This window comes from Streptosporangium sp. NPDC002607 (assembly GCF_053592655.1).
In genome coordinates, this window is sequence record NZ_JBSFWD010000035.1 from 57,672 (window position 1) to 108,379 (window position 50,708).

At 70.6% G+C, this 50,708-nt stretch carries 37 protein-coding genes (1 of these 37 only partly in view); 13 read left to right on the forward strand and 24 right to left on the reverse strand.

What is annotated here, in order from left to right:
• From ACWD3H_RS32200 to ACWD3H_RS32210, 3 genes are all read right to left on the reverse strand, one after another.
• Positions 1–337: the beginning of an NAD(P)/FAD-dependent oxidoreductase gene (locus ACWD3H_RS32200; RefSeq protein ID WP_451957665.1), read on the reverse strand. It extends 857 nt beyond the left edge of the window; only the first 337 of its 1,194 coding nucleotides appear in the window; it begins with the start codon at positions 335–337; its stop codon lies off the left edge, out of view.
• A 158-nt stretch (positions 338–495) separates the two neighbouring features.
• Entirely contained in the window at positions 496–1,461 is a 966-nt protein-coding gene (locus ACWD3H_RS32205) for an LLM class F420-dependent oxidoreductase (protein WP_355552769.1), read from the reverse strand.
• Between the two features lie 77 nt (positions 1,462–1,538).
• Complete coding sequence (locus ACWD3H_RS32210; protein WP_451957666.1) at positions 1,539–2,876, reverse strand: NAD(P)/FAD-dependent oxidoreductase; 1,338 nt, start codon at positions 2,874–2,876, stop codon at positions 1,539–1,541.
• Positions 2,877–3,152: 276 nt separating this feature from the next.
• On the opposite strand from ACWD3H_RS32210, the gene ctaD reads away from it, so the two are divergent.
• Positions 3,153–4,853 (forward strand): aa3-type cytochrome oxidase subunit I, encoded by a 1,701-nt coding sequence (gene ctaD, locus ACWD3H_RS32215; RefSeq protein ID WP_451957667.1) that lies wholly within the window; start codon positions 3,153–3,155, stop codon positions 4,851–4,853.
• Positions 4,854–4,860: 7 nt separating this feature from the next.
• Here the strand turns inward: ctaD and ACWD3H_RS32220 are convergent, their stop codons facing one another.
• From ACWD3H_RS32220 to ACWD3H_RS32230, 3 genes are all read right to left on the reverse strand, one after another.
• Positions 4,861–5,688: an MBL fold metallo-hydrolase gene (locus tag ACWD3H_RS32220; protein WP_451957668.1), complete on the reverse strand. Its 828-nt coding sequence runs from the start codon at positions 5,686–5,688 to the stop codon at positions 4,861–4,863.
• Positions 5,689–5,844: 156 nt separating this feature from the next.
• Positions 5,845–6,504 (reverse strand): response regulator transcription factor, encoded by a 660-nt coding sequence (locus ACWD3H_RS32225; RefSeq protein ID WP_451957669.1) that lies wholly within the window; start codon positions 6,502–6,504, stop codon positions 5,845–5,847.
• The gene (locus tag ACWD3H_RS32230; protein ID WP_451957670.1) at positions 6,477–7,754 is read right to left on the reverse strand and encodes a sensor histidine kinase; all 1,278 of its coding nucleotides are present in this window, start codon (positions 7,752–7,754) and stop codon (positions 6,477–6,479) included. The genes ACWD3H_RS32225 and ACWD3H_RS32230 overlap by 28 nt, the downstream gene beginning before the upstream one ends.
• 134 nt (positions 7,755–7,888) lie before the next feature.
• Between ACWD3H_RS32230 and ACWD3H_RS32235 the strand changes: the two genes are divergently transcribed.
• Complete coding sequence (locus ACWD3H_RS32235; protein WP_451957671.1) at positions 7,889–8,548, forward strand: class I SAM-dependent methyltransferase; 660 nt, start codon at positions 7,889–7,891, stop codon at positions 8,546–8,548.
• Between the two features lie 140 nt (positions 8,549–8,688).
• On the opposite strand, the gene ACWD3H_RS32240 is transcribed toward ACWD3H_RS32235, so the two are convergent.
• Both ACWD3H_RS32240 and ACWD3H_RS32245 read right to left on the reverse strand, forming a co-directional pair.
• Positions 8,689–9,582 carry a serine/threonine-protein kinase gene (locus ACWD3H_RS32240; RefSeq protein WP_350928038.1) on the reverse strand — a complete coding sequence of 298 codons (894 nt, stop codon included), beginning with the start codon at positions 9,580–9,582 and terminating at the stop codon, positions 8,689–8,691.
• A 25-nt stretch (positions 9,583–9,607) separates the two neighbouring features.
• Entirely contained in the window at positions 9,608–11,551 is a 1,944-nt protein-coding gene (locus tag ACWD3H_RS32245; RefSeq protein ID WP_355552786.1) for an N-6 DNA methylase, read from the reverse strand.
• Positions 11,552–11,635: 84 nt separating this feature from the next.
• Here ACWD3H_RS32245 and ACWD3H_RS32250 point away from each other — a divergent pair, with 84 nt between their 5' ends.
• The gene (locus ACWD3H_RS32250) at positions 11,636–12,439 is read left to right on the forward strand and encodes a PP2C family protein-serine/threonine phosphatase (RefSeq protein ID WP_350928034.1); all 804 of its coding nucleotides are present in this window, start codon (positions 11,636–11,638) and stop codon (positions 12,437–12,439) included.
• Positions 12,440–12,535: 96 nt separating this feature from the next.
• Here the strand turns inward: ACWD3H_RS32250 and ACWD3H_RS32255 are convergent, their stop codons facing one another.
• The 4 genes from ACWD3H_RS32255 to ACWD3H_RS32270 all read right to left on the reverse strand — a co-directional run bounded on the left by ACWD3H_RS32255 (position 12,536) and on the right by ACWD3H_RS32270 (position 16,733).
• On the reverse strand, positions 12,536–13,366 hold the full coding sequence (locus ACWD3H_RS32255) for a phosphoribosylaminoimidazolesuccinocarboxamide synthase (RefSeq protein ID WP_451957672.1): 831 nt from the start codon (positions 13,364–13,366) through the stop codon (positions 12,536–12,538).
• A gap of 304 nt (positions 13,367–13,670) precedes the next feature.
• Complete coding sequence (locus tag ACWD3H_RS32260) at positions 13,671–14,459, reverse strand: M23 family metallopeptidase (RefSeq protein WP_451957673.1); 789 nt, start codon at positions 14,457–14,459, stop codon at positions 13,671–13,673.
• Between the two features lie 43 nt (positions 14,460–14,502).
• Entirely contained in the window at positions 14,503–15,009 is a 507-nt protein-coding gene (locus ACWD3H_RS32265; RefSeq protein WP_451957674.1) for an ArsR/SmtB family transcription factor, read from the reverse strand.
• 65 nt (positions 15,010–15,074) lie between these two features.
• Complete coding sequence (locus ACWD3H_RS32270) at positions 15,075–16,733, reverse strand: methyltransferase domain-containing protein (protein WP_451957675.1); 1,659 nt, start codon at positions 16,731–16,733, stop codon at positions 15,075–15,077.
• Positions 16,734–16,856: 123 nt separating this feature from the next.
• On the opposite strand from ACWD3H_RS32270, the gene ACWD3H_RS32275 reads away from it, so the two are divergent.
• Positions 16,857–17,462, forward strand: a complete 606-nt coding sequence (locus tag ACWD3H_RS32275) for a helix-turn-helix domain-containing protein (RefSeq protein WP_355552802.1) — start codon at positions 16,857–16,859, stop codon at positions 17,460–17,462.
• Positions 17,463–17,480: 18 nt separating this feature from the next.
• Here the strand turns inward: ACWD3H_RS32275 and ACWD3H_RS32280 are convergent, their stop codons facing one another.
• The 7 genes from ACWD3H_RS32280 to ACWD3H_RS32310 all read right to left on the reverse strand — a co-directional run bounded on the left by ACWD3H_RS32280 (position 17,481) and on the right by ACWD3H_RS32310 (position 29,432).
• Positions 17,481–17,843, reverse strand: a complete 363-nt coding sequence (locus ACWD3H_RS32280; RefSeq protein WP_451957676.1) for a DUF488 domain-containing protein — start codon at positions 17,841–17,843, stop codon at positions 17,481–17,483.
• 71 nt (positions 17,844–17,914) lie between these two features.
• On the reverse strand, positions 17,915–18,538 hold the full coding sequence (locus ACWD3H_RS32285) for a hypothetical protein (RefSeq protein ID WP_451957677.1): 624 nt from the start codon (positions 18,536–18,538) through the stop codon (positions 17,915–17,917).
• 181 nt (positions 18,539–18,719) lie between these two features.
• Entirely contained in the window at positions 18,720–19,784 is a 1,065-nt protein-coding gene (locus ACWD3H_RS32290) for a trypsin-like serine peptidase (protein WP_451957678.1), read from the reverse strand.
• Between the two features lie 576 nt (positions 19,785–20,360).
• Positions 20,361–25,409, reverse strand: a complete 5,049-nt coding sequence (locus ACWD3H_RS32295; RefSeq protein WP_451957679.1) for a DNA repair ATPase — start codon at positions 25,407–25,409, stop codon at positions 20,361–20,363.
• Complete coding sequence (locus ACWD3H_RS32300) at positions 25,406–27,517, reverse strand: flotillin family protein (RefSeq protein ID WP_355552812.1); 2,112 nt, start codon at positions 27,515–27,517, stop codon at positions 25,406–25,408. Before ACWD3H_RS32300 ends, ACWD3H_RS32295 begins: the two co-directional genes overlap by 4 nt.
• A gap of 13 nt (positions 27,518–27,530) precedes the next feature.
• Positions 27,531–28,139 carry a hypothetical protein gene (locus ACWD3H_RS32305; RefSeq protein ID WP_350928017.1) on the reverse strand — a complete coding sequence of 203 codons (609 nt, stop codon included), beginning with the start codon at positions 28,137–28,139 and terminating at the stop codon, positions 27,531–27,533.
• Positions 28,140–28,670: 531 nt separating this feature from the next.
• Positions 28,671–29,432 carry a PP2C family protein-serine/threonine phosphatase gene (locus tag ACWD3H_RS32310; RefSeq protein ID WP_355552831.1) on the reverse strand — a complete coding sequence of 254 codons (762 nt, stop codon included), beginning with the start codon at positions 29,430–29,432 and terminating at the stop codon, positions 28,671–28,673.
• A 251-nt stretch (positions 29,433–29,683) separates the two neighbouring features.
• Here ACWD3H_RS32310 and ACWD3H_RS32315 point away from each other — a divergent pair, with 251 nt between their 5' ends.
• From ACWD3H_RS32315 to ACWD3H_RS32325, 3 genes are all read left to right on the forward strand, one after another.
• Entirely contained in the window at positions 29,684–31,267 is a 1,584-nt protein-coding gene (locus ACWD3H_RS32315; RefSeq protein ID WP_355552818.1) for a peptide chain release factor 3, read from the forward strand.
• An 85-nt stretch (positions 31,268–31,352) separates the two neighbouring features.
• The gene (locus ACWD3H_RS32320) at positions 31,353–32,333 is read left to right on the forward strand and encodes a Gfo/Idh/MocA family protein (protein ID WP_451957680.1); all 981 of its coding nucleotides are present in this window, start codon (positions 31,353–31,355) and stop codon (positions 32,331–32,333) included.
• A gap of 847 nt (positions 32,334–33,180) precedes the next feature.
• The gene (locus ACWD3H_RS32325; RefSeq protein WP_451957681.1) at positions 33,181–33,912 is read left to right on the forward strand and encodes a TSUP family transporter; all 732 of its coding nucleotides are present in this window, start codon (positions 33,181–33,183) and stop codon (positions 33,910–33,912) included.
• A 116-nt stretch (positions 33,913–34,028) separates the two neighbouring features.
• Here ACWD3H_RS32325 and ACWD3H_RS32330 read toward each other — a convergent pair whose 3' ends face one another.
• Complete coding sequence (locus ACWD3H_RS32330) at positions 34,029–34,832, reverse strand: SDR family NAD(P)-dependent oxidoreductase (RefSeq protein WP_451957682.1); 804 nt, start codon at positions 34,830–34,832, stop codon at positions 34,029–34,031.
• 55 nt (positions 34,833–34,887) lie between these two features.
• Between ACWD3H_RS32330 and ACWD3H_RS32335 the strand changes: the two genes are divergently transcribed.
• Positions 34,888–35,487, forward strand: a complete 600-nt coding sequence (locus tag ACWD3H_RS32335) for a TetR/AcrR family transcriptional regulator (RefSeq protein WP_451957683.1) — start codon at positions 34,888–34,890, stop codon at positions 35,485–35,487.
• 755 nt (positions 35,488–36,242) lie between these two features.
• Here the strand turns inward: ACWD3H_RS32335 and ACWD3H_RS32340 are convergent.
• Both ACWD3H_RS32340 and mscL read right to left on the reverse strand, forming a co-directional pair.
• Complete coding sequence (locus ACWD3H_RS32340; RefSeq protein ID WP_451957684.1) at positions 36,243–36,902, reverse strand: hypothetical protein; 660 nt, start codon at positions 36,900–36,902, stop codon at positions 36,243–36,245.
• 69 nt (positions 36,903–36,971) lie between these two features.
• Positions 36,972–37,400: a large conductance mechanosensitive channel protein MscL gene (mscL, locus tag ACWD3H_RS32345; RefSeq protein WP_350930348.1), complete on the reverse strand. Its 429-nt coding sequence runs from the start codon at positions 37,398–37,400 to the stop codon at positions 36,972–36,974.
• Between the two features lie 229 nt (positions 37,401–37,629).
• Here mscL and ACWD3H_RS32350 point away from each other — a divergent pair, with 229 nt between their 5' ends.
• The 4 genes from ACWD3H_RS32350 (at position 37,630) to treZ (ending at position 47,377) form a co-directional block, all read left to right on the forward strand.
• Positions 37,630–40,956 (forward strand): BTAD domain-containing putative transcriptional regulator, encoded by a 3,327-nt coding sequence (locus tag ACWD3H_RS32350; protein WP_451957685.1) that lies wholly within the window; start codon positions 37,630–37,632, stop codon positions 40,954–40,956.
• 117 nt (positions 40,957–41,073) lie between these two features.
• Positions 41,074–43,179, forward strand: a complete 2,106-nt coding sequence (glgX, locus tag ACWD3H_RS32355; protein WP_451957686.1) for a glycogen debranching protein GlgX — start codon at positions 41,074–41,076, stop codon at positions 43,177–43,179.
• Positions 43,172–45,646 (forward strand): malto-oligosyltrehalose synthase, encoded by a 2,475-nt coding sequence (gene treY, locus ACWD3H_RS32360; RefSeq protein WP_451957687.1) that lies wholly within the window; start codon positions 43,172–43,174, stop codon positions 45,644–45,646. The genes glgX and treY overlap by 8 nt, the downstream gene beginning before the upstream one ends.
• A gap of 3 nt (positions 45,647–45,649) precedes the next feature.
• The gene (gene treZ / locus ACWD3H_RS32365; RefSeq protein ID WP_451957688.1) at positions 45,650–47,377 is read left to right on the forward strand and encodes a malto-oligosyltrehalose trehalohydrolase; all 1,728 of its coding nucleotides are present in this window, start codon (positions 45,650–45,652) and stop codon (positions 47,375–47,377) included.
• 198 nt (positions 47,378–47,575) lie between these two features.
• Here treZ and ACWD3H_RS32370 read toward each other — a convergent pair whose 3' ends face one another.
• Positions 47,576–48,100, reverse strand: a complete 525-nt coding sequence (locus ACWD3H_RS32370; RefSeq protein ID WP_451957689.1) for an RNA polymerase sigma factor — start codon at positions 48,098–48,100, stop codon at positions 47,576–47,578.
• A 140-nt stretch (positions 48,101–48,240) separates the two neighbouring features.
• Positions 48,241–49,155 carry a MerR family transcriptional regulator gene (locus ACWD3H_RS32375; RefSeq protein ID WP_451957690.1) on the reverse strand — a complete coding sequence of 305 codons (915 nt, stop codon included), beginning with the start codon at positions 49,153–49,155 and terminating at the stop codon, positions 48,241–48,243.
• A 152-nt stretch (positions 49,156–49,307) separates the two neighbouring features.
• Here ACWD3H_RS32375 and ACWD3H_RS32380 point away from each other — a divergent pair, with 152 nt between their 5' ends.
• The gene (locus ACWD3H_RS32380; RefSeq protein ID WP_451957691.1) at positions 49,308–50,597 is read left to right on the forward strand and encodes a cryptochrome/photolyase family protein; all 1,290 of its coding nucleotides are present in this window, start codon (positions 49,308–49,310) and stop codon (positions 50,595–50,597) included.
• Positions 50,598–50,708: the final 111 nt, after the last annotated feature.

Consider the following 50,708-nt stretch of genomic DNA (forward strand, 5'->3'; position numbering starts at 1 on the left):
GAACGACGTGGTTGGGCCGGGCGGAGGTGGCCGAGACGCGCGCGCCGCCGGGGGAGACCACCGCCAGGCGCTGCGTCGGCCGGTAGTCGGCGATGAGGTCGGGGATGCCCAGCAGGGCGAGCTCGTCACGGCAGTGGGCGGCGATGCCGTCACCACAGGCCTTGTCGCGGGGGAAGTCGGCCCGATCGAGCAGGAGCACCCGCGCGTCAGGCCGGAGCTGCCTCGCGCGCAGCGCGGCCACCGCCCCCGCGGGCCCACCGCCGACGACCGCCAGATCCCACACGTCGTTCATCTGGGTGAACCTTCCCTGTACGCCCCTGCGGAACCGCCTGGCCATCACTCCCTCTGACCAGAGGGCTCGCAGACTCGGATCGGGTTCGCATGGACACCGTCGTCGGTCTCGCCGCCGGTCTCGCCGCCGGGTGTGCCGGAGATCCGGGGTGGTCCCCGGACCACCCCGCCCGCTCCTGCCGGGAATCATCCGGCCAGGAGCCGCTAGAGGCGGTTCAGGGCGGGAAGCAGTTCCTTCTCGGACCAGTCGAAGAACATGCCCTGCTGCTCGTGGCCGATCTGGACCAGGGCGACGTGCGTGAAACCGGCGTCGGTGTAGGCGCGCACCGCCTCCACCACGGCGTCCACGTCGGGACCGCACGGCACCCTCGCCGCGATGTCCTCCGGCCGCACGGTCTGGGCGCCGGCGGCGAAGTTGACGGGCCCGGGGAGCTCGGCCATGACCTTCCAGCCGGCCACGGACCAGCGCCACAGCCGGTGCGCCCGCTCCATGGCGGTCGCCACGTCGGGGTCGTAGCAGATCGCAAGCTGGCCGTAGACGGGCTTGCCCGCGCCGCCCGCGTCGGCGAACCCGCGCACCAGGTCCGCGTCGGGGTCGATCGCGACCAGCGCGTCCCCGTGCTCGGCGGCGATGTTCCCCGAACGGCCGCCGGAGGCGGCGATCGCCAGCGGGACGGGCTGCTCGGGCAGGTCGAACAGCTTGGCCGAGTCGACGTCGAAGAACTCGCCACGGTAGTTGACGTACTCGCCCTCGAACAGCTCCCTGATGATCTGTATGGCCTCCCTGAACATCAGGTGCCGGGTGTCGGCCGACGGCCAGCCCTCCCCGATGACGTGCTCGTTGAGGTTCTCCCCCGCGCCCAGCCCCAGCGTGAAGCGGCCCTCGCTCAGCACCCCCATGGTCGCCGCCTTCTGCGCCACCACCGCCGGGTGGTAGCGCATGATCGGGCAGGTCACGTACGTCATCAGGGGCAGCCGCGCGGTGGCCTGCGCGGCCGCGCCGAGCACCGACCAGGCGTACGGGGAGTGCCCCATCTCCTCCAGCCACGGGAAGTAGTGGTCGGAGATGACCGCGTAGTCGAAGCCGACCCGCTCGGCCGTGACGACGTCCTCGACCAGCTGCCTGGCGGGCGTCTGCTCGCACATCATCGTGTAACCGATTTCTGCCATACCCGGCCCCTTACCCCGCTCCGGTGAGGCGTCGCCGGCAGGGTCGAAGATCTCGCCGTCCTTTACGCTTCCCCCGCTCAGGACTGCTTCACCGGCTCGGGCTCCGGGGCGCTCACGCCGTGTGGGTGCTCGGGGGCGGTGGAGGCGAGCGGGACCTCCGCGCCGCTGACCATGCCCAGCTGGACGGTCTGGCGAGGCAGCACGAGGTCCAGCAGCCAGCTCCCGGCGATGCGCGCCCGGCCGTGCGGGACGGCCAGCAGGTGGTAACCCCGGGTTACCGCCTTGGCGACCATGCCCGACAGCGGCACGCCCAGCGGGTTCGCGGCGGCGGCGGCCCCGCCCAGGTCGACGACGAACCCCAGGTCGTTGTGCCGGTACGGCCGGAGCCGTCCGCGACCGTACGAGGCGGCGATGTTGTGGGCGGCACGTCTGCCCTGGCGGCCGGCGTGCTGGGCGGTCATCGCGGTGTACTCGCCGGGGCGGGTGAGGTCCGGCACCGCGGCCGCGTCGCCGCAGGCGTAGATCTCCGGGTGTCCCGGCACCCGCAGGTATTCGTCGACGAGCAGCCGCCCCTTCTCGGTCGGCAGCCCCAGCGACTCCACCATCGGGTCGGGGCGCACGCCGACGCACCAGATCAGTGACCGGGTCGCCACGAACTCCCCGTCGGAGAGTTCGACGCCGTCCGCCGTCGCCTCGGCCACACTCGTACCGGTGCGGATCTCCATGCCACGCTCCGACAGCGTCCGGTGCGCGGTCCGCGACAGGCGCTCGTCGAGCTCGGGGAGGATGCGCGGGGCGATGTCGGCGAGGATCCAGCGCACCGGCTGGTCACGCAGCTCCGGCAGCCTCCTGCGAGTGTCGAGGGTGAGCAGCTGGCCCTGAGCCGCCACTTCGGTACCGGTGTACCCGGCGCCCACGACCACGAAGGTGCACCGGGCCCTGCGCTCCTCGGGGTCGTCGGAGATGGCGGCGAGCTCGATCTGGCGGATCAGGTGGTCGCGCAGGTAGAGGGCCTCGGCGATGCTGCGGAAACCGTGGGCGTGCTCGGCGACGCCGGGTATGGGAAGCAGTTTGTTGACGCTGCCGACCGCGATCACCAGGCGGTCGTAGCTCAGCTCGCGGGGGGTGCCCTCGGCGTCCGTGCACCTCAGGCGGCGCGCCTCGATGTCGACGGTGCTCGCGGTGGCGAGCAGATGCCGCACGCCGGGGTGGTTTCCCGCCAACGGGATCGCCACCTTGCGCGGGTCGAGGATCCCCGCCGCGACCTCGGGCAGCAGCGGCAGGTAGAGGAAGTAGTCGGTCGGGTTGATCAGGACGATCTCGATCGCGCCCTTCGCGATCCTGGAAAGGGTGCGAGCAGCTGTGAAGCCCGCGAACCCTCCTCCGATCACGACGACTCGCTGTCGCTGGGTCATGAGGTGGTTCCTTTCGACGCTCCGTATTCCAGCGGAGTGCCCTCTCTGCTCCCGGGTCAAGCACGGCGGGTCGTCCGGTGTTGCCCACTTGGACCGGTGAGGTCCGGATGAGGGCGATTAATCGCCAGGTCAGCGCGCGGGCAAGATGGCGGAAGGGGGCGAGTGGGAGCGGCCTTTCCTGGGGATGGCGGGATGGAAGGCGGCGGGGATCGGATGCCGCGCCGGTTCGAGGACGGGCCGGTTCGTGGACGAGCCGGTTCCCGAGGGGGGTGGGCTGTGACGACCTCCGAGCAGTCACGTGAGGAGCCGCCGACCTCACCGCCGGCGCCGCCCAACCGAGTGCCGGGCTCACTGGTCGTGAACTGGCTGACCAGCACCGACCACAAGGTGATCGGTTACCTGTACATGATCACCTCATTCGTCTTCTTCATGCTCGCCGGGCTCATGGCCATGATCATCCGGGCGGAGCTCATCCAGCCGGGCATGCAGGTGGTGAGCCTGGAGCGCTACAACCAGATGTTCACCATGCACGGCGGGGCCATGCTGCTGCTGTTCGCGACCCCGCTGTTCGCCGGGTTCGCCAACGTGATCATGCCGCTGCAGATCGGATCGCCCGACGTGGCGTTCCCCCGGCTCAACATGGTGAGTTACTGGCTCTTCCTCTTCGGCGGCGTCATCGTCCTGTTCGGCTTCCTCACCACCGGAGGTGCCGCCGACTTCGGCTGGACGTCGTACACGCCGCTCTCCACGGGACCTCACTCCCCGCAGGTCGGCGGTGACCTGTGGATCGTCGGCCTGGTGATGGCCGGTCTCGGCACGATCCTCGGCTCGGTCAACTTCATCACCACGATCATCTGCATGCGGGCCCCCGGGATGACGATGTTCCGCATGCCGATCTTCACCTGGAACGTGCTGCTGACCGGTCTGATGGTGTTGATCGCCTTCCCGATCCTGTCCGCCGCGCTGCTCGCCCTGGAGGCCGGCCGCAGTCACGGCGCCCGCATCTATGACCCGCAGACCGGGGGAGCGCTGCTCTGGCAGCACCTGTTCTGGTTCTTCGGCCATCCGGAGGTCTACATCATCGCGCTGCCGTTCTTCGGCATCATCAGCGAGGTGATCCCGGTCTTCAGCCGCAAGCCGATCTTCGGCTACATCGGTCTGGTCGGTGCGACCATCGCGATCGCGGGCCTGTCGATGACGGTCTGGGCGCACCACATGTTCGCCACCGGCCATGTGTTACTGCCGTTCTTCTCCTTCATGTCGTTCCTGATCGCCGTCCCGACGGGGGTGAAGTTCTTCAACTGGGTCGGCACCATGTGGCGCGGGCACATATCCATGGAATCACCGATGATGTTCGCGGTCGGCTTCCTGGTCACCTTCCTGCTCGGCGGGCTGACCGGGGTCATCCTGGCCTCCCCGCCGCTCGACTTCCAGGTGCACGACTCGTACTTCGTGGTCGCGCACTTCCACTACGTGGTCTTCGGCACCGTGGTGTTCGCGATGTTCGCGGGCTTCTACTTCTGGTGGCCGAAGATGACCGGCAAGATGCTGAACGAGAAGCTGGGCAAGCTGCACTTCTGGCTGCTGTTCATCGGTTTCCAGACCACCTTCCTGGTCCAGCACTGGCTGGGCGCGCAGGGCATGCCGCGCCGCTACGGCGACTACAGCCCGATCGACGGATTCACCACGCTCAACCTGGTCTCCTCGATCGGCGCGTTCGTGCTCGGCGCCTCCACGCTGCCGTTCCTCTACAACGTCTGGCACACCGCGCGCCGCGCCCCGCGGGTGACCGTGGACGACCCGTGGGGTTTCGGCAACTCGCTGGAGTGGGCCACCTCCTGCCCGCCGCCCCGGCACAACTTCACCTCGATCCCGGCCATCCGCTCGGAGCGGCCGGCCTTCGACCTGCATCACCCGAGGATCGGGGACCGGCCGCGCCGGCTCGACCCGGCAGCCGGGCTCCAGAAGGAGATCTGAGCCGCGCTCAACAGGGGCGGCCGAGGGCGGTCCTGGTGGTCTCCTCCGGGTACGACGACAGGCGTACGGCGTCGGCGGGGGAGAGCAGGCCCGCCGCCACCCGCTCGCACAGGCGGCCGAGGGCGGTGATCTCCGCGTGCTGGGCCGCGGCGAACGCGCGGTCGACCGGGTCGCCGTGGCCGGGAACGACGACGCCACTGCCGCCACTGCCGTCGCTGTCGCCGTCGCCGAGGAGGTCGAGCAGCCCGGCGAGGGTGGCCGGCCATTCGAGGGGATAGGCGTCCTCGTAGGCAGGTGGGGCACCGTTCTCCACCAGGTCCCCGGCGAAGACCACGCCGGCGTCCGGCACGTGGACGACCAGGTCGTTGCCGGAGTGGCCGCGGCCGAGGTGGGCCAGGACGACCGGGCGACCACCGACGGCCAGCTCCGCCCGGCCGGTCACCAGGTGGTCCGGCAGTGCGATCCCGGTCTTCGCGATGTCACCGGCGATGTCCGCGCGTCCCCGATCCCGGTAGTGGCGGGCCCACTCGTCCCTGGCCCGGCCGCCGTTCTCGGCCAGGTCGGTCCGGCAGCCCTCGTGCGCCCAGACGGGGCAGTCGAGGAACGGCCGGGTACCGAAGCTGTGGTCGAAGTGCGAGTGGGTGATCGCCACCGCCCACGGGGCGGATGTCACCCGCCTGACCTCCGAGACCAGCTCGGCCCCCTGCCGCTCGTCTCCCCGCGTGTCGACAACCAGGCAACCGCCGTCGCCCACGACCAGCCCCACCGACAGGTCCAGCTCGGCGTATCGCCGCACCAGCACCCGGTCCGCCACCTCGACCCATCGACCTTCCACGGGTCGTATTCTCCCCGGTCGCGATCCTCGCGGCGTCGATCCTCACCCGTGGCGGAAGCCGGTTTTCCGCGCCGCGACCCGGCGGGGAATCCGGCCGGTGCCCTCCACGGGCAGAACCCGCGCCCCGGCGGGGAGGTCCCTTCCCCGGAGGAGCGCTCAACCGCGCAGGTACGTCACCACCGCCAGTACCCGGCGATGGTCGTCCTCGGCCGGGGGCAGGTCGAGTTTGGTCAGGATGTTGCCGATGTGCTTGCCGACCGCGGCCTCCGACACCACCAGGGCTCTGGCGATCGCCGCGTTGGACCTGCCCTCGGCCATCAGGGCCAGCACCTCCCGCTCGCGGGGGGACAGCCGCTCCAGCGGATCGCGGCGGCGGCGCAGCAGCTGCCTGACCACCTCGGGGTCCACGATCGTCCCGCCGCCGGCCACGCCGCACAGCGCGTCGACGAACTCCTCCACGTCGCCGACCCGGTCCTTGAGCAGGTAGCCGACCCCGGTGCCGTCACCGGAGTCCAGCAGTTCGGCCGCGTAGGTCTGCTCGACGTACTGGCTCAGCACCAGCACGGGCAGGCGCGGGTCCGCCGCGCGGAGCGCGACCGCGGCCCTGAGGCCCTCGTCGGTGAAGCCGGGCGGCATCCGCACGTCGGTCACGACGATGTCGGGGGTGTGCTCGCGCACCGCCTCCGCGAGCCGTACGGCGTCACCCGCCGTGGCCACCACCCGGTGCCCGAACCGGGCGAGCAGCTCGGCCAGCCCTTCGCGGAGCAGCACGCCGTCCTCGGCGATGACTACCTTGAGGGATCGATCGGAGTGCACGGTATCTCCACGCGTAGCAGGGTCGGCCCACCGGCCGGGCTGGAAAGTACCAGTCTCCCGTCGACGACCGAGACGCGGTCGGCCAGCCCGGCCAGCCCGCTCCCCTCCGCGGCGTCGGCGCCGCCCACGCCGTCGTCGCCGATCTCCACGACGAGGCGGGCGCCGTCCAGCCGCCCGGTGACCGTGGCCCGCCGGGCTTCACTGTGCCGGGCCACGTTCGCCAGCGCCTCGCACACCACGAAGTACGCGGTGGACTCCACCACCTCGGGCAGCCGCGCGGGCAGCGCCATGGTGACCTCCACGGGCACCGGCGAGCGGTCGGCGACGTCGGCCACGGCGGCGGGCAGTCCCCGGTCGGTGAGGATCTGCGGGTGGATTCCCCTGATCAGGTCGCGGATCTCGGCCAGCGCGAGTTTCGCCTGCTCGTGCGCCCTGCCGACGAGCTCGGCCGTCTCGTCCCCACGGGTGAGCTTGGCCAGGCCGAGCGTCATGGTCAGCGAGACCAGCCGCTGCTGGGCGCCGTCGTGCAGGTCCCGCTCGATCCTTCGGCGTTCTGCCTCGAAGGCCGATACCAGCCGGGACCTGGACCGGGTGAGCTCGACGACCCGCCTGGCCTCGTCGCTCTGCCGGGGGCTGAGCAGCGCGCGGGCCACCAGCCCGTGCAGCACCGCGAGTGCCGTCAGCGGGTACGTGAACAGCACGAGCAGGACGGCCCCGAGCAGCGCCACGAGGAACGCCTCGGGACGGCTGTCGATCAGCCAGAACTTGAACAGCCGCACCTGCCCGACCTCCGCCAGGATGATGGGCGCGCACATGGCCATCACCGGCCCGGCGATCCCGTACGCCAGGGAGATCAGCTCCATCGGCCAGAGCACGATGACCAGCAGGCCGGTGTAGGCAAGCTCCCGCCAGGTGGCCTGCTCGCTGAAGCGCAGCCGCGCCCACGCGCGCAGGCCCGGCCGGTCGGGCTCGCGGTGGGGCGACTCCACCGGCTCCGAGTCGATGATCCGCAGGCGGCGGCGCTCCAGAGCGGCGACCGGTATGCCACTGAGCCCCAGCACCACCAGGAACGGGATGCCCACCACCACCAGCGCCAGCACCGCGCCGCCGGCCAGGCAGACCAGGACCACCACGAGGATGACCGCGCCGACGAGGATGCTCGTCAGCAGGTACGCCAACGAGCGCCACGGCCACCACGTGGCGAGCAGGTTCCATCGGGTGAGTGCCTGCCAGGCCGCCCGCGATCGCATCAACCGACAGTACGGCCCGTGCGGGCATGGCCTCTACCGGGCCTGGCCTACTCCGACGGTATGGCTGGCCATACCCGGAAGACTAGGCTCCGGTGCCCTGCGGGCCGCGCCCCCGCGGCGGTCTGATGGGGACCATGAACAAGACGGCGGCGCCCGCGGACCTGCGGGCATTCCTGACGGCGGCGGTACGCAGGCAGCGCGTGGTGGGCGCGATCGCCCCGAGTTCCCCGGCGCTGGGCAGGGCGCTCAGCGCGGTGGTCCCCGCGCTGGGCCCGTCGGTGGTCGTGGAGCTGGGGGCCGGCACCGGTCCGATCAGCGAGGCCATCCGGGCGAGGCTGGCCCCGGGGTCCCGCCAGCTGGCCGTGGAGATCGACCCCGGCATGGCCGCGCACCTGCGCCGGACGAAACCCTGGATGGAGACGATCGAGGGCGACGCCGCCGACCTCGGCGCGCTCCTGGCCGGTGCCGGGGTCGACCGGGTGGACGCGGTCGTCAGCACGCTGCCCTGGTCGTTGTTCCCCGGCGAGCAGCAGGAGCGGATCCTGGCGGGCGTCGGCCGGGCGCTCGCGCCGTCCGGGGCGTTCACGACCGTCACCTACCTGTCGGCCCTGCCGCTCGCCGGGGCCAGGGCCCTGCGCCTGCGGTTGCGGTCGGCCTTCGACGAGGTGCTGACCACCGGGCCCATCTGGCGCAACCTGCCCCCCGGAGTGGCGTACGTGTGCCGCAGACCGACGATCCCCGTTCTCCCGCCCGGGGGGTTCCCCGGGACCCGGTCCCGCTCGCGCCGTTCGTGACCGACCCACCCGGCCCGCTCGGTGTCGGCGAACCAGGAGCCGTGGAAGCCGGTGGGCACCCGGCGCGGCAATGGCCCGGACGGGCCGGGAGACCGCAGCCCGCCGGGACACGCTTCCGCAGGGACGGTCCGGCAGGACCGTCAGGCCAGGACCCGGCCGACCATCCGTGCGTACATCCGGCCCGGGCTCGGCACCGACGACGGGTGCAGGAAGCCAGGGAGCATCGGCAGGTCCACCGCGAAGGGCTGCAGTCGCTCGTAGAGGACGTCGGCGCCCGCGGGACGGTTGTCGGGATCCTTCTCCAGCAGGTCGGCGACGAGGCGGTTCAGCTCGGCGGGGACCCCCGGGACCTCGGGCGGGCGCTCCTTCACCTGGCGCTCGAACACGGCGTACTCGGTGGGACCGGTGAACAGCTGGCGGCCCGTCAGCATCTCGTGGAGCACGCATCCGAGGGCGTAGAGGTCGCTGCGGGGACCGGACAGGCCGCGCTGGATCTGCTCGGGTGCCATGTACGACGGGGTGCCGAGAATCTGGCCGACCCGGGTGAACTGCGTCGAGTCGGCCTCGCGGAGCACCGCCAGGCCGAAGTCGAGGACCTTGACGCTCCCGTCGGGGCAGAGCATCAGGTTGGTCGGCTTCAGGTCGCGATGGCAGACGGACAGCGCGTGGGCCGCGGTCAGCACCGCGCAGGCCTGGGCAGCGATCGCCGCGGCCCAGGGCACGGGGAGCGGGCCGTGCTCGCTGACCACGTCGGCCACGGTGACGCCCTCGATGAACTGCATCACCTGGAACAGTCGCTGGTCGAAGGTGCCGAAGTCGTACAGGACCGGTGCGCCGGGGTGCTCCAGCCTGGCCAGGATGCGGGCCTCGCGCAGGAAACGCCGCTTCAGCTCCTCGTCGGGGCCGGTGAGGAACCTCAGGAACTTGACGGCCACCCTGCGGTCGAGATGCCTGTCATGGCCGCCGTAGACGGCCCCCATGCCCCCCTGGCCGAGAGGGAGGTCGTCGAGCACGTATCGGTCGCCGATGACCATCGACCCTCCCCTGGACGTGCGGGCATCACGCCCCTTGGTCGCACGGCCGGAGATGGCCGTCGACCAGTCCGTCAAAGCCTAGCCGGATCAGCGTTTCCCCCAGCGCCCTCGTCGCGCGCAGTCTGTCCTCCAGTTCGAACAGCTCGCGGAAGGCCGTGCCGTACATCCGCTGGTCGGACAGGGGCAGCATGGGCACCCTCGCCCGCCGCACGTCGAGGCGGCTGGAACTGGGATGGACCCTGGCCGCGTCGGCCGAGCGCAGGAAACCGGCCAGGAACCCGGAGTCGAGCCGCTGCGGGTCGACCCGGTACAGCGTGAGCTGCGGGCCGAGCGCCGCTCCGCTCTGGGTGATCACCCTGACCGCGCCGAGCACCGTGGTCACCACGTCGCCGGGCCTGATCATGATCAGTGCCGGGTCGAGGGTGGTACGGCCGGAGGGTGAGGCGCCCGCCGCGGTGTCGTCGGCGGTCAGCACCGGGAGAGGGCCCTCGTCCGCCGACATCCTCGGCGGCGCCTGCAGGATCGTGATCAGCCCCGCCTTGGCCAGCTCGCCGACCGTGGTGGTCGGCAGGTCCTGCCGCTCGGCGAGCAGCTCCAGGGCGGGAGTGGCCTCCGACAGCGTGGCCGAGGTCTCCATGAACCTGGCCAGGGCCTCGGTGAAGTCGCGCGGGAAGTCGAGGCCGCTGTGCTGCGGGCGGTGCCTGGCCGGGGCGAGGTCGACCTCGTCGTCGAGCAGGTCGATGATGCGCACCGTGCGGCTCTCGCCGGACAGCTCGGCCTCGGGGTTCTCCAGGTACGCGCGCCAGGCGGGCTCCACGACCGACAGGTCCTCGCCGGCGTCCACCACCAGCAGCTGGGACGGCGGGCGCCCGCCGTCGGGCCTGCGGAGTATCCACAGGTCGGGGCCGCCGGGCGCCAGCGTCACCACGGCCCGCAGCGCTCCCGCCCGGAGCAGGTTGCCGCGGATCCGCTTGCCCGGACGCCGGCTGGCGGCGGCGGTGGGCATCAGGATCGCCACCAGGCCGCCCGGCCGCACGCGGGCGAGGCAGTGCTGCACCCAGGCGAGCTCGGACTCACCGCGCGGGGGCAGGCCGTACTCCCAGCGCGGGTCACCGGCGAGTTCCTCGTGACCCCAGACCCGCTCGTTGAACGGCGGGTCGCAGACCACGGCGTCGGCCACGTCACCGGCCAGGCCGTCCTCGCGGAGCGAGTCACCGGCGACGATCCGCGCCTCGGTCCCGCGCAGCAGCACCCGAACCGCGCTGAGCAGCGCGTTCGTCTCGTTGACCTCCTGCCCCATCAGGACGGTCTTCCCGCCGGTCGAAGCGCTTCCCCGCCGGGCCGTCAAGGTGTCCGCGCCCAGCAGCAGCGTTCCGACACCGCATGCCGGGTCCAGGACGACGTCCCCCTCCCGCACCACCAGCCGGACCATGAGCTCGGCCACATCGTCCCTGGTGACCGAGAGCTGGCGGGAGTGCGCCTCGACGTAGCGCTCGCACAGGAACTCGAAGACCTCCAGCGGGTCGCGTTCGGTGGCCAGCTCGGCGACCAGCCGGACGAGGGCCAGATCGTCCAGGCGAAGATCGGCGGAACCGGGGAGATCGGTCGTCACCTCGGCCATGCGGGTGAGAGACTTCGTTCCATGATCACGCCAGGCGGTGGGCTCACGGCGCAGGAACAGCAGGAACGCGCCGACCTTGGCCACCAGTTCGCCCAGCCTGAGGTCGTCGACCGAGGTGCGCATCCGCTGCCAGACCAGGTCGCCGAGCGAGACCTCGAAGGATTTGCCGTTCGCGCGCAGCCACACGGCGATCTCCGGCAGCGAGAACAGCGGGCTGGAGGTGGTGCCGCCCACCGGCTGGGGAAAGTCCTCGTGGCGGCGGCGCCAGTTGCTCACCGCTGCCCTGCCGACCCCGGCAAGCCGGGCGATGTCGCCCGCGTTCACGGTGATCTCCTGGCGCTCCTCCATGTTGGGCCACAGTAGTTGACTGTGCCGCAACGGTCTACAACGTCTTTGCTTGTGAAGTGCTTCAACCAATGATTTACTGCCTTCATGGCACTGAACCAACCACTGGCACTGCGCTACGCGGCCCGCTCCGACGTGGGGGTCCGCCGTGAGGCGAACGAGGATTCGGGCTACGCGAGCGCGCGCCTGCTCGCCATAGCGGACGGCATGGGTGGTCATGCGGGTGGAGAGGTCGCCAGCTCACTTGCCGTCACCGCCATGGCGGCGCTGGACGACACCCTTCCCACCGGCGGTGTCGACCTGCTCGCCGCGCTCAAGGGCGCCGCCAGGGACGTCAACCATACACTGCGCGACATGAGCGAGCAGGATCCCACGCTCCGCGGCATGGGCACCACCCTGACCGCGATGCTCTGGGACGGCGCCACCTTCGCCCTGGCCCATGTCGGAGACTCCCGGGCCTACATGTTGCGCGACGGCGCCCTCTACCAGATCACCCATGACCACACCCTGGTCCAGTCGCTGGTGGACGAGGGGCGGATCACCCCTGAGCAGGCCGCCGAGCACCCGCGCCGGTCAATGGTGCTGCGGGTCCTTGAGGGCACCGGCGACGGTGAGCTGGACCTGTCACTGCGCGAGGCCTACCCGGAGGACCGCTACCTGCTCTGCTCCGACGGCCTGACCGCCGTGGTCGGTCCCGAGACCCTGTTCAACACGCTGACCGAGATCTCCGACCCCGACGAGGCGGCCCGCTGGCTCATCGACCTCGCCAACCGGGGTGGCGGCCCCGACAACATCACCTGCATCGTGGCCGACTTCGGGGCGCCCACCGGCTCCGCCCCGGTGGAACCGACCATCGTGGGCGCCGCGGTCGAGAGGAAACTCTCCCTGTAGGGACCCCGCTGCCTCCCCGAACGCCGGGGAAGCGCCGGCGTGCTCGGGTGGCCGCCACGGCCTTGGCGGGGATCTCCAGGTCAGGGCGTCGGGTTCTTACCAGGTTCTGCCGGTGATGCGTTCGTACGCCTCGATGTAGCGCGCCCGGGTGACCTCCACGACCTCGGCGGGGACCTCCGGAGCGGGTTCCTTCTTGTCCCAGCCCGTGCTGGTCGCCCAGTCACGCACGTACTGCTTGTCGAAGGAGAACTGCGCGTGGCCGGGCTCCCACCGGTCGGCGGGCCAGAAGCGGGAGGAGTCGGAGGTCAGCACCTCGTCGCCGAGCACGAGCGTGCCCTCGGAGTCCCAGCCCAGCTCGATCTTGGTGTCGGCGATGATGACGCCCCGCTCCGCGGCGAGTTCGGAGCCTCGCAGGTAGATCTCCAGCGTGATCCGCCGGAACTCCTCGGCGACCTCGGTCCCCTCCAGGGCGACCACCTCGTCGAAGGAGATGGGCTCGTCGTGCTGCCCGAGCGGTGCCTTGGTGGACGGGGTGAAGATCGGCTCGGGGAGCTTGGAGCCGTCCAGCAGGCCGGGCGGCAGCGGCACGCCCGAGACCGACCCGTGCGCCTGGTACTCCTTCAGCCCGCCGCCGGTCAGGTAGCCGCGCGCGACGCACTCGACCTTCGCCATCTCCAGCTTCCTGCACCGCACCGCACGGCCCGCGAACTCGGCGGGTACGTCGGTCGCCGAGATCACGTGGTTGGGCACGATGTCGGCGAGTTGCTCGAACCACCAGAGCGAGAGCTGCGTGAGGATCCTCCCCTTGTCGGGGATGGGCGTGGGCAGGATCACGTCGTACACCGACACCCGGTCGGACGCCACGAGGATGATGTCCCCGCGGTCCTCGTAGACGTCGCGGACCTTCCCTGAATGAAGAAGCTTCACTGCTTTCCTTGCTCTCGCTCGACCCGGTCGCTGACCGACACCTGCTCACCGTATTCGACGTTCGGCGACGACCCGGCAACCGGGCACCCCCTTCCGCGCCCTCCCGGGACGGCCTCGTGATCAGCCTTCCGAGCCGCCCCTTATCCGGTGGTCACGATGCACATCGACCTCATGGTCGGCGGTTCCGACGTCACAGGCACCGGCGTTCACCACAACGGCGGAACGGTCGAACCACTCCGCGGCGATGAGTGGCAGGTCTGAGCCACGTCTCGCGCGACGGCCTGGCCGGAGGTGAGAAGGTCCCCTACCGGAGGACGGAGAAGACCTCGCCGTTGCCGGGTACGCCGACTCCGCGCCAGGAGAAGGGGACTCCGTGGGCCACCTCCAGGTCCGGGCCGTCCATCAGCTGGAAGTGCACGTGCGGTTCGGTGGAGTTGCCGGAGTTTCCGCAGTGGCCCAGCAACTGGCCCGTATGGACCCGGTCACCCTCGCGGACGGCCAGCGAGCCGCGCCGGAGGTGGGCGTACATGGCGTACGTGCCACCGCCGAGGTCGAGGACGACGTGGTTGCCGACGACCTGGCTCGGGCCGCCCATCGAGCGGAACATCGCCTCGAAGGCGAGGAAGAGCAGGGCGGGAAACGAGTTGCGGCTGAGGTGGTCGCGGTTGTGGTCGACGGCGCGTACCACGGTGGCGTCGGCGACGGCCAGCAGCGGGGCGCCGAAGGCGGGGAAGTCGCGGTTGCGGCGGACGACGGGCCACCAGCCGAAGCGGGGCCTGGGCCGGTCCTCCGGCTCCGCCACGATGTCGACGGCGTACGCCTGGCCGTAGGCGTGGGTGCCGTGGCTGGGGACCTTGTCGGCCGGGCTGTTCAGGGCTGACCAGCGACCGGTGACCGGTGGGTCGACCTCGACGGCCGGTGGGGTGCCGGGTGAGCGGGGCTGCCGGGTCATCGCGAAGAACTGCAGGACGATCGCCAGACCCAGCGGGATCCAGCCCCACAGCCAGGAGAAGTCGAAGTAGAACCCCGCCACGAGTTGCGCGAAGAAGATCACCCAGCAGCAGCGGGAAAGAATCATGGATGTTCTGCGCATGGAGATCCCTCCGGATCGCGTGTCGGGCCGGCTCAGGGCAGGTTCAGGGCCGGGAGGCGGCCAGCACCACCAGCAGCGGGACGACCCGTCCCGGGGGGACCTCGTAGCCGCCCCGGCCGGTGCCGTGCAGCCAGCCTGCGGAGATCAGTTGGCGCAGGTGGTGGTAGACCTGTCCGGTGGTGCCGAGGCCGTCGAGCGCGGTCAGTTCGGCGACGGTGCGGCGACCACCGAGGATCTCGCGGAGCAGGCGCATCCGTACGGAATGCCCCAGTGCCGCGAAGGACTCCGCGGCGTCCGACCAGTTCTCGTCGAGGAGCGCGTCGGTGGGCAGGGCCTGCTGCCATTCGTACAGCTCGTTCGTCGGCAGCCGGACCATCCCGGTGAACAGCACGCCGCCATGGGCGACCTCGTTCTCGGCGAGCTTCGCCTTCAGCCCCTCCAGCGCCCAGAAGTCGGCGTCCTGGGGACGGACGTGGCCCCCGCCGGCGCCCGCCTCCTCAAGCACCGTGAGCCGGCGTTCCAGCTCTGCGACGCGCTCCTCGAGTTCCATTCTTTGATTTTACGTAATTACGTACAACTGTCAAAACTGGGAGGGCTGTGGCCGGGGACGGCAGGTCACGGGCGCCTGCGGGCTCGCAGGATGGCATCGTGGATGATGACCTCGTTGCCTTCGGGGTCGTCGGCGAGGCGCGGTCTGACGTCGGTGACGAGGATGTCCCACAGGTCGGGGTCAAGGGAGTGCGCGACCTCCTCGGCGGTGAAGAACATGTCGGGCACATTGAGCCGGGGCATCGTGGTCTCCAGGTCCAGGATGTGGTGACCGACGATGAGCAGGGTTCCGCCGGGGGCCACCGAGGCGGCCAGCCGGGCGAACAGCGCCTCACGCTGGCCCCCCGGCAGGTGCATGAAATGGGCGGAGACCAGGTCGAAGTGCCCCGGGGTAGGTGTCCAGGCGGTCAGGTCGGCGTGCACCCAGTCGATCCGCCCGGCCACCTCGGCGCCGAGGGCGCCGGCCTGTTCGGCGCCACGCCGCAGGGCGGTGGTGGCGAAGTCCACCGCCGTGACCCGCCAGCCGCGTTCGGCCAGCCAGAGGGCGTCGGCCCCCTCGCCGCAACCGACGTCGAGCGCCGTGCCGGAGGGCAGGTCGGTGGTCTCGGCCACGAGCTGGGGATTGGGGCGACCGCTCCAGACCGCGGCACGGGAAAGGTAGCGCTCCTCCCACGCCTGCTCGTCGAACATGCTCGCGGTGCTCTCGGCCGGGGCGTGGTGGTGGTGGTCGCCGGGTGCCCGCTCGGCGTGGTCGGAGCGGGGCTCGGGCCCGCCGCGGTGAGCGGCGACGGCGTGGCGGGTGTCCTCGGCGATGAGGTCGGCGTTGATGGCCGCGGCGGTGTTCAGCGCCGAGGCGGCGGAGACGATCACCTGGGCGCGCAGGTCCGCGACGTTGCCGGCCACCCACACCCCGGGCACCGAGGTGGCCCCGGTGGGGTCGGCGGGCACGTAGCTGCCGATGACGTGGCCGCCGGCCAGTTGTTCGACCGGCTCCAGCCCGAGGGAGGCGAGCACGCCGGCTCGGGCGGTGAAGCGCGGCGCGACCACCACGGCCTGGCAGGGGACGAGCTCTCCCGAGCGCATCCGGACACCACCGAGCCGGTCGCCGGTCGTCTCCAGGGCGGCGACCTCGCCCTCCACGAGCGTGACGCCCCGGGCGGCCAGCTGCTCGTACTCCTCATCGGTGGGTTTGGGGGCGGTGTGCAGGAACAGGGTCACCCGCGGGCTCCACTGCCGGAACAGCAGGGCCTGGTGCGCGGCCATCGGGCTGTCGGCCAGGACGCCGATCGCCTGGTCGCGGACCTCCCAGCCGTGACAGTACGGGCAGTGCAGGACGTCGCGCCCCCACCGCTCGGCCAGTCCTGGAACGTCGGGCAGCTCGTCCACCAGGCCGGTGGTCACCAGCAGCCGCCGGGCCCGAACCTCCCGGCCGTCGGCGAGCAGTACGCGAAAGCCCTCGCCGCCCTCCAGCCGATGGGCCGAGGTGACGGTGCCGGTCACGATCTCACCGCCGTAACCGGTCACCTCGGTGCGGCCGACGGCCAGCAGCTCGCCGGGGGGTGTGCCCTCGCGGCCCAGGTAGTTGTGCACATGCCCGGCCGGGGCGTTGCGCGGGGCACCGGCGTCGACCACCAGCACCGAGCGGCGTGCCCGGCTCAGGGTCAGGGCCCCGCTGAGCCCGGCCGCGCCACCACCGACGACCACCACGTCGTACTTCTCCTCCACCGCGTGCTCTCCTCTGCTCGTCGTACGGCCGGAGTGGGATCACGGCGGCCGTCTCGTCGCTGAACTATCCGCGCACGGCGGCAGATTTGACAAATGCCTTTGCCGGGATGGCAAATAGGTGGCATGAACGACGACGCTCTCACCCCAGACGAAGCCCTCGACAGGGTCATCGACGCGGTAGGCCCGCGCCTGCGGGCACTGCGCCAGCAGCGCGGCGCGACCCTGGCGCAGCTCTCCGAGGCCACCGGGATCTCGGTCAGCACCCTGTCCCGCCTGGAGTCCGGTCAGCGCCGTCCCACCCTGGAACTCATGCTCCTGCTGGCCCGAGCCCACCAGCTCCCCCTGGACGAGCTCGTCGGCGCGCCGGAGACCGGCGACCCACGCGTCCACCAGCGCCCGATCACCCACAACGGCATGACGTTCGTCCCGCTGACCCGCCGGCCCGGCGGGCTCCAGGCGTATAAAATGATCATTCCGGCGAGCCGGCCCGCCTGCGGGCCGGAACAGCGGGTCCACGAGGGCTACGAGTGGCTATATGTGCTGTCCGGGCGGCTGCGCCTGTCACTCGGCGAGAAGGAGATCGTCCTGATGCCCGGAGAGGTGGCGGAGTTCGACACCCACATCCCGCACGCCTTCAGCAATCCCGGCCCGGAGCCCGCCGAGGCACTCAGCCTGTTCGGCCCCCAGGGCGAACGCCTGCACGTCCGCGCCCGCCCCTCCAGCAGATGATCACTTGGAGCGCCGCACTCAGCTCCGCAGCAGGTCGGCGAGGACCACGGCCTCGCTGATGTCGGCCTGCCTGGTCGCGGTCAGGAGCGTCAGCGTTCGCTGCTTCGCCAGCTCTCGCAGGTGCTCCAGCGCGGTGGCTCGCTCGGGGTCCTTCAGCTCGGCCCGGTAGCGGCGGCCGAACTCCTCGAACCGAGCCGGATCGTGGCCGTACCACTTGCGCAACTCGGTCGAGGGTGCCACCGCCTTGCACCACTCCTGCAGGTGCGCCTTTTCCTTGGACAGCCCGCGCGGCCAGACCCGATCGACCAGCACCCGGGCACCGTCCTGCGCCTCCGGTTCCTCGTAGACCCGGCGCACCCGTACTTTTGATTCGTTAGCCATGCCGGGGTCGTTCCCGGATCACGGTAATGAGTAGCCACAGGCCCGGATACCGGGTGGAGTCGGTCCGTCGATCAGCTGGGCGACAGCGTGACGTTGACCTCGTAGTCGGGACCGCCGTTGCCGGAGATCTGCCGCAGGTGGTGGCGGACGCTGGTGGTCAGCGGGTTGAGCCTGATGTGGTGGCGGGCGATGAGGTCATCCGGTGCCAGGGAGTCCACCTCCCAGATCTCGATGGTGGCCTGGCCACCCTGGGCGACGAACGAGGGCTTGATCGAGGAGGGAGTCGCCCAGGCCGGGTAGCTGTGGCTACCCGGCGGGCACGGAATCTGGTCGGGGCTGTAGCAGGAGTTCGCCCGGACCGGCATGACCGACCCGCCGCTCGGCCAGACACGCACGGTCTGGCTGGAGGACGCCGTTGGCCAAGGTCCGATGATCTTAATGAAGATCTCGTCACCGTCACCGCCTTCCTGCGTCCGCCACGGGATGATCGTGTCCAGAGCGACCCGTACCATCGGGCTCCCCGCGGGGGGCGTCGTGCTCCCGCCTCCGCCTCCGCCTCCGGGGTTCTCACTACAGTCGCCGCACGGCGGTTCCACGGGGGGCATGGCGAAAGCGGTACCGGTGGTGAGCGTTTGTGTGCCGCTGAGCACGATGAGCATGGCCATGAGCGCGATGGCCGGACGTTTCCTGTCCATTGGGTCCCCCTTCATTGCTGACCATGACAGACAGTCGTCCAACCGGCTTGGAAGCGACTTGGAACCGGCTACGGCCGTCGTCCTGCCGGCCTACGGGCCGCGCTCGGGAACACCAACGGCTGACCTCGTACGCCACTCGGCCCCGGACCGATGTCCGGGGCCGAGTCGCCGGCCGAATCGGCTAACCGGCTATGGATCCGGACCACAGCTGCGTGGCGCTGGAGTAGACGGGTGACACATCGCCGTCGAAGGTGGAGGACACGGCGGTGTCGTAGCGGTTGTCGAGGTCGATGTCGGAGACGCTCATGGTGACGCCGATGACGTAACCGAGGCCGCGGTCCGGCCGGTACGACGACAGCCAGGGCGAGCCGAGGGAGCCTTTGTCGGTGAAGGGGGAGGTGGCCCCGACGAGGTTGTCGGCGGAGAAATCAATGGGTTGGAAGGGGAACGTCAGGCCCTGAGAGTTTTCGAGGGTTTTGCCGGTGTAGGGCGCGGTGTTGTCCGGGTGGAATCCGGCGGGATAGCCAAAGATGTTGACCGTACGGTTGGGTTGCTGGTTCCAGGCGATGCCCTGTCCGCCGACGTTGTCGCCGAGCCTGCCCGTGTCGGTCAGCCCGCCGGTGGGCGGCTGGGACACGCCGTTGTAGACGACGGCGAACGCGTAGTCGTAGTCATGGTCGGTGTAGGTGTCGAACGCGTAGTGAGCGACGGCGCTCTTGCCCACGTAGAGGCCCCACGGCAGCGCGTCGTCGGTGTAGCCGGGGACGAAAGCCCAGTTGGCCAGCGTGGTGGCGCTGCCGGCGGTGTCGTACACGCAGTGCGCGGCGGTGAGGACCAGGTTGCGCTGGGCCGAGTTCATCGACGTGCCGCTGCACCAGTGCGGCCGGCCGTCCGCGCCGACGAAGAACACCTTGCCCGTGGTGGTGGGCAGGTTGACGTTCTCCGAAAGCCCGGCGGCCTTCCGCGCGCGGCCCACCGGCTCCACCGCCGTGGGCTCTGCGGCCAGGGGCTTCGCCGCGGTGGTCTGCCTCCTTCCGGAGATCACGGTCTGCACCCCGTACGGCGTGGCCTGGAGCAGGTTTTTCCTGGAGTCGCCGAGCCAGAAGTTCGCCACCTGCTGAGCCTGGGTGGTGCCGGAGGTAAGGGAGACCGTAACGGGGCCGGTGCTGGCCTGCGCGGGTAAGGCGGTGAGAACCAGGCTGAACAGGGCTACGCCGAAACCGAGCACCAGAGGATTGCGGCTCATCGGCGGATCGTCGTCCGGCCGGATACTGGTCCCGGTTTCGGGGTGTCCGGAGGAAAAGGCGCCCCCGTCCCCCCGATGAATAACATCGCCCGACCCGACATCAGGGCGTTTCTTCCGAAACTGTGGAAAGCGGCTGCTGCGCGGCGAGCGGCATTCCATCGGCTGATCGTCCTTGGACCTGGTCAAGATCTTCCTCTCCGTCGTCGTGCACGCGCCTGGATCTGCCCTTGCCGGCATGCGACGTCTTGTCGCGCCGCTCCAGGAGCGAAGGTCGACGATGACGTTAGGAGGCGGTAGTGGTGATCAGCTTGTGGATCAGTTGGAGGTCCCGGCCGGGCGACCGCCCGCTACGCCGCGGGTGACCGGTCCGCCCCCGAGCGTCTCCTCCTGCTCCGTGACTCCAAGGACCTCGACGGCCCGGTGCCGGCTTTCACTCCCTTGAATCCGGCCTGATGGCCTGATCGCCTGATCGCCCGGTGCCGGTGCCCCGGGCGGGTCGAGCGGAGGACCGGCCACGGGGCAGGGCGGGAAGGGACACTTTTGCGGCCCTTCCCGCCCTGCCCCCGTGAGCGGGTTTCACGGTTCGGGGGAGAGCCGGTCGGCGGCGTGTTCGATGGCGGTGCTCACTCGGTCGGCGAGGAGGCCGACCGCGCCGACCGCGCGGGTCATCGGGTCGTCCTCGGCGCCGCCGAGGGCCTGGGAGCGGAGGTAGGCGGTCTTCACCTCGGTCCATCGGGCGGCCTGCTCGGCGGTCAGGGTGCCACGTAGTTCGGCGAGTTTGAGCAGGTTGGCCTCGGCCCCTGAGGTGAGGGTCTGGGCCTCGCCGAGGTAGTGATCGTCGATCACCGCCTCCAGTTCGGCGTCGTTCATCACCGGGACGACCCGGGCCGCGAGCTTGTTCATGTTCCGGTACGAGCCCTGGAGCTGATAGGGCGGCTCGGTCCGCGAGGCGTCCGACTGGGCGGCCGAGGCGATGTACGCCTGGTTGTTGGCCAGCACCACCTTCTGGATCCGGAGCAGCTTGCGGAGCACCGCGAGGACCTGTTCCAGCTCCACCGAGGAGTACGGGTGGGAGAGCTGGTCGGCCCGGACCCCCGAGTCGCCCCGCGCCAGCCGTACCAGCAGGCGGATGTCGTCGCGGTCGCGGGTGGAGAGCGGGGACAGGACCGGGTTGGAGGTCAGCGCGTTGTCGATGTAGCTCAGCGCGAACAGCTCGTCCCGGCCGGACAGCACGTCACCGAGGTTCCACACGTCGGCGCGGTTGGCGAGCATGTCGGGGATGCGGAAGCGCTTGCCGGACTCGGTGTACGGGTTGCCCGCCATGCAGACCGCGAAGCGCTTGCCGCGCAGGTCGTAGGTGCGGGTCCTGCCCTCCCAGACACCCTCCATCCGGCGCTGGCCGTCACAGAGCGAGATGAACTTCTGCAGCAGCTCCGGGGAGGTGTGCTGGATGTCGTCCAGGTAGAGCAGCACGTTGTTGCCCATCTCCAGCGCGAAGGAGATCTTCTCGATCTCCTGCCGTGCCGTCGCGTCGGGCGCCTGCGCCGGGTCCACCGAGGTCACCAGGTGGCCCAGGGCAGGGCCGTTGACCTTGACGAAGATCAGCCCCAGCCGGTTTGCCACGTACTCCATCAGGGTGGTCTTGCCGTAGCCGGGCGGGGAGATGAGCAGCAGCATGCCCATCTGGTCGGTCCGCTTGGCATCCCCGGCCGCGCCGAGCTGCTTGGCCAGGTTGTCGCCGATCAGCGGCAGGTAGACCTCGTCGAGCAGCTGGTTGCGGACGAAGGCGGTCATCACCTTCGGCTGGAACTCCTCAAGGCGCAGCCGCTCACGCTCGGCCGCGACCAACTCGTTGCGCCGCTTCTGGTAGGCGCGGTACGCGGGGACGCGGTGGTCGCGGAAGTGCCGGGTCCTGGCCAGGAACTCGTCCAGCCGCAGCTGGATCGCGCGCCCGGAGATCCGGGGGTGCGCGCCGAGCAGCCCCTCGACCGTGGCGGTCAGCGCCGCGGACGAGTCGTGCCGCGCCACCTCGCAGAGCAGTACGGCAACCGCCTCCACCAGCTCCGCCGATCCGGAGGCCGATGCCGAGCCCAGCCCGGAGCCCGGCGTCGAGACGTCAAAGGCGGACAGCCATGCCTCAGCCAGGCGGTGACGCCCGGAGAGGTCGTCGCCGAGCGCTCGCAGGTCGTCCTCGAACTCCTGGCGCGCGGGGCCGAGCGCCCGGTCGAACCGGTCGAGCAGCGACCGTGCCCCCGCGCTCGTCACGAACCCGAACGGCTTGCCCGCCAGCTCCTCGAAGAGATACTCCCCGGCCAGTTCGAAGACGCCCTCGTCTCCCTGTGCGCGGGTCCCGGTCGCCCGGGGCGCCCCGGACGTGCTCGCGGCGGCCACGGCGAGCGCGCCCGCCGGGCTCTCCGGCCGGCCGTGGAGACCCCGGCTGAAGGACGCGATCGCGGAGCCGAGGGCGGCACGGGTCTCCCGTACCGCCTCCACCTGGCCGAACAGGGTCCGGGCCCGGGCCAGCGACGTCGCCCGGGTGGTCCAGGTCGCGCGGGCGGCCTCGTCGGTGCCGTAGGTCCAGAAGAGCTGGGCGGCGGCCCGCGCCGCCGGCGGGTAGCGGAGCAGGCCCGCGCCCGCGTGCAGGCGGAGCGCCGCCTGCAGGATCGCGGTGGCGTCGTGGTCGTGGACGCCCCGCTCGTAGCCCTCGTCGTAGCGGGTCTCCGCCACCCGGCGGACGATCTCCAACAGCTCCCCGTCGGCCACCGCCGCCTCGTGCAGCGCGTCCAGGGAGACCTGCCGCTCGCCCAGGGGCAGGGTGCCGGACTCGGCGGCGGCCAGGATGGCGGCGGCCAGGTGCTCGCCCCGGTAGACCTCCGGCGACTCCGAGACCGTCAGCTGGTTCCAGAACGGCCGGGTCTCCTCGAAGGCCGCGTCAAGCACCGGGGAACGGTAGTCGGTCCCGGTGACGGCGAACGCCATCCGGCCTTCGTGCGGGACCAGGGTCAGGTCGGCCGGCTGGGTGTTGACCGCGAACAGGTGGCGGCCGAGCCGGATGGTCTCGCCGCCGTCGGTGTAGAGGTCGAGCCGGTCGCGCAGGGCGCGGCCCGCCTCCTGGCGGGCGGACTTGACCCGGCCTTCGAGCTCCTCGGCGCGGACCTGGTCGCCCAGCGCGCGCAGCTCACCGGCCACGCTCTTGAGCTTGAGCACCATCGGGTCGGACCCGAAGTAGGTGTTGACCTCGTCCAGCGACTTCAGCCCGGCCAGGCGGCGTCGTACGCTCGACAGGATCCGGGTCGCGGAGTCGGCCAGCCGGTCGGCGCGGCGGGCCCGTTCGTCGAGCAGCGCCTGGCGGCGCGAGGAGAACGCCTCATAGACGTCCTCCCGCTTCGAGGACAGCTGCCCCAGGAAGTCGTCGAACTCGGCGAAGCGCGACTCCAGGTTCTCCAGCTGGAGCATCAGCCGGCCCAGCTGCTCGTCGCAGCGCTCGGGGGTGTCGGACATCGCCAGCGCCCCGGTGATCGCCTGCCCCAGCAGGGCGTACTCGGCGGCGAAGGCGGCCCTGCCCTCACCGGCCAGCAGCTCCCCGCGCCGGGCGTCCAGCGTGGCGCGGGCGCGGTTGACGCCGCCGAGCACCTCGCCGACCCGTTCCAGGATGGCGGTCCGCACGGTGGCGTCGGCGATGTCGAGCGTGCCGACCACCTCGACCACGATCTCCAGGCCCCGCGCCTGCCGCTCCAGCCGTTCGCCGATCGGCCCGGCCTCGGCCACGGTCGCGATGGCGCCCGCCTCGGAGACCAGCGACTCGACCTCCGCGTGGTAGCCGGCGAAGGCGTCGTCGCCGCGCAGGAAGCCCGCGGCGCGCTGCGCGGTGCTGTCCAGCTCGGCCGCCAGCTCCGCGTCGAGCGCGTCGATCCTGGCGACGTCGACGTGGCGCAGCTCGCGCAGGGTCACCAGGTGCCCCTGCGACTGGCGCAGCTGCGAGAGCCGGTCCACCCAGCCCTGGGCGGACCTGGGCGCCTCGCTCCGCGCGTGCCGTACCAGCGCGGTGATGTCGGCGGCGGTGGCCTCCAGCGCCTCGGCGGCCTGCCGGGTGAGCGACTGGACGTTCTCGAACTCGTCCAGCACCTGCTCGGCGGTGGCCCGCACGTCGGCGAGCGGGCCGCGCAACCCGTGCTCGCCCAGCCAGTGGTAGTGGTCGAAGACCCGGGCGCAGGAGGCGATCAGCGCCTCGAAGACCGGGATCGACGGCGCCATCTCGTCGACCATCCCGGCCACCGAGAGGCAGTCGGAGATGCCCCGGACCAGCTCCGCGTTGCCGATCCGCTCCAGCGGGCCGGTGCCGACCGGACGGCCGGCGGCGTAGAGGTCCGACTGGTACGCGGTCTGCCAGACCTGCATCGGGTGGACGCGGGTGGGCTCTTCGGAGGTGGCCCTGAAGACGACCAGCGTGCCGTCGTCGAACAGCGAGTAGCCGTGGCAGGAGAGCGGATTCGCCACCTGCTTGCGGATCACGTTGTACGGCAGCAGCAGCGAGCGCCCCTCGGCGCGGGCGTGGAAGACGTACAGCACGTCCTCGCCGTTGGGGGAGCGGATGACCCGCTCGAACTCCAGCTCGGACACGTCGGTGTCGAAGGTCTTGCTGACCCCGGTGGACAGGTAGTAGCCGCCGGGGAAGATGATCCCCTGGTCCTCGGGCAGGCGCTGGCAGGCCTGCCCGATGCCGTCGAGGCGGACCACGCCCTTGGTCCGGGTGTTGAAGACCAGGTACCGCCAGTCGGGCTCCTTGTACGGCCGGATCCGGAGCAGGATCAGCGGGCCGATCCTGGCGTGCTGGACCTCCGCGTCGGCGAGGCTCTGCAGCGGCTCGGTGACGGGCTCGCGGTAGATGCCCTCACCGGACTCGGTGTTGTTCTCGATCTTGATGGTGAGGTCGCCGCCGACGGTCTCGACGAACACCTCGCCCTGGATCGAGATGTGCGGGTGGCGGCCGAGCACGTGGTCGTCGCGGGTGGCGGGGGTCCACTCGAAGTCGTGCGAGGGCGGGAACGTGTGGTCGCGCTCCCCCCGGTCGTCGATGTAGGTGAGCGTGCCGTCCACCCCGACCTGCCAGCGCAGCACCCGGGTGTCCTGCGGGCCGGTCTGGAAGACGGCCAGCAGCTTGCCCTCGACCCGGCGGAGCTGGAGCAGCCGGGTCTCCCGGTAGTACCGGTAGAGCTCGGCGAAGTCCCGCTCGAAGCGCGGGTCACGGAACATCGGCGCCGGGTCGAACCGGAACGCGTCCGCCGTGTCCCGTACGAACGTGTGCATGGAGAAGACGTCCGCGACGGCCGTCTCCGGCTTCAGCCCGATGAACACGTTGTAGCCGAAGAGCATGAGCCCGCCGACCGAGACGATGTCGCGCGGCACGCAGTTGTTCTCGGTGCGTATCCGCTCGGTGCCGATCAGGCGCAGTTCGGCTCCGCCGAACACCGCCAGGCGTTCGGCGTTGAGCGCGTCGGACCGCCTGGCCAGCTCGGCGGCCTGTTCGGCCAGCCGGGCGCGGAGCACCTCGTAGGTGCCCGCGTCCAGCCCGGCCCCCTCCGCGCCGGGGGCGTCGGTGACGGCCTCCGCCGTGGAGGACGTCACTTGCCGGCGGAGTTGAGCGCGGCGACCGGGACCTCGGTGGTGGTGGCCGCGGCCTGGGCCTCGCTCAGCAGGCCGCGGAGCCGGTCGGCGTCGGGGCCGCCGTCCTTGATCAGTTTCACCAGCAGCGCGGACAGCGAGAGGTTCCGCACGTCGGCGGTGTCGATCGAGCCGAGGACCCTGCTCAGGTCGGCGGGGAGGCTCGCCGAGCCGTTCAGGTAGGGCTCGGCCAGCGTGCGGGCGACGTCGGAGTGCTCCATGAAGCCGTCCACCGCCTTGCCCATGGTGATCGAGCTCATCAGCTTGTCGAAGAACACGCTGTCGCCGCCGACGATGTCGATGTTGGCCTTGGACAGGCCGGCGGAGACCACGGAGGCCTGTGCCTCGGCGATCTTGAGCTGCACGTTCACCCCGGCGAGGCGGATCTCCTTCTCGGCCTCCAGCCGCAGGCGGTACTCCTCGTGGGCGCGGGTCGCGTCGGTGAGCGCGGCCATCGCCGCGGCCTTCTCGGTGAGACCCTCGGCCTCGGCCTTGAGCTTCTCGCCGACCGTCGCGGCGGCGGCCAGTGCCATGGCCTGCTCGCCCTCGGCCTCCGCCTTCAGCTTCTCGCGCACCGCGGTGGCCACGGCGTGCGCCTTGGCCTGCTCGCCCTCGGCGACGGCCAGTGCCTTCTCCCGCTCGACGGAGGCCTCGGCGCGGCCGACCTTCTCGATCGCCGCGGCGTCCCGCTCGCGCACCTGCACCTCGGCCAGGCCGGGAGCGGCGGTCTCGGCCTGGATGCCCTCGGCCAGACGGATCTTGGCGCGGGCGTCGAGCTCGGCGGCCTGCTGCCGGGACTCGGCCAGCACCAGCGCCTCGCGGGCCCGGTGCTTGGACGCCGCCTCGGAGGCCTCGGCCGCCTTGATGTCCTTGACCAGGCTCTCCTGCGCCTCGGCCTCGGCCTGGATGATCACGGCCTGGCGGGTCCGCTCGGCCTCCTCGACCACCCGCAGGCGCTTGATGCTCTCCTCCTGCTCGGCGACGGTCTTCTCCACCACGATCCGCTCGCGGATCACCTCGGCGATGGAGCGCTTCTCGCCCTCCAGCTCCTTGTCCTTGGAGATGCGCGACAGCTCGGTCTCGCGCTCGCGGGCGATGACCTCCAGCAGACGGTCCTTCTCGATCCGCTCGGTCTCGATGGCGAGGACCCGCTCACGGTTCTTCGCCGCCACCGCGATCTCGCGGGCCTGGTTCTCCTGCTGGATGCCGAGCTGCTCGTCGGTACGGAGATTCGCGGCGTGCGCCTTGAGCCGCTCCTCGGCCTGGACCTTGGCGGTCTCCGCCTCCTCGCGGGCACGCATGGTCTCGACCTCGCGCTTCTGCTTGATCTCCGCGTCGGCCTGGCGGCGCTCAAGTTCCAGGATGGCCTCCCGCGCGTCCACGTTCTGGCGGGTGATCTCCTTCTCCTCGCGACGCTGGAACTCGTTGGTCCGTACGTGCTCGATGGCGGTCAGCTCGGTGATCTTCCTGATGCCCTGCGCGTCGAGGATGTTGTTCCGGTCGAGGGACATCAGCGAGGTCTGCTCGAGGTAGTCGATGGCCGCGTCCTCAAGGCTGTAGCCGTTGAGGTCGGTGCCGATGACCTGGATGATCTGGTCGCGGAACCGGTCACGCTGGGTGTAGAGGTCCACGAAGTCGAGCTGCTTGCCGACCGTCTTGAGCGCCTCGGAGAACTTGGCGTTGAACAGCTCCTGCAGCGTTTCCTGGTCGCTCGCGCGGGCGGTGCCGATGGCCTGGGCGACCTTCACCACGTCCTCGACGGTCTTGTTGACCCGGACGAAGAAGGTGATGCGGATGTCGGCCCGGATGTTGTCGCGGCAGATCAGGCCCTCACGGCCGGTCCGGGCGATCTCGATGGTCTTCACCGAGATGTCCATCAGCTCCGACTTGTGGAAGATGGGCAGCACGATGGCCCCGGTGAAGGTGACGTCCACCTTGTTGATCTTCGAGATGATCAGGGCCTTACCCTGCTCGACCTTGTTGAACAGGCGGCTGATCATGATGAGCAGGCCGACGACGGCGAGGAGGACGACGGCGAGGAGGATGCCGAGTCCAGTGGAGATGACGTCCAAAATGGTCCCTCGGTTAAATAGGACGATCAGGGTCGAGTTCCGCGGCGTACGGCATCACCCAGAAGAACTCGCCGGGGGAGTCATAGGCGAATATCAGGGCGGTGCTTCCGGCGGCGAAGACGTCGTCGCCGGTCTGACGCACTTGAACGAGAGCGGAGGAGCCGTCCGGAGCGGTGACCTCGGCCTGGCCGAAGTCACTGCCGACCCGGCTTGTGCGGATGACGCACGCACGGCCCACGAAGTCGGCGCGGGAGGGGACGCGCTCCTTCGGGATGAGACGTCGCAGCGGGAGCACGATGAGACGCGTGCACGCCCAGGCGCAGACCAGCGCCGCGACCAGTACCGCCACCAGGGCGGGGGTGCCGGTGAACAGTGTGCCGCCCACGAGGCTCGCGAACCAGGCGACGACGACCAGCAGTGAGATGACCAGTGCGGCCGGGACCCCGCCGAGTCCCAGACCGCTCAGGAAGCCGGTGGCCCCCGAGGCTTCGGAGCCGTCGCCGTCACCGTCGAACCCGAACACGCCGAACACGACGAGCACCCAGTACGCGATGATCACCAGGAGCAGGAACGTGAACAGGACGGTCGGAAAAGACAGCGTGGCATCGACGAACTGGCCCATTGGCGTGTGAGGTCCCCCTGCTGGCGTACCGGACCGCGCTCCCCCGAGCGCGTGTTGGTGACTATATACAGGTAAAGATTGGTTAAAGGGAATAGTTCCCAAATTGGAAAAATATCCGTATTAACTGCTCCACCTGCGGGTTCCCGGGGCTGTGCGCGCGGCGGCGCGGGGTCGTCCGAGGGCATGAGGAAACCGAGGAGCGCAGGCGTGGCCTCGCGTCCTCGGCGTGATCCCGAGAGATCAGGCGGGCCGGGTGATCATGTAGGCGAGACCGACGAGAATCACGACGGGGATGAGCCACACGACGGCCTCGATGGCGAATTCCTTGTACACGGGGGACATCCCTCCGGAAGGTGGGTCGGCGAGGAACGTGGGTTTCCGACGATAACCGCTGTCCCCCGGCTGTGACCAGGGCTCACCGGGCAGCGGGCAGCGGCCGGGGCATCCCGGCGTGCCGTGACCTGTCCGCGTGAGCGGTGGCCGGCCACGAGCGGGCGGCTTCCGCGAGCCTCTGTAAGCCTCTGTGAGCGCTTATGAGGGGACGGCCGAACCGACCACCACGGGATTGTCGGTGATCTCCCCCTCGACCACGTCGGCGACCACGCAGGTGATGTTGTCGGGTCCTCCCGCCTCGCAGGCGAGCGCGATCAGCTGCCGGGTGACCTCCTGAAGGTCGTCGACCTCGGCGAGCACCTGGCGAAGCCGCTCGGCCTCGACCACCCCCGACAGCCCGTCGGAACAGAGCAGGTAGCGGTCACCGACCTCGGCGTCCCGCAGGGAGAGGTCGAGTTCGAGGTTCTCGTTGCCGTCGAGGACCTGCAGCAGGATCGACCGGTGCGGGTGGCGGGCGGCCTCCTCCGCGGTGATCCGGCCGTCGTCCATCAGCGTCTGGACCAGGGTGTGGTCGTAGGTGATCTGATAGAGATCGCCGTTGCGGAGCAGGTAGGCGCGGGAGTCGCCGATGTGGGCCAGGGCGACGCGCGAGCCGTTCCAGAGCATCAGGGTCAGAGTGGTCCCCATGCCGGTGAGTGACGGGTCTTCGGCGACCAGCTCGCGCAGGCGCTGGTTGGCCTTGCGGACCCCGGCCTCGGCGGCGGCGGCGAGGTCGCCCGGGCACTCCTGGTCCAGGGACGCCACGGTGGCGATGGCCGCCGAACTGGCGACCTCACCACCCACGTGACCGCCCATTCCGTCGGCGACGGCCAGGAGCCGCGCACCCGCGTAGGCGGCGTCCTCGTTGCCTTGCCGGATCCGGCCGACGTCGGACCCTGCCGTATAGCGCAGCGTGATCATCTGCACATCACTAGATCGTCGAGTTGCACGAGCTGAGCCGCTTTCGGACAGTTGGGATGGGCCTATGGCGAACCGAGATGTTCCACGATCCACTTAACACCATGGTGGCGCAAGCGGCCTGGGGAAGTGTTGCCACATCTGTTGACACCGGTGGTGGCGCGTAAGCTGTTTCAGTGGCCGCTCAGTGCCTCCTCAGTGCCCCCGCACTGTGCCCGGAGTTCCCCACTTTACGCACCGCTAGGAGATCAGGAATGACCGCGATCATGCAGGAGGCGGCACGTCGCCGCACGTTCGCGGTGATCAGCCACCCCGACGCGGGCAAGTCGACCATGACCGAGGCGCTGGCGCTGCACGCCTCCGCGATCAGCCAGGCGGGCGCGGTGCACGGCAAGTCCGGACGGCGCGGGGTGACCTCCGACTGGATGGAGATGGAGAAGGCCCGAGGCATCTCCATCACCTCCGCCGCGCTCAGGTTCGAATACCGCGGCCACATGTTCAACCTGGTCGACACTCCCGGCCACGCGGACTTCTCCGAGGACACCTACCGGGTGCTGGCCGCCGTCGACTGCGCGGTCATGCTGCTCGACGCGGCCAAGGGCATGGAGCCGCAGACGCTGAAGCTGTTCGAGGTGTGCCGGCACCGCCGCATCCCCGTCATCACGTTCGTCAACAAGTGGGACCGGCCGGGCCGCGAGGCCCTGGAACTGCTGGACGAGATCGAGGAGAAGACCGGTCTGAAGCCCACGCCGATCACCTGGCCGATCGGCACCGGCGGCTTCTTCCACGGGGTGGCCGACCGCACCGCCGACCGGATCGTCCGCTACACCCGCACCCCCGGCGGTGCCACCAAGGCCATCGAGACCGACCTGAGCGCCGAGCAGGCCCTGATCGAGCTGGCCGGCGACTGGGAGCGGGCCAAGGACGAGATCGACCTGCTCTCCGCGATCGGCGCCGACCACGACCAGAAGACCTTCGAGGCGCACGAGTCCACCCCGGTGCTGTTCGGGGCCGCGCTGTCCAACTTCGGCGTCGGCCGCCTGCTGGACGCCATGGTCGACATCGCTCCCGCTCCCGCGCCCCGGCCGGACGTCGACGACGACCCGCGCCCGCTGGAGGAGCCGTTCTCCGGCCTGGTCTTCAAGGTGCAGGCCAACATGGACCCCTCGCACCGCGACCGGATCGCCTTCGTCCGGGTCTGCTCGGGCAGGTTCGAGCGCGGCATGGTGCTCGTCCACGCGGCCACCGCCCGCCCGTTCGCCACCAAGTACGCCCAGTCGGTCTTCGGGCAGGAACGCGCCACGATCGACGAGGCGTACCCCGGCGACGTGGTCGGACTGGTGAACGCCAGCGCCCTGCGTCCGGGCGACACGCTGTACGACGGCTCGCCCGTCGAGTTCCCCCGAATTCCGAGCTTCGCCCCCGAGCACTTCTCCACGGCAAGGGTCCGCGACTCCAGCCGTTCCAAGCAGTTCCGCAAGGGCATCGAGCAGCTCGACGCCGAGGGCGTGGTCCAGGTGCTCCGCTCCGACGTCAGAGGCGACCAGTCGCCGGTGCTCGCCGCGGTGGGTCCGATGCAGTTCGACGTGGTCAAGCACCGGATGGCCACCGAGTTCAACACCGAGATCCTGATGGACCGGCTCGACTTCGGCATCGCCAGGCTCACCGACGCCGAGTCGGCGCCGATCCTGGCCCGCCAGCGCGGGGTGGAGGTCTTCACCCGCTCGCTGGACGGGGTCCTGCTGGCGCTGTTCACCGACGAGTGGCGGATGCGCGGCGTCATGCGCGACCACCCTGACCTGGTGCTGAACGCCCTGCTCGCGGACACTCGCGGCTGACCGGCTTCGCCGACGGCTCGGGTACGGCCTTTTGACCGGCCGTACCCGGTTGGTTTACCTGCCATTTGTGGTGAAATTTGTCGCCATGAGTGCGACTAAGTGGGGAATCCTGGCGACCGGTGGCATAGCCGCCACCTTCACCGAAGACCTGAAGCTTTTGCCGGACGCCGAGGTGGTCGCGGTCGGATCGAGGTCGGAGGAGTCCGCGCGGACCTTCGCCGACCGGTACGGCATCCCCCGGGCCCACGGCAGCTGGGCCGAGCTGGCCGCCGACCCGGACGTGGACATCATCTACGTGGCCAACACCCAGAACGCCCACTACGCCGCGGTACGGACCTGTCTGGAGGCGGGCAAGGCCGTACTGTGCGAGAAGGCGTTCACCCTGAACCGGGCCGAGGCCGCCAAGCTGGTCGACCTCGCGCGGGAGCGGGGCCTGTTCCTGATGGAGGCCATGTGGATGCGCTGCGTCCCGGGCATCCGCAAGCTCGTGGAGCTGGTCGAGGGCGGGGCCGTCGGCCCGGTCGACTCCGTGCACGCCGACTTCTCGATCTCCGTCTCCGTCGAGCCCGACCACCGGCTCCGCGACCCGAAGCTGGGCGGCGGCGCCCTGCTCGACCTGGGCGTCTACCCGATCTCCTTCGCCCACCTCGTGCTCGGTGTCCCCGCCGGGGTGCGGTCCTGGGCGCGGCTGACCCCCGAGGGCGTGGACGAGAACACCGGCGTGCTGCTCGGTTACGACAGCGGAGCCGTCGCCCTGCTCTCCTGCGGCATCACCGCGAGCAGCCCGGTCACCGCCTCGATCTCCGGTCCGCTCGGCCGGATCGAGCTGCCGAATCCGTTCTTCCGTCCCGACACCTTCGTCCTGCACCGCATGGGCGGTGAGCCGGAGACCTTCCACGTTCCCTTCGAGGGGACCGGCATGCTGCACGAGGCGGCCGAGGCCATGCGCTGCCTGCGCGAGGGGCTGCTGGAGAGCCCGCTGGTGCCGTGGCAGGCGACGTTGGACGTGATGGGGATCCTGGACGAGGTCCGCGCGCAGGTGGGTGTCCGGTTTCCCGGTGAATGACTGATCTGGAGCTTTCCGGTGCGGGCCCGAGGTTCTCCAGGTGCGGGTTGTTCGCCGTGCCCTGCGTGGTGAGTTTTTCGTCGTGCGCTGTGCGGGGTGTTCGTCGTGTGCTGTGCGGGGTGTTCGTCGTGTGCTGCGCGGCTTGTTCGCCGTGCCCGCTGCGGTGGGCGGGTGTTCCGGCCGGCCGTCTTGGTTGCCGTCTGGTGATTTCGGCCTTCGGCCTGCTCGGGCGTGGTGGTTGCGGGCTCTTTTTATGCCAGCCGGAACACCCGCCCACCTCCGCTGCACGCGTTCTGGCCGTATGTGGTGCGCGCCGTAGTCGCTTACTTTCGGTGGGCCGGGCTACGCGCCGTCGCTGAAGCGTTCCTTTGGAAGCCGTTCAGGGTGGGTCGCCGTAGCTGAAGCGCGACCGCATGACCCAGTCCAGGGCCGGGCGCCGTAACCGGTCCAAGGTTGGGGCGCCTGCCGGTCCGGGGGTGGGGGTTCTGCTGCTTCAGGGGGCCGTAACCGGTCCGGGGTGGGGGGTTCTGCCGCTTCAGGGGGTTGTGACCGGTCCGGGGTTGGGGTCCTGCGGGTTCGGGGGTGGGGGGTTCTGCTGCTTCGGGGGGTGTTGTGACCGGTCCGGGGTTGGCGGTCTTACGGTTCAGGGCTGGGCGTCGTGACAGTCCGGGGTCGGGGGTCGGGTCTTGGCTTCCAGGTGGGTCGATTTGGGGGCAGGCGTTCATGTTCTGGCTTTTCCGTTCGCGTGACCTGCTGCCCGCTCTCCCGTCGGCCTGCATGATTGTGCCTGCCGCGTGGGTGAGTGTTGTGCGGGATCGCTCATGGGGAGAAGCCGCGAGGAGCGTCTGTGCTGGATGACTGGACCGCCGGTCTTCTGCTGGGGGGCATCGTCCTGCTGGGCGCGTCCGTGCAGCGGTTGGCGGGGATCGGGTTCGCGCTTGTGGCGGTGCCCGCTCTGGTGCTGCTTCTCGGCCCGGCCGAGGGGGTGGTGCTGGCGAACTGCGCGGCCGGTGCCATCAGCGCGGTCGGGCTGGTCGGCACCTGGCGGGAGGTCCGCCTGACCGCGATGGTTCCGTTGGTCGCCGCGGCCGCCTGCACCGTGCCGGCCGGGGCCTGGGTGGCCGCCTGGTTGCCCGAACCGATGCTGCTGGTCGGTATGGGGGTGCTGGTGAGCGTGGCCGTACTGCTCGTGATGTGGGGCAGCCGAGTGCCCGCTCTGCGCGGCGCCGGAGGTGCGGTGGCCGCCGGTGCGGCGAGCGGGTTCATGAACTCCTCCGCGGGGGTGGGCGGTCCGGCGGTTTCCCTGTATGCGGTGAACGCGGGCTGGACGGTACGGGAGTTCGTGCCGAACGCGCAGTTCTACGGGGTGGTGGTGAACGCGCTCTCCGTTACGGCCAAGGGCGTGCCGAAGCTCACGGTGCCGCTCTGGCTGCTGGTCGCGGCTGGGATAGCGGCAGGCGCCGTGCTGGGGAAGGCACTCGCGGAACGAGTGCCGGAGCGGCGGGCCCGGGTGCTGGTGCTGCTGCTCGCGCTGGTGGGCGGGTTCACCACGATAGGTAAGGGGCTGTGGAGCCTGTGACCCTTGACCGGCACAGGGCGGCATGCGGGGGCAGCCGGCCGGCGACGAGCACCGGCCGTCGCCGAATGGCTGCCGGTAGCCGGTTGTGGGGAGGTCGAGAACCCGGTATGTCGGGATCATTTGGGGAGTGACGTTGCCATCGTGTGGACGGTCTTCTCGAATCTCAGGGCCAGATCGCGGTCCACGGTGAGCTCGACGGGTCTGCCCTTCCGATAGGCGGTGAGCGGGCCGGCCGGCGGACGGTCGATGAGGGCGGCGATCGGGGGTACGGCCCTGGCCACCGGTTGGGCGAACATCGCCGACATCAGCCGGACAAGGCCGCGTACCGGTTGCCGGAAGGGCTTGAACATCCCCGTCGCCACGAACAGCGGGTTGTAGAGCACGTAGCTCGTCCGCTCGCCGGCGTAGGCCATGCCCAGCAACTCGACGGCCCTGGCACCCTGCATGGTCGCCCTGAAAGGCCGATACCCCTCGGTCAGTTGCGGGTCGTCCCAGTGGATCTCTCCCGCGCGGATGCCCCCGACCCCGCACAGATTGACGATCACGGGCGTTCGCGCCTTCTCCAGTGATTCGCGCAGGCCCTCGGCCATGAGCCAGCGGTTGATCACGTACAGGGCGAAGGTGTGCTCGAAGCCCTCCGGTGTCTCGATCCTCGTCGGGTTGTACCTGAAGGCCCCGAGCACCAGCGCGTCGATCACCGGATGCTCGTCACGGAGTTCCCGGATCAGGCCGCGGGTCTGCCTGATGGAACTGAGGTCCGTCTGGACGAAGCGGGCCGCGGGCACCTCCTCCCGCAGGCGCCGTCCGCCTGCCGCGCTGCTGCCCACGGCGATGACCAGGTCGCCCTGCTCGGCGTAGTGCCGGGCGAGGGCCTTGCCGATGCCGTCCGTGCCGCCGGTGATCACGATTGTCCGTCGCATAAGTTGAGGCCTTCCTCAAGTTGAGATTCACCTCAACTTAGCTAGGCTTTCGAGCATGCGCAAGGACGCCCTCCACAACCGCGAGCGCCTCCTCCGGGCGGCCAGGAGCCTCTTCGCCGACCGGGGACTCGACGTGCCGCTCGAAGAGATCGCGCGTACGGCGGGGGTGAGCATCGGGACGCTGTACAACCGCTTCCCCACCCGGGCCGAGCTGGTGGAGGCGGTGTTCGAGGACCGGGTGGCGACGGTCGCGGAGCTGGCCGAGCGGTCGCTCGCGATGGACGACGCCTGGGAGGGGTTCGTCGCGTTCATCACCGGCGTGTGCGAGCTGCAGGCGGCCGACCTCGGCTACAACGACCTCGCCATACGCGGCGGAACGGCCGACACGGACACGGGCTACGCGTTGATGCAGCAGATCATCGAGCGCGCCCAGGAGTCGGGCGCCCTGCGGGACGACGTCACGCTGGAGGACATGGCGTTCGTGATCTGGGGAGTCGCGGCGACCGTACGTGCGACGTTCCGCGTCGCTCCCGGAGTCTGGCGGCGGCACCTCGCCCTGACCCTCGACGGCCTACGCGCCACCGCCGCCCACCCCCTCCCCACCCCACCCATGACCCCCGCCCAGACACGCACCGCGATGAACGACTGCCCCTGAAAGCCCCCAGCCCGGACCGATTACAACACCCAACCTCGAACTGATAGGACCCCAGCCCTGGATTGGTTACAACACCCAACCTCAAACCGGTAGGACCCCAACCCTGGACTGGTTACGACACCCCCTGAAGCGGCAGAACCCCCCACCCCGGACAGGCAAGACCCCCACCCCGGACCGGTTACGGCCCCCTGAAGCAGCAGAACCCCCCACCCCCGGACCGGCAGGCCCCCAACCCTGGACCGGTTACGGCGCCCGGCCCTGGACTGGGTCATGCGGTCGCGCTTCAGCTACGGCGACCCACCCTGAACGGCTTCCAAAGGAACGCTTCAGCGACGGCGCGTAGCCCGGCCCACCGAAAGTAAGCGACTACGGCGCGCACCACATACGGCCAAAACGCGTGCAGCGGAGGTGGGCGGGTGTTCCGGCCGGCATAAAAAGAGCCCGCAACCACCACGCCCGAGCAGGCCGAAGGCCGAAATCACCAGACGGCAACCAAGACGGCCGGCCGGAACACCCGCCCACCGCAGCGGGCACGGCGAACACCCCGCACAGCGGGCACGGCGAACAGGCCGCACAGCGGGCACGGCGAACAGGCCGCGCAGCGGGCACGGCGAACAGGCCGCGCAGCGGGCACGGCGAACAGGCCGCGCAGCGGGCACGGCGAACAAGCCATGTACCCGAACGAGTCAGACGAGATGCCGGCCCAGGAACACCCGCTCACCGCAGCGCACAGCGAAAACCGCACCTCGGAAAAGTCAGACGAGACGCCAGTCGTGCCGCTCCAGGAAAGCGCGCTCCCCAGTGGCGTACTCGGTGAAAGCAGTCTGAACCGCCTCCAGGTCGGGAACATGGGTGCGGAACATCCGGTCCCGGACGCTGTCCTTGTACTCCAGCTCGTAGCCCGAGATCTCCGGGGAACTCTGGACGAAGTGCTCGCCGAAGACGACCAGCGCCGTGAACGGGTTCTGCGGTGACATGGTGGCGAGCGCGTCGGAGATGAGCTGAAGGTCGGGACCGACCACGATCATCCCGTCGCCGGTACGCATCTCCATGGTGGGATAGACACCTCGTGGAGACAGGTTGTGCACCAGGCCGCGCTGCGGGTCGTAGCAGACCAGTCCGCACTCGGCGGCCAGGGCGAAGACCTCGGACGCCACCTCGTCGGCCCGTTCCAGGTCCACGGTCACCAGGGCGAAGGCCGCGGAGAGCGGCTCGGCCTCGGGAAGCCGCTCGACGAACGCCGCCACCCCCGGGTGGGTCTCCGTGGGCTCCTGCTCCCCGGAGTGGGGAGCCCCCGATTCGGGGCGGGGGCTCGCGCCATGCGGCTTTCCGTGACGGAACGTATGGAAGACGTTCTCAGCGTGTTCCCTGGTGATCGGCTTGGGCTCGTGCCAGACGGCCAGTTCGAAGCTCACGATCTCATTGTCCTCCGAAGGATTCTCCCGGCCGACCGGAAGGCCGTATCGCCCCGGAGGAGAAGACGCCTACGCCGGGGGCCTGTCGGCGATGGGGATCTCCGACAGCACCGCGGTGCAGAACGCGCAGCGCCTGGCAGCGACCGGGATGTCGCTGAGGCACTCCGGGCATTCCTTCTCGGTGGCCTCCTTGTTCCGGTCGAAGTAGCCGATCAGCCGGGTCATCGGCATCACGACGAGCCAGTAGATGACCGCGGCGATGATCAGGAAGCTCAGCAGATGGTTGATGAAGTCGCCGTACATGAACTTGGCGCCGTTGACCGTGAACACGTAATCCGAGAAGTCCGGCTCCCGGCCGCCGGTGACCGCCCCGATCAACGGCGTGATGAGGTCCTTGACCAGGGCCTGCACCAGTCCGCTGAAGGTCGCCCCGACCACGACCGCCACGGCCAGCTCGACGAGGTTCCCTCTCAGCAGGAACTTCTTGAATCCACCCATTCCTCATGTCCTCCACTCGTAAAGAAGGGCCGCTGCCCGGGGAGGGCGGCGACCAGAGCTCCGCTGTTTTCCGGCAGTCCACCGGAACCCCCTGATGGGTGGTCTGGACGGAGGTTAACGCGTCCGATTGAGAATATGCGGAGCTGGAAGCCTCGGGACTGTTACGGGTTGGGCGGGACAGCTGGTGTGAAAGGTTAATATCGGCGCAGTTCGCGAGCGAGGTGGCCGGATGGACTTTCGTGTGCTTGGCCCGGTCGAGGTGATCGCCGACCGCGGGGCGGTACTGGACATCGGCCCCTACCAGCAGCGGCTGGTGCTGGCGATATGTGTCCTCGCGGCCCCGCGACCGGTCGGGCCGAACCGGATGATCGACGCCCTCTGGGAGGACGCCCCTCCTCCGGGGGCGCTCAACACCGTGCAGGCGTACGTCTCCAAACTCCGTCGCGTCTTCGAGCCGGGCAGGCCGAGAGAGGTACCCCCGAAGGTCCTGGCCAGCAGGCCGGGAGGCTATGTCCTGGACGTCCCCGCCGCCGCGATCGACCTGGGCAGGGTGCGGGGAAAGGTGGCCAAGGGCAGGAGCCTGGGCGCGGCGGGAGATCACGAGGGGGCGGTGCGGGAGCTGCGGCTGGCCCTGGGGGAGTGGAGCGGAGAACCGCTTGACGGTCTCGCGGAGTCCTCCTGGGCGGCGGAGGAGCGCGCGCACCTGGTCGAGCTGCGGCTGACGATCGAGGAGGACCTGGCCGAGGCGGAGCTCGCGCTCAGCCGGGGAGCGGCGGTGACGAGCGGGCTGGCCAAGCTGGTCGCCGCCCATCCGTTCAGGGAGCGGCTGCGGACGCTCGCCGCCCACGCGCTCTACCAGGCGGGACGGCAGGCGGACGCGCTCGGCCTGCTCGCCGAGGGACGCCGGTTGCTGATGGAGGACCTGGGTCTGGACCCCGACCCCCGGTCGAGGGAGATGGAGCGGCGCATCCTCGGTCAGGATCCCGCGCTGCGGCCCAGGCACGCGGCGGAGCACGCGGGAAAGACAGCCGTCGTGGCGGAGGCGACCGGTGCCGAGAGGGCGGCAGGGGCGGCGGAGCCGGCCGGGCTGGAGAATGGCACCGGGCTGGTGGGCCGGCAGGCGGAGGCCGGGGTGCTGGAGCGGGCGGTCACCGGAGACGGGCACCGGGTGGTGCTGCTCGCCGGGGAGCCGGGCATCGGCAAGACCAGCCTCGCCGAGTACGCAGCCGACGTCGCGCGGGCGCGGGGCCGGCGGGTGGTGTGGGGCCGCTGCTGGGACGGCACCGGCGCGCCCCCCTTCTGGCCCTGGACGCAGGCGGTGCAGGACCTGGTCGGCAGGGACGGCGAACTGGCGCAACTCGCCGGAGCCAGAGCCAGAGCCGGGACCGGGACTGGGCAGGCCGGACAAGAGGGGCCGTCGGGGCAGTTCGAGTTGTACGAGGCGTTCGCCCGGCTGCTGAACGAGCACGGCCGGGTGCTGGTGGTCCTCGACGACCTCCAATGGGCGGACACCTCCTCGCTGCGGCTGCTGGAGTTCCTGACCTCCACCCGGCTCTGCCCGGAGCTGACGGTCGTGGCCACGTACCGCGACACCGACGTGCGCCCCGGCGAGCCGCTGGAGCACACCCTCGGCGTGCTGCTCCGGCTGCCGCACGTGCGGCGGCTCCTGCTGCGCGGCCTGGCGGAGGAGGAGATCCGCGAGTATCTGGGACGGGCGGGCGCCGACCCGGGGCGGGCCGGGGAGATGGGCAGGCTGACCGCGGGCAACCCGTTCTTCCTGGGCGAGGTGCTACAGCTGGGGGAGACCCCCGAGGCGCTCTCGGACGTGGTGCGCGGCCGGATGGCCCACCTGCCGCCCGACACCGAGGAGGTGCTGACCGTCGCGGCGCTGCTGGGCAGGGAGGCGGCGACCGACATCCTGACGCGCGTGGCGGAGTTGCCCGAGGGGCGGGTTCTCGACATCGTCGACGCCGCGGTGGGGGCCCGGCTGCTGGTCGAGGGGGAGGGGCCGAGCTGCCGGTTCGTCCACGACATCGTCCGCGACGTGCTGCGCGAGGCGCTGCCGCCGCTACGCCGCAGGAGGCTGCACGCGCGGATCGCGGAGGTGCTGGAGGAGCGGAGCGGGACGCGGCTGACCGAGATCGCCCACCACTGTCGCGAGGGCCTGCTGACCCCCGCGATGGCGGGCAGGGCCATCGGCTACACCCGGCGCGCGGCGGCCCAGGCGACCGCGCAGTTCGCCCACGAGGACGCGGTGGAGGGCCTGGAACGGGCGATCGCGATGATCGACCGGCTGCCCGGACCCGACGGCGCGCTCCGCTGCGACCTCCTGCTGGACCTGGCCGAGGCACAGGCGGCCGCGGGGATGAGCAGCGCGGCCCACGCCTCGCTGGAGGCCGCCGCGCAGGCCGCCGAAGGGCTCGGCGACGACAACCGGCTGGCCAGGGCGGTGCTGGGCTTCTCCAACCCGATCTATCTGGCCATGTACGAGGAGATGACCGGGATCGACAGGCTGGCCGAGCGCATCGACCGGGTGCTCGCCTCCGACCTCGCAGAGGGCTCGCCGTGGCGGGCCCAGCTGCTCGCCGCCGTCGCGCTGACCGGCTCCACCGGCCGGCCGGTCGAGCGGAGCGTGGCGATGGCGGAGGAGGCGGTGCGGCTGGCCCGCCGCGCCGGGGAGGACCGGACCCTGTCCAGGACGCTGATCGCCCTGGAGATCCTGCTGCGGTCCGGTCACGACCACGACCACCGGCGGGCGGTCGTCGCCGAGATCGTGGACATCGGCCGCCGCACCGGCGACCTGGCCACCGAGTGGATCGGCAGGGAGAACGAGTACGTCGAGCTGAACGCCCAGGGCGCCGCAGGCCCCGCCGCGGAGCTGCTGGCCTGGCTGCGGGAGAGCGCGGAGAGGCTCCGGCTCCCCTCGGCGGTCAGCCTGGCCGCCTGGCAGAGCGCGGTCCACGCCTACCTGGCCGGGCGGTTCACGGACGCGCTCGCCGCGGCCGACGCGTCCGGCGCGGCTCACCCGGAGGGTGCGCTGGGCAGGGGCGACGCGCTGCTGCGGCGGGAGACGTTCCGCTTCCTCTCGCTGCGGGCGGCGGGTGCGGCGGGCGAGGCGCTCGCGCTCTCCGATGAGATGCTCGCCCACCGTCCGGGGCAGATCCCCTGGCGGCTCCTGCGCTGCCTGGTCCTGATCGACCTGGGCAGGACGGACGAGACGCGGGAGGACTTCGCCGAACTCGCCCGCGACGGCTTCGCGGCACTCGGCCCCGAGCTGGCCTACCGGTTCGTACCGGACGCCGTCAGCGAGATCTGCGCGGCGCTCGGCGACGGGGTCGCGGGGAAGATCCTGTACCGCAGGCTCGCCCCGAACGCGGGACGGCTGCTCGGCTGGTCGCTGACCGACCTGTGCCTGGCCCGGCTGGCCCTGCTCGACGGTGACGAGGAGCGGGCCGGGGCCCACCTGCGGGCGGCGGAGGCGTTCGCCGCCGGGGCGGGGCTGCGCGTGTACGAACCCGCGATCCGCGCGCTGGCCCATGAGTTCCGCCCGGCCTGACCCCGGCCCGTCCAGGCATGCCGTCGGGCAGCTCCGAGATCACTCTTGCAGGAATGGAGATGTGCGCATGTCCAGGCTGAGACGGGGCATATCTGTTCACCGCTGAAGGGCGGTGCAATGATCGAGATCTGGCCGGGTGATCCCTATCCTCTCGGGGCCACCTACGACGGCGCGGGGACCAACTTCGCGCTTTTCACCGAGGCCGCCGAACGCGTCGAGCTGTGCCTGTTCGACGAGGAGAACCGGGAGACACGAGTCACCTTCACCGAGTGCGAGGGCTTCGTCTGGCACGGCTACCTACCCGGCGTCGGTCCCGGGCAGCGGTACGGCTACCGCGTGCACGGCCCGTACGACCCGCGGAGGGGACAGCGGTGCAATCCGGCCAAGCTCCTGCTCGATCCCTACGCCAAGGCGATCGAGGGGGACGTGAACTGGGACGAGGCGGTGTACGACTACCGCTTCGGCGATCCGGAGAGCCGTAACGACACGGACTCGGCCGCGTTCGTGCCGCGCTCCATCGTGATCAACCCGTTCTTCGGCTGGGGGCACGACCGGCCGCCGAGCACCCCGTACCACAACACGGTGATCTACGAGGCGCACGTCAAGGGGCTGACGATCAACCACCCGAAGATCCCCGAGCGGATCCGGGGCAGCTACGCGGCGATCGGGCATCCGGAGATCATCGATCACCTGACCGCGCTCGGGGTGACGGCGATCGAGCTCATGCCGGTGCACCAGTTCGTCACCGACCACGTCCTCGTCGAGCGGGGGCTGACGAACTACTGGGGCTACAACAGCATCGGGTTCTTCGCCCCGCACAACGCCTACTCCAGCACCGGGCAGCGCGGCGGGCAGGTGCTGGAGTTCAAGGCCATGGTCAAGGCCCTGCACGAGGCGAACATCGAGGTCATCCTCGACGTGGTCTACAACCACACGGCCGAGGGCAACCACCTGGGCCCGACGCTGAGCATGCGGGGCATCGACAACGCCGACTACTACCGCCTGGTCGACGACGACAGGCGGTACTACCTGGACACCACGGGCACCGGCAACAGCCTGTTCATGCGCTCCCCGCACGTGCTTCAAATGATCATGGATTCGCTCCGCTACTGGGTCATCGAGATGCACGTGGACGGTTTCAGGTTCGACCTGGCCGCGACGCTGGCGCGGGAGCTGCACGAGGTCGACCGGCTGAGCGCCTTCTTCGACCTGGTCCAGCAGGATCCGGTGCTGTCACAGGTCAAACTGATCGCCGAGCCGTGGGACGTCGGCCCCGGCGGCTACCAGGTGGGCAACTTCCCCGCCAGGTGGACCGAGTGGAACGGCATGTACCGCGACACGATCCGCGACCTGTGGCGGGGTGAGCCCGCCTCGCTGCCCGAGTTCGCCTCCAGGCTGACCGGCTCCAGTGACCTCTACCAGGACGACAGCCGCCGCCCCGCCGCCTCCATCAACTTCGTCACCTGCCACGACGGGTTCACCCTGCAGGATCTCGTCTCCTACAACGGCAAGCACAACGAGGCCAACGGTGAGGACAACCGGGACGGCACCGACGACAACCGCTCCTGGAACTGCGGTGAGGAGGGGCCCGCCCCGCTGGCCGTCGAGTCCCTGCGCGAGCAGCAGAAGCGCAACTTCCTGACCACTCTTTTCCTGTCCCAGGGCGTTCCGATGATTTCCCACGGCGACGAGTTGGGCCGCACCCAGCGGGGCAACAACAACGTGTACTGCCAGGACAACGAACTGAGCTGGGTCGACTGGTCCGACGTCAGGGAGAACTGGCTGCTGCTCGATTTCACCCGGCGGCTGGCCAAGCTCCGCGCCGACCACCCGGTCTTCCGGCGGCGCAGGTTCTTCTACGGGCGGCCCGTACGAGGCTCCGAGGAGAACCTCAGCGACATCGCCTGGCTCACTCCGAGAGGGGAGAAGATGACCGATGCCGACTGGAACGTTGGCTACGCCAGGTCGCTGGCCGTCTTCCTGAACGGTGAGGCCATCACCGAGCCCGACCGCAGGGGGCGGCAGATCGTCGACGACTCGTTCCTGCTGCTGTTCAACGCCCACCACGACGTCATCAAGTTCACCCTTCCGAAGGACTACGGTGAGATGTGGCTGACAGAGATCGACACGGCGATGCCGATCACGGTTGACACCCGGGTCTGCCGGGCCGGAGAGAGCGTGCCGGTGGTCGGCCGCTCGGTGAGGGTGTTGCGCCGTGTCTGAGCCCATCACGCAACCCACCCCCGAGCCCGCTCCCCTGGAGCCCGCGCCCACTGTGGTCCCGCCCGAGCCGGTGCCCACTGTCGTGCCGCGAGAGCCGGTGCCCGGTGTGATCCCGCCGCAGGTCGCCCATGGCGAGGTCCTGCCGGACTCCGGGGCGGCACTGTTCGGCGAGGACGTGCCAGAGCCGGCGGAGCTCCCCGAGGAGGTACCCGAGCCGCCGCCCTCGCCCGGCTCCTACGAGGTGCCGGTCTCGACCTATCGGCTCCAGCTGACCCCCGACTTCGGGTTCGACAAGGTGGCCGAGCTGGCCCCGTACCTGCGGGACCTGGGGGTGAGCCATGTCTACTTGTCGCCGATCCTGCAGGCCGTGCCGGAGTCGCGGCACGGCTACGACGTGACCGACCACTCGCGCGTCCGCGCGGAGTTCGGCGGGGTCGAGGGACTGCGGGCGATGTCGGCGACGCTCGCCCAGCACGGGATCGGCATCGTCGTCGACATCGTGCCCAACCACATGACGGTCCCGGTGCCGGAGTCGGGCAACGCGCAACTGTGGTCGGTGCTCGCCGAGGGGCAGAAGTCGCCGTACGCGTCCTGGTTCGACATCGACTGGGCCGGCGGCGACGGCAAGGTGAACATGCCGGTGCTCGGCGACTCGGGGGAGGTGGTGGCCGATGGTGACGTGCTGCGCTACCACGACCACGTCTTCCCGCTGCCGGACACCAACTACCGGCTGGTCGACTGGCGGCGCGGGCCCGGCTACCGCCGGTTCTTCGACGTGTCCTCGCTGATCGGGCTGCGGGTGGAGGACCCGGAGGTGTTCGACGCCACGCACGCCGTCATCCTCTCGCTGGTCCGGGAGGGGATCATCCAGGGGCTGCGGGTGGACCACCCCGACGGGCTCGCCGAGCCGCGCGGCTACCTGTCGCGGCTGCGCGCCGCCTCGGGCGTGTGGACCGTGGCGGAGAAGATCCTGATCGGCTCCGAACGGCTGCCCGCGGACTGGGAGTGCGACGGGACCACCGGCTACGAGGTGCTCAACCGGATCACCGGGCTGTTCGTCGACCCGGCGGGAAAAGAGCCGCTGGTGAAGCTGTTCACCCTGCAGACCGGCATGCCCGCCGGCTACGCCGCGGTGGTCCGCGAGTCCAAGGCGGAGGTGCTGAGCCTGTTCTTCGCTTCGGAGATCGACAGGTTGCACGCCGTCGTCGGCTCCGACCGCCGGACGCTGGTGGAGCTGCTCGCCGCGATGCCGGTCTACCGGGCCTACGTGGTGCCGGGCGAGCCGGTGCCCGAGATCTCGGCCCAGATCGTCGAGGAGGCCGGACAGGTCGCCGCGGGGCGGCTACCCGAGGGCGCTCCGGTGGCGGAGGTCGTCCAGCGGGTGCTGGCCGGGCCCGCCGAGGCGGTCGCCCGCTTCCAGCAGACCTGCGGCCCGGTGATGGCCAAGGGGGTGGAGGACACCGCCCTCTACCGCTGGTACCCGCTGTCCTGCCTGAACGAGGTGGGCGGCGAGCCCGACAGGTTCGGCGAGCCGATCGAGGAGTTCCACGCGTTCTGCCGGCGGATGCCGCCGGGCACGATGACGACGCTGTCCACCCACGACACCAAGCGCTCGGAGGACGTGCGGGCCCGGCTGGCCGTGCTGTCCGAGCTTCCGGAGGAGTGGGCGGCGGCGGTCGGCGAGTGGTCCTCGAAGGTCTCCTTCGACTCGGCCCTGGACTACCTGGCCTGGCAGAACCTGATGGCCTCCTGGCCGATCGGCCCCGACAGGTTCTTCGACTACCTGTTCAAGGCGGCCCGCGAGGCCAAGACCTCGATCTCCTGGGCCACCCCCGACCCGGCCTACGAGCGCGGCATCCGCGACTTCGTCACCCGGGCCGTCGAGGAGTGCGGCGCCTCGATCAAGGAGTTCACCGCGCGGATCGAGCCGTACGCCAGGTCCAACTCGCTGGGCCAGAAGCTCGTCCAGCTCATGCTGCCCGGCGTGCCCGACCTCTACTGGGGCAACGAGATCACCGACTTCTCCCTGGTCGACCCGGACAACCGCCGCCCGGTCGACTTCCCGCTGCGCCGCCGGATGCTCTCGGCGGCCCAGGCTCACGCGAGCCAGGCCCACCCGGAGCAGGCACACCCGAGTCCCGCCACCGAGGGCCTGTCATGGGACGAGGCCAAGCTGGCGATCACCAGCCGGGCGCTGGACCTGCGGCGGAGGCTGGACCCCGCGGCACCGTACGTCCCGATCGAGGCCGGAGAGCACGCGATCGCCTTCGCCAGGGGGGAACGGGCGGTGGCGGTGGCCACCCGGCTGCCGGTCGGCCTGGAGCGGCGCGGCGGCTGGGAGGGCAGCACACTCACCCTGCCGCACGGTACCTGGCGGGACCTGCTCTCCGGTGCCGAGCACACCGGCAGGATCCCGCTCGCCCACCTGCTCTCGGTCCACCCCGTCGCACTCCTGGAAAGGGACTGACCCATGTTCGAGGTCTGGGCGCCACGGGCGACGGCGGTGGACGTGGAGATCGGCGAGGTCCGCCACCCGATGTCGTCCGCGGGCGGCGGCTGGTGGTCCGCGGAGGTGCCCGGTGCCGGGCACGGTACCGACTACCGGTTCCGGCTGGACGGGGGCGAGGCGCTGCCCGATCCCCGTACCCGCTGGCAGCCGGAGGGGATCTTCGGCCCGAGCCGGGTCTACGACCACGACCGCTTCGAGTGGGGGGACGCCCTGTGGCGGGGGCGTGACCTGCCGGGCTCGGTCATCTACGAGCTGCACATCGGCACCTTCACCCCCGAGGGCACCTTCGACGCGGCGATCGGCAGGCTGGAGCACCTGGCGGAGCTCGGCGTCGACTTCGTGGAGATCATGCCGGTGCCGCCGGTGCCCGGCGGGCGCAACTGGGGTTACGACGGCGTGGACCTGTGGGCCGTCACCGACAACTACGGCGGCCCCGACGGGCTCAAGCGCCTCGTGGACGCCTGCCACCGGCGCGGGCTCGGGGTGATCCTCGACGTCGTCTACAACCATCTCGGCCCCTCGGGCAACTTCCTCGCCCCCTTCGGCCCCTACTTCCACTCCAGCGCCTCCTCCTTCTGGGGGCAGGCGGTCAACCTGGACGGCCCCGGCTCCGACGAGGTGCGCGCCTACTTCGTCGGCAACGCGATGCAGTGGCTGCGCGACTACCACATCGACGGCCTGCGCCTGGACGCCGTGCACGCCCTGCGCGACGACCGGGCCGTCCACCTGCTGGAGGAGATCGCCGCCGAGACGGAGGCGCTGTCGGCGGCCGTGGGCAGGCCGCTGACCCTCATCGCCGAGTCCGACCTCAACGACCCCCGGCTGATGACCCCCCGCGAGGCCGGGGGGTACGGTCTGGCGGCCGCCTGGAACGACGATGTCCACCACGCCCTGCACGTGGCGGTGAGCGGGGAGCGGCACGGCTACTACGACGACTTCTACGGGGCACTGCCCAAGGTGCTGACCCGCGCCTACTACCACGACGGGACCTACTCGTCCTTCCGGGGGCGGTCCCACGGCCGGTCGGCGACCCACCTGCCCGGCTACCGCTTCGTCTGCTGCGCGCAGAATCACGACCAGATCGGTAACCGCGCGGAGGGTGACCGGCTGGCGCCCGAGGCGCTCCGGCTGGCCGCCGGGCTCCTGCTGACCTCGCCGTTCACCCCCATGCTGTTCATGGGGGAGGAGTGGGGCGCGCGCACGCCGTTCCTGTTCTTCACCGATCACGTCGAGCCGCACCTGCGCGAGGGCGAGGCCGACCGGCGGCGGCGGGAGTTCGTCGGCTTCGGCTACGACGACTGGGCGGAGAAGGCCCCCGATCCCGGCGAGGAGCTGACGTTCCTGCGCTCCAAGCTCGACTGGAGCGAGCTGGACGACGACGCCCACCGGGCCCATCTCGACTGGTACCGGGCCCTGATCGCGCTGCGCCGGGCACACCCCGAGCTGACGGACCCGAGACTGGATCGGGTCCGGGTCGACCACGGCGAGTCCTGGCTGGTCGTCCACCGGGGAGGGCTCAGGGTGGCGGCCAACCTCGGTCCGGTGCCGCTCACCGTCAGGCTCGGGCCAGGACGGTCCGCGCCCGGCCACATCCTGCTCGCCTCGGAGGCGTCGGCGACGGTGCGGGGAGAGGAGCTGTCCCTGCCCGCCCGCTCCCTCGCGGTGGTGAGGCTGAATCCGCCCGGCTGACCGTCGCGGTGGCCACAGGCTCAGTCGGTCACCTGGCGCCCGCCTGAGCCACCACCCGCCGGTAGGCCGCGGGGTGGTGGGCCGGCAGCCGCATCTTGTGCCGGGCGTGGAAGGACACCGGGTCCCGGGGTCGCCGGTCGCTCTTCAGTAGCGCGCGCGGAGCCGGAGGTGGGCGAAGATCCGCTCCATGACAGCCGTTCACGCCGCGGCCGGGGTGAGGATGTCGGACAGGCGGCGCAGACCGCGGGCGGTACGGGCCTTGACCGTGCCGAGCGGGACGCTCAGCCTCTCGGCGATCTCCCGCTGGGTCAGGTCGCCGTAGTAGGCCAGTTCGATCGCCTGGCGCTGTGACTCGGGCAGCTTGGCCAGCGCCCGGCGCACCTGGTCGCGCTCGGCCACGCCATCACCGTCGGCCCTGCCGTCGTCGCCGGCCGGATCCGCCACCACGTCCAGCGGCACCGTACGCAGGGTGCGCATCCGAAGCTGGTCGACCGCGCGCTTGTGCGCGATGCCGAGCATCCAGGCGGGGAGGCTGCGGGCCGGGTCGAAGCGGTGCCGTGACCGCCAGACCTCGGCGAACACCACCTGCTGAAGGTCCTCGATCTCCTGCTGCGGTACGAATCGCCGCAGGTAGGAGCGGATGAGGGGGCCGTGGGCGCTAAAGCACTCGGCCAGGGCCGCATCGTCGCCCTCGGCGAACCGGATGTTCAGGGTGTCCGTCATGACGCCTCCGCTCACCGAGAAAACTTATTCAAAACCTATTCATACCTGACCGGTCGACGTGATCGCAAGCAAGGGCACGGTGGCACGCCGATCAACGGGAGGGAGAAGGGGGATCCGGCCCGCTGGTAGAAAGGCCGAGCTCAGGCCAGGGCGGCGAGGACGCGGGTGAGCGCGTCCTGGAACGACGTGACGTGGGGGACCGACGCCGGCAGCCCCTCCCGCCAGCCCATACCGCCCGCGACGACCAGGCTCGGCGGGCGGAGCACGGGCAGCGACGCGAGCGGGGCGGGATCACCGGTGGTGGGCAGCTGGGACCAGACGAAGACCACCGAGGGGCCCAGCCGGCGCATCGCGTCCGCCAGCGCCGGGTACGGGGTCCTGGCGCCCAGCACCCGGGTCTCCACCTGGTGGTCGATGGTCAGCGTGGCGGCCAGTGCGTAGATCGGCAGGCTGTGCTGCTCGTCCTCGGCACAGGCGAGCAGCACGGGGCGGGTGTTGACCGGCCGGGCGGGGCGTGCGGTGAGCCGGATCAGCGCCGCCAGCAGCCGGTCGGAGAACAGGTGCTCGATCTCGACGCTCGCGCCGCTCTCGGCCTGGCGGTCGCAGATCGTCTCGAAGACCGGCATCACCAGCCGCTCCCAGGTCCACGGCACGCCGTGCCTGGCCAGCGACGCCTCTATCCAGTCGTGGACGGTTCGGCTGTCCAGCGTCATCGCCGCCCGCTCCAGCATCGCCGCCGTGGGGATGCCGGGCCGCTCCGCCAGGGGGAAGAGGGGGGTCTCCTCGGTGCTCACCTCCGGAGCCGCCGGTGGGACGGCCTCGACCCGCAGGACCTCCCGTGCCGCGTCGGAGGGGGGAACCCCGCTCCTGATGAGCCGGTTCATCTCCTCCAGGCGCCACAGGTCGCGGGTGTCGTAGCGTCGATGCCCCCCGGGGCTCCGGCGGCTCGGGCCCACGCCGTAGCGTAGGTTCCAGGTCCGCAGCGTGGGGGCGGGCACGCCGAGGCGTCGTGAGACGGCGCCGATGCCGTATCCCGGCTCCTCATCAGCGGTCACCTGTCGCTGCTTTTCCATCTCATCCCATTTCAAGCCCGCTACTGCCGTACCAGCGTGACAGGCGACACGAGCGGTCGCTCCCTGGACATTCCTTCGAGTTCCGAGCCCCCGGCGGATGCAACCGGCGGAGCGTGACCCGGCGAAAGGAAAACGTGACCGATACTGTGATCGTTTTGTTCAGCCGCGACCTCCGGGTGCACGACCACCCAGCGCTCGCCGCTGCGTGCGAGCGCGCACGTCATGTCATACCACTCTTCGTCATCGACCCCGACATACCCGCTGGCAACCGCCTGGGATTTCTCGCCGAATGCCTCGCCGACCTGCGCGGATCGCTCCGTGAGCGGGGCGGTGAGCTGGTCGTGCGCAGGGGTGATCCGGTCGCGGAGACGATGCGCCTGGCGGGGGAGTCGAGGGCCGGGGCGGTCCACGCCACCATGGACGTCAGCGCCCTCGCGCGCCGCAGGCAACGGCGCCTGGCGGCGGAGTGCGAGCGCGCGGGGGTGGAGTTCCGTACCTTCCCCGGCCTGACGGTCGTGCCGCCGGACGCGCTCAGGCCGTCGGGCGGCGGTGACCACTACCGGGTCTTCACCCCCTACTGGCGGGCCTGGAGCCGGCGACCACGCAGGGAGGTGCTCAAGGCACCCGGTATGGTCCGTGTCCCCGAGGCTCTGAGCCCCGGCAGGCTACCCGAACCCGGGCACGAGACGTACGAGCTGTTCAGGGGTGGTGAGACGGTCGGGCGCCGGAGGATGGAGCAGTGGTTGAGACACTGCGTGGACGACTACGCCGACGGCCACGACGACATGGCGGGCAACCGCACCTCCAGGCTCAGCCCCTACCTGCGCTTCGGCTGCGTCTCGCCGCTGGAGCTGGAGTCGCTGGCCAGGGAGGCCGGGGACACCGGCGAGTTCGTCAGGCAGCTGTGCTGGCGGGACTTCTTCCATCAGGTGACACGGGCCTTCCCGCGGATCAACCGGGACGACTACCGCCCGCGCGGGCACGAGTGGCGCGACGACGACCACGCGGCGCAGGCGTGGAAGGAGGGCATGACCGGAATCCCCATCGTGGACGCCGGGATCCGGCAGATGCTCGCCGAGGGCTGGATGCACAACCGGGCCCGCCTGATCGTGGGCTCGTTCCTCGTCAGGCGGCTGCGGGTCGACTGGCGTGTCGGGGCCGACCACTTCTTCGAGCGGCTGCTCGACGGCGACGTGGCCAACAACTACGGCAACTGGCAGTGGGTCGCGGGGACCGGCAACGACACCCGGCCCAACCGGCCCGTCAACCACATCCGGCAGGCCAAGAGGTACGACCCGGACGGCGAGTACGTCCGCCGCTACGTCCCCGAGCTCGCCGCGCTGCCGAAACGGGTGATCCACGAGCCGTGGAAACTGCCCTCGGGCGTCCCCGGCTACCCCGCGCCGCTCGTCTCGGTGGACTGAAGTGAGTGCTCCGGTGCCGAAAACCCCGCCGGTGGGCGGTCTTTCCGGCCGGCGTTCGTCGCACCGGCCACGGCCAGGGAGATCGCCGACGACCTGGTGGTGACGGAGGCG

Bases quoted from the DNA above. Each gene is read 5' to 3' on its own strand.
- ACWD3H_RS32235 (WP_451957671.1), top strand. From the start codon at position 7,889: ATGAACAAGACGGCGGCGCCCGCGGACCTGCGGGCATTCCTGACGGCG.
- ACWD3H_RS32230 (WP_451957670.1), bottom strand. From the start codon at position 7,754: ATGCGATCGCGGGCGGCCTGGCAGGCACTCACCCGATGGAACCTGCTC.
- ACWD3H_RS32265 (WP_451957674.1), bottom strand. From the start codon at position 15,009: ATGGAACTCGAGGAGCGCGTCGCAGAGCTGGAACGCCGGCTCACGGTG.
- ACWD3H_RS32310 (WP_355552831.1), bottom strand. From the start codon at position 29,432: ATGATCACGCTGCGCTATACGGCAGGGTCCGACGTCGGCCGGATCCGG.
- treZ (WP_451957688.1), top strand. From the start codon at position 45,650: ATGTTCGAGGTCTGGGCGCCACGGGCGACGGCGGTGGACGTGGAGATC.
- ACWD3H_RS32205 (WP_355552769.1), bottom strand. From the start codon at position 1,461: ATGGCAGAAATCGGTTACACGATGATGTGCGAGCAGACGCCCGCCAGG.
- ACWD3H_RS32260 (WP_451957673.1), bottom strand. From the start codon at position 14,459: ATGCGCAGAACATCCATGATTCTTTCCCGCTGCTGCTGGGTGATCTTC.
- ACWD3H_RS32250 (WP_350928034.1), top strand. From the start codon at position 11,636: ATGGCACTGAACCAACCACTGGCACTGCGCTACGCGGCCCGCTCCGAC.
- ACWD3H_RS32370 (WP_451957689.1), bottom strand. From the start codon at position 48,100: ATGACGGACACCCTGAACATCCGGTTCGCCGAGGGCGACGATGCGGCC.
- ACWD3H_RS32245 (WP_355552786.1), bottom strand. From the start codon at position 11,551: ATGGAGGAGCGCCAGGAGATCACCGTGAACGCGGGCGACATCGCCCGG.
- ACWD3H_RS32335 (WP_451957683.1), top strand. From the start codon at position 34,888: ATGCGCAAGGACGCCCTCCACAACCGCGAGCGCCTCCTCCGGGCGGCC.
- ACWD3H_RS32210 (WP_451957666.1), bottom strand. From the start codon at position 2,876: ATGACCCAGCGACAGCGAGTCGTCGTGATCGGAGGAGGGTTCGCGGGC.
- ACWD3H_RS32290 (WP_451957678.1), bottom strand. From the start codon at position 19,784: ATGAGCCGCAATCCTCTGGTGCTCGGTTTCGGCGTAGCCCTGTTCAGC.
- ACWD3H_RS32315 (WP_355552818.1), top strand. From the start codon at position 29,684: ATGACCGCGATCATGCAGGAGGCGGCACGTCGCCGCACGTTCGCGGTG.
- ACWD3H_RS32305 (WP_350928017.1), bottom strand. From the start codon at position 28,139: ATGGGCCAGTTCGTCGATGCCACGCTGTCTTTTCCGACCGTCCTGTTC.
- ACWD3H_RS32330 (WP_451957682.1), bottom strand. From the start codon at position 34,832: ATGCGACGGACAATCGTGATCACCGGCGGCACGGACGGCATCGGCAAG.
- ACWD3H_RS32280 (WP_451957676.1), bottom strand. From the start codon at position 17,843: ATGGCTAACGAATCAAAAGTACGGGTGCGCCGGGTCTACGAGGAACCG.
- ACWD3H_RS32350 (WP_451957685.1), top strand. From the start codon at position 37,630: ATGGACTTTCGTGTGCTTGGCCCGGTCGAGGTGATCGCCGACCGCGGG.
- mscL (WP_350930348.1), bottom strand. From the start codon at position 37,400: ATGGGTGGATTCAAGAAGTTCCTGCTGAGAGGGAACCTCGTCGAGCTG.
- ACWD3H_RS32240 (WP_350928038.1), bottom strand. From the start codon at position 9,582: ATGGTCATCGGCGACCGATACGTGCTCGACGACCTCCCTCTCGGCCAG.
- ACWD3H_RS32285 (WP_451957677.1), bottom strand. From the start codon at position 18,538: ATGGACAGGAAACGTCCGGCCATCGCGCTCATGGCCATGCTCATCGTG.
- ACWD3H_RS32320 (WP_451957680.1), top strand. From the start codon at position 31,353: ATGAGTGCGACTAAGTGGGGAATCCTGGCGACCGGTGGCATAGCCGCC.
- glgX (WP_451957686.1), top strand. From the start codon at position 41,074: ATGATCGAGATCTGGCCGGGTGATCCCTATCCTCTCGGGGCCACCTAC.
- ACWD3H_RS32275 (WP_355552802.1), top strand. From the start codon at position 16,857: ATGAACGACGACGCTCTCACCCCAGACGAAGCCCTCGACAGGGTCATC.